Source organism: Kribbella sp. NPDC050470 (assembly GCF_044458365.1).
In the GTDB taxonomy this organism is placed as follows: domain Bacteria; phylum Actinomycetota; class Actinomycetes; order Propionibacteriales; family Kribbellaceae; genus Kribbella.
Genome location: NZ_JBITHV010000013.1, coordinates 112,710 through 170,380, shown reverse-complemented (window position 1 = coordinate 170,380; position 57,671 = coordinate 112,710). Strand labels below are relative to the sequence as shown.

Genomic DNA, 57,671 nt, shown 5'->3' with positions numbered 1-57,671 from the left:
GTCGGTGCGGACCAGGAAGATGTCGTTGATGACGCCGTCGTACCCAGCGGCGTGGCCCTCGGCAACTACTTCCTGGTGCCAGAGGTGCGGTGGGTCGGCCGGCGCGTCGAGGCCGATCTCCTCCTGCAACTCGCGATGCAGGCCGTCCCGCAACGACTCCCCCGCCTCCAGACCGCCGCCCGGCGTCGCCCACAGCGGTCCGCTGTCGAACTCGAAACGGACCAGCAGCACCCGGTCGGCCGGGTCCAGGACGACCGCGCGGGCGGCGGGGCGCAGCCGTGGATAGGTCAGCTCGAGCTCCCGATGCTCCTCGACCACCTGGAACCCGAACCGATTGTTGACAATCTGCATGGCGCCATTCGACTGCGCCGTCCAGGTGTGCAGGTAGCGCTGCTTCGTCCGGTGCTTCGCCAGCTGATCCAGGTTGGCGAGCTTCAGGTGCATGCCCAGGTTGTGCCCGCGGTGCTCCCGCAGTACCAGCGTGTCGTCCTGCTGCGCATGCGAGGCGTCCGCGCGTGGCAGATACATCAACGTGTAGCCGGCCGGCGCTCCCGACAGCGTGTGCGCCATCGTGACGAGCGCCAGGTAGTTCCGGTCGATCCGCTGCTCACTCGCCTGCAGCTTCTCCACCGTCCACGGCACCACCTCGCGCGTCATCCCGCCGGTGGGCACGTCGTGATCCATCGCGGTGTGCAGATCGGCGTACGCCTGCTGGTGCTCCGGCGGGCACACACCGGCCCACGAGGTCAGGCGATACCCGTCCAGCACCCCCGCCGTACGACGCAACTCGTCGAGCCGCACCTCGTCGTACGGCAGGGGGACGACGATGTGGTCCTCCACATGCTCGACGGAGAAGCCCAGTCGAGCCGCGAACGCCGCGCCCGGCCACGGCTCGGACGGGACACCGATCTCGGTCTGGAAGATGGTCCGCCCGAGCTGCGCCGACCGTGTGACCGCCCACTGCCACAGCGCCGTGCCGATGCCGCGGCGCCGATGCTGTGGCGGTACGTCGATCTCTACCTCGACGGTGTCCAGGTTGTCGGTGAGCCGGTACTCGAACAGCATCGCGCCGAGCACCCGGTCGTCCTCGAACGCGCCGACCGCGAGCCGCCGCTTCAGCGGTCCCGGGTTCCGCAGCGAGAACCCGAGCGCCTCCCGGCCGACGACGATCGCGGCCTCGCGGCCCGCGACCACGCCGGCCCGCAGCGCGTCGTACCACTCGTCGAACAGGGCCAGGTCGGCCGGGTCGATCTCGCGAACGCTGATCACCCGGCCGAGCCAACCAGCTCAACGGTTCACCCACCACCGAATTCCGTCCGGACGAGTGTCAGGCCGGGGTGATCTTGCCCTGGTACAGGCCCATGATCACGAAGTTGTCGGCGTACGGCGCGTTCTTCAGGATCGGATCGTCGTCCGCCGGGAACTTGGCGACCCGCGCGCCCTCCAGCGCCGGGTTGTTCCCGTAGCGCTCCCACAGCGGGATGATCGGCAGCAGCTCGTTGAACGCCAGCGCCGCGGCCGTGATGTTCTTCTTCTGCTCGTCGAGGTTCAGGCCCTGGGCCGACTTGTCCACCACGGACTGCAGGTCGATCGGACCGGCCGAGGTGGTCTGCTTCAGCGGGAAGTTCATCCCCTTGCCGCCCTGGTTCGCCGCCAGCACGTAGTTGAACCGGTAGAGGTCCTGGACGTAGGAGAAGTACGGGTGCGGATGGCTCGACGCGCCCCACGCCTGGATGGCGATGTCGAACTTGCCGGCCAGCACGTCCGGCTCCTGCTGGGTGAAGGTGACGCCGCGCTTGGTGATGTTGAACCCGAACTTGTTCAGCTGGTCGGCCGCGTTGGTCGCCGCCGGGTTCCAGTCCGCGAACTCGGTCGGGAACTTGATGTCGTACGCCGCCGGCTTGCCGGACGGCAGCATCCACTTACCACCGGACTGCACCCAGCCGGCCTGCTGCAGCAACTGCTTGGCCTTGTCGAGGTCCTTGTCGTAGCTGTTCAGCTTCTTCTGGTCGGCGTCGGAGACCCAGTCCGGGACGGTGATGTCGGAGAAGCCGGCCATGAACTTGCAGGCCTTGCCCGAGTCGCCGAGCGCGACCGTGCCGTTCTCGTTGCGGTCCAGCACGTACGCGATCGCCTGCCGGACCCGGACGTCGGCCAGCTCGGGGTGAGTGGTGTAGTTGAAGTACAGGGCCGGCCCGGAGTACACCGGCGGACGGAGGACCCGGAACCCGTTGGACTGGAAGGACTTCTCGCTCGCCACCGCGAAGCCGTGCGTCGCGTAGTCGACGTCCTTGTTCATCACGACCGGCGTGATGTCCGACGTCTCACCGTTGTACAGCACGACCTTGCTGAAGCCGATCTTGTCGGCGAACAGGCCCTTGTCGTTCTTGACCAGCGTCATCTGCGCGGTGGTCATGCTCTTCGGGTCGTAGTTGAACGGCCCGGACACGACCGGGTTCTCCGGGCGGAACTTCTGGAAGTCGCCGTTCAGCTTCTTGCCGTCGCCGGCGTCCAGGCTCGCCTTGGCCTTGCGCAGCGTCTCGGCCTTGGTCGACCACTCGCCGTAGACCGATGCCGGCAGGATCGGCGCCCGGAGGATGTAGCGCTCGAGCACCGTGGACGGTGTGCCGATGGTGAACACGACGGTCGTGTCGTCCTGAGCCTTGACGTCGGACAGGAACGTCCACGACTGCTGACGCATCAGCCAGTGCAGGTTGAACGTCGACACGACGTCCTTGGCGGTCACCGGCGCGCCGTCGCTCCAGGTCAGGCCGGACCGCAGCTTCATGGTGTAGGTCTTGTTGGCCTCGTCCAGCGAGCTGGACTCAGCCATCATGTACTCGTACTTCTTGTCGGCCCAGTAGTACATGGCGCCGCTCGGGTAGATCAGGTCGAGGTACGGACTCAGCTGCTGGACGCCGTCGAGGACACCGGCTCCCAGGTTGAAGTGCCCCTTCGGCGGCAGCTGGTAGGGGTACGCGCCGTGGAACTCCTTGTTGCCGGAGCTCCCGCTCTCGCTGGTGCTGTTCGGCGTACTCGGCGAACACGCGGCCAGCGACCCGACGCCGGCAACACCGACTCCGGCGATGCCGAACAGCTGGAGTACGTGCCGCCGGGAGATCGAGTTGGTCAGGGCGCTCGCGCCCGGGGAGTTCGGGCCGGAATCGTTGGTGCCGGTGGGACTCATCCTTCGTCCTTTCCTGAAGATGACCGCACGCCCGCGTGGTCAGGCACTGCTGGTACGACGTACGACGTACTGCTAACCGCCCTCGCGTTTGTCCCGCTGCCGGGTCCAGACCAGCCCGGCGACCACGAGCAGGCCCAGGAGCAGGCCCAAACACAAGGTGAACAAGGTGACGACGAACTCCGGCGTCCCCGGCGTCAGCGTGATCAGCAGGACCACGCTGGCCAGGACGAGGAAGGCCGCCCAGCCGAGCGCCGCGCGGCCGACCCCGGGTGGCATCAACGGGCCGCTCCGTCCGGGCGGTCGGCGCCGACGCCGTCGCGGACCACCACGTGGCACGCGGCAGACTGCCCGGGACGAATCTCGACGAGGTCGGGCACCGCACCGTCGCACAGTCCGGCCTCCGACCGAGGGCAGCGCGGATGGAACGAACATCCGGCCGGCAGGTTCGCGAGACTCGGGATCTCGAGGCTGCGCAGCGAGCCGGCGCCCTTGGTCCTGGTCAGGTCGGGATCGGGTTCGGGGATCGCGTCGATCAGCGCCCGGGTGTACGGATGCGTCGGCGCGTTGATGATCTTCGGCGTCGGGCCGAGCTCGACGATCCGGCCCAGGTACATCACCGCGGTCTTGCCGTGCCAGCCGAAGTACTTCGCGATCGCCAGGTCGTGGGTGATGAACAGGAACCCGACGCCGAGCTCGTCGCGCAGCCGGCCCAGCATGGCCAGCACGCTGATCCTGATGGACACGTCGAGCATCGAGGTCGACTCGTCCGCGATGATGATCTTCGGGTCCAGGGTCAGCGCCCGGGCGACGGACACCCGCTGGCGCTGTCCACCGGACAACTGGTGCGGGTACTTCGAGAGGTAGTTCTCCGGTGGGGTCAGGTCGACCTTGGCCAGCAGCTCGGCCGCCCGCTCCGCGGCCGCCTTCGCGCCCTTGACCACACCGTGCTTGAGCAGCGGGGCGGTGATCGTCTGCTGGACGGTTCGGGTCGGGTTCAGGGATGCGTACGGATCCTGGTGGACGTACTGCACGCTGCGCCGGAAGGTGCCGAACTCGCGGCGGTTCATCGACCAGATGTCGGTTCCGCCGAAGGCCACCGTGCCGTCGCTCGGCCGGGTCAGGCCGGCCGCCGCCCGGGCGGCGGTGGTCTTGCCGGAGCCGCTCTCGCCGACCAGGCAGAGCACCTCACCGGGGTTGATCGACAGATCGACGTCGTCGACCGCGCGGATCGGCCCGGCCTTGGTGTCGAACACCTGACTGACGCGATCCAGCCGCATCAGTGGTGTGCGGCTCTCGGCGGCGGCCTCCGCAACGGTTTCCGTGGCGCTCATGACGCCGTCCCCAAGCCCTCGGACCGCACCATCCGGTCCAGTTGCACGTCCTTCCAGTGGATGCACGCCGCCTGATGGCCATCGCCTTGCCGGTCGGTCACCGGGAACAGCGGCGGGTCGTCCTTCCGGCATTCGTCGGTGGCGAACCGGCACCGCGGGTTGAACGTGCACCCGGACGGCAACGCGGCCAGGCTCGGCGGTCCGCCCGGGATCGACTCCAGGTCCGGCAGGTCGCCGACGATCGGCGGGACGGCCTTGATCAGCCCGACCGTGTACGGGTGGCGCGGGCCGTAGAACAGGTCGCGGACGCCACCGGTCTCCACGATCCGGCCGGCGTACATGGTCGCGACCCGGCCGGCGAGCTCAGCGGCCAGGGACAGGTCGTGGGAGATGAAGATCATCGAGAAGCCGAGCCGCTCCCGCACCTCGTGCAACACGTCGACGACCGATCGCTGGGTGAGGATGTCGAGCGCGGTGGTCGGCTCGTCGAGAATCAGCAGTTCGGGCTCGAGCAGCAGGCTCATCGCGATCAGCACCCGCTGCCGCATCCCGCCGGACAGCTCGTGCGGGTAACAGTCCATCACCCGCGCCGGTTCCAGCCGTACCAGCCGGAGCAGCTCGCCGGACCGGTCCTCGATCTCCTGCCGGCTCGCCTTGGTGTGCGCACGCATCGTGTCGTGCATGTGCGCGCGAATCTTCAGCACCGGGTTGAAGGCATTCATCGCGCCCTGGAAGACCATCGCCGCGTCCCGCCAGCGGAACTGCCGCAGGTCGCGCCCGTCCAGGCCGAGTACGTCGACCTCCGTGCCGTCGCCGCGGTTGAGGATCACCTTGCCGGTGGCGTGGCCCAGCCGAGGCAGCAGGCGCAGCAGACCGAGACCGAACGTGGTCTTCCCGCACCCGCTCTCCCCCACGAGCGCAAGGCTCTCGCCCGGATAGAGATCGAGGTCGATCCCGCGGACGGCCTGCACCGTGCCGCCGGAGCCGGTCCGGTACTCGACCTTGAAGTCGCGGACGGACAGCAACGGTTTGCCCTGGCCCCGCACCGCGCGAGACGGACTCGATGGCGTCGTTGTCATCGCGATCACCCGTCCCGGAGGCGCGGGTTGAGGATTTCCTCGAGGGATCTCGTCATCATCACCAATCCGAGCAGCAGCAGGACGATCGCGACGACGGGGGCGAGGATCCAGGCCAGGCTCGCGTCGTTGAACACGGCGCCCGCGATCCACGCGCGGTTGAGCATGATCCCCCAGTTCGATCCGGTCAGCGGGGCCAGGCCGAGCAGGTAGAGGCCGACCAGCTGGTAGATCGCGTTCGTCACGCCGATCATGAAGTTCATCAGGATGAAGCTGGCCATGTTCGGCAGGATCTCGACGAACACCACCCGGGCCGTGCCGAGGTCGAGCAGCCGGGCCGCCTCGACGAACTCGCGTTCCTTCAGCGACAGGACCTGCGCCCGCACCGCCCGGGTCAGCACCGGCCAGGACAGCCCGCCGACCAGCAGCGCGAGCAGGATCGGCGAGTCGAGCCTGAACATCGCCCCCAGGACCGCGAGCAGGACGATCTGCGGGATCGTCAGGACGACGTCGGCCGCGGTCACGACGGCCGAGTCGACCCAGCCGCCGAGGTAGGCGGCCAGCGAACCGAGGACGATCGCCAGGGCGGTCGAGATCGCCGCGGCGAAGAACCCGACGAAGATGACGGTCCGGCCGCCGCCGATCATCTGGATCAGCACGTCCTTGCCCTCGTTGTCGGTCCCGAGCAGGTGCCCGGGCGACCCCGACGGCAGCAGGATCTCCTTCACGTTGGGCGTCACTTCCGGCGTGAAGAACGGCCCGATCGCGGTGACCAGCACCAGGAACGCCACGATCGCGAACCCGATGAAGCCGGCCGGACTGCGCCGGAGCGAACGAAGGATTCCGCTGAAGCGGGAGACGCTCGTCGTACCGATTGCGGTGACGTCTCCGGCGGTCACGACGTCGGCCATGGCGTCACCCCTTCGCCTTCGAGCCGACCCGGACCCGCGGATCCAGCCGGCTGTAGAGCACGTCGGCGAGCAGGTTGGCGACCACGACCGAGATCGTGACGACCAGGAAGATCCCTTGCAGGACGGGGTAGTCGCGGGCCGAGACCGCGTTGTAGAGGCTGTACCCGATGCCCTGGTAGCCGAAGATCCGCTCCACGAAGATCGAGCCGCCGACGACGAAGCCGAGGGACACCGCGAGCGCGCTGAACAACGGCAGTACGGCGTTGCGCCCGACGTACCCGGTCCGGATCCGGGAGTCGGTCAGGCCACGCGCCCGGGCGACGGTCACGTAGTCCTCGCCGAGCGTCTCCACGGTCGACGACTTCATCACCAGCGCCCAGGACCCGACCGTGGTCAGTGTGTAGGCGAGGATCGGCAGCATCGCGTGGTAGAAGATGTCGTTCAGGAAGCTCAGGCTGAACGACGGCTCCACGCCGGGTGTGTAGGAGCCGCGCGCCTGGGTCAGGTTGAACACCTGCAGCTTCACCCCGAGGAACACCACGATCAGGATCGCGAGGATGTAGTTCGGGATCGCGTGCAGCAGGGACCCGAGTGAGCTGAGCGTGTGGTCGATCCAGCTCTCCCGGCGGTAGGCCATGATCATCCCGGCCACGATGCCGATGACGAAGCTGACGATCGTGGCGACGCCGACCGAGAACAGCGTCCAGGGCAGGTAGCTCTTGATGATCTCGGCAACGGTCGTGCCCGGCGACAGCAGCGAGTTCCCGAAGTCGCCGTGCAGCAGGTTGACCATGTACGTGAAGTACTGCTGGATCAGCGGTTCGTCGGGGTCGAGCGAGAACAGGTTGCGCGCCTGCGCGGCGGCGTCCTGGTACGACATGCCGGTCTGCGCGATCGTGGTCTGGATGTAGGTGTCGACCGGGTTGCCCGGGAGCAGCCGGACCAGGAAGAACGTGCCGGTCGTGACGATGAAGACGGTCAGCACCGCCTTCGCGATCCGCCGGACCAGCCAGGACTGGACGAATCGCTTCGGGGCCGAGGGTCTGGCCTCCTGGGCCGCCCGTTCGACGGGCTTCTCCGCAGGTGTGTCTACCGCACCGCCCACAGCTCACCTCCAGCGACTACCGACGAAAAGGCCCCCGGTTTCACGCTTTACTAAGGTTCCATGCCTTACACGGTGCTGCGCGCAGTGACGATAGTCTGCGCATTCACAGACACCGAGTCAACGGATCATGACAACGTTGCCCACAGTGAGCAATCCGGCGGTCACCGCACGCCAAAGTCGCCCGTCACCCATTGCGCTGGGTGACGGGCGACTTCGAGACGGGCAGCGGGGTGCCCGGTGCTCAGCGGGTGGCGCGGTTGATGGCGGAGACGACCGCCTTCAGGGAGGCGGTGAGGATGTTGGCGTCGCGGCCGACGCCCCAGTAGACCTCGTCGCCGACCTCGCACTCGACGTACGCCGCGGCCAGCGCGTCACCGCCGGCCGAGAGCGCGTGCTCGTGGTAGTCCAGCACCCGGACGTCGTACTTCAGCGGCTTGATCGCGTCCACGAACGCCGACACCGGGCCGTTGCCCTCGCCGACCAGCTCGTGCGGCACGCCGTTCGAGTACACCTGCACGCGGAGCTGGTCGCCCTGGCCCTCAGCGGACGACGAGTTGACCGTCAGCAGCGACAGCTTGCCCGGCGTCAGGTACTCGGCCGCGAAGATGTCCCACATGTGCTGCGGGTTGACCTCGCCACCCTCGGAGTCGGTGTGCTGCTGGATCACCCGGCTGAACTCGATCTGCAGCCGGCGCGGCAGGTCGAGCCGGTGCTCCGACTTCATGATGTAGGCGACGCCGCCCTTGCCGGACTGCGAGTTGACCCGGATGACCGCCTCGTACGACCGGCCGACGTCCTTCGGGTCGATCGGCAGGTACGGCGCCTCCCAGGCGATCTCGGAGACCGGCTTGCCCTCGGCCGCGGCCTGCTTGTCGAGCGCCTCCAGGCCCTTCTTGATCGCGTCCTGGTGGGAGCCGGAGAAGGCGGTGTAGACCAGGTCGCCGGCGTACGGCTGCCGCTCCGGCACCCGCATCTGGGTGCAGTACTCGACCGTACGGCGGATCTCGTCGATGTCGGCGAAGTCGATCTGCGGGTCGATGCCCTGGCTGAACAGGTTCATCCCCAGCGTGACCAGGTCGACGTTGCCGGTCCGCTCGCCGTGGCCGAACAGGCAGCCCTCGACCCGGTCCGCGCCGGCCATCAGCGCCAGCTCGGTGGCGGCCACCGCGGTGCCGCGGTCGTTGTGCGGGTGCAGGCTGATCGTGCTGTGCTCGCGCCGGGTCAGGTTGCGGGCGAACCACTCGATCTGGTCGGCGTACACGTTCGGCGTCGACATCTCGACGGTGGCCGGCAGGTTCAGGATGATCTCCCGGCCCTCGCCCGGCTGCCACTGGTCGCTGACCGCCTCGCACACCTCGAGCGCGAACTCCAGCTCGGTCCCGGTGAAGATCTCCGGGCTGTACTGGTAGCCGAACTCGCAGTCGCTCAGCATGTCGTCGGCGTACTTCATCACTGTCTCGGTGCCGCGGACCGCGATGTTCAGGCACTCGGCCTTGTCCACGTTGAACACGACCCGGCGGAACAGCGGCGCGGTCGCGTTGTAGAGGTGGATGGTCGCCTTCGGCGAGCCCTGCAGCGACTGCACGGTGCGCTCGATCAGCTCGTCGCGAGCCTGGGTCAGCACCGAGATCGTGACGTCGTCGGGGATGACGTCCTCTTCGATCAGGCTGCGGACGAAGTCGAAGTCGTACTGGCTGGCGCTCGGGAAACCGACCTCGATCTCCTTGTAGCCCATCTTCACCAGCAGGTCGAACATCCGCCGCTTGCGGGCCGGCGACATCGGCTCGACCAGGGCCTGGTTGCCGTCCCGCAGGTCGGTGGACAGCCAGCGCGGGGTCTTGTCGACGGACTTCGCCGGCCAGGTGCGGTCCGGCAGGTCGATCGGGGGAAACGCGCGGTAGCGCTGGATCGGCATCCCGGACGGCTGCTGGACGGGCTTGGGCTGGTTCTTCGGTGCCACGGGGTTCTCCTCGGGAGGTGCTGCGTTCTATCGATACGAGCTGGGGTCGTGAGGACGACCGGCGTACGTCAAGACTCCGCGGCGAGGGAACCGGCCTTGTCAGGCCTCGCCGCGGCAGCGAAGGAGGAGAAGCTGGTGCCGCATGATGCCAGTGAGTCTAAGCACAAACCCCCTGGCCCGTCGAACCAGGGGTCCGCCGGCCGAGACACGCAGAGTGACGGGGCCGGCCTGAAGATGTCCTGAAGAACCCGGCGGAGCGGCTGCGGAACCGGCGCCTGGCAGTGCAAGGATGGCCGGATGGCGGCCCGGGTGCTGGTGGTCGAGGACGCGGAACCGATCCGGACCGGCGTCGGGATCGCGCTGGCCGAGGCCGGTCACTCGGTCCGGACCCGGGCGGACGGCGACGGGTTCGAGCGGGAACTGGCGGAGTACCGGCCGGATCTCGTGCTGCTCGATGTGATGCTGCCCGGGCGGGACGGGTTCGAGTTGCTGACCGTCACTCGGGAGACGTCGAACGCCGGGGTGATCCTGCTGACCGCGCGTGACGGTGTCGAGGACCGGCTGCATGGTTTGCGGACCGGTGCTGACGACTACGTGGTGAAGCCGTTCGTGCTGGCCGAGTTGATCGCGCGTGTGGAGGCGCTGCTTCGGCGGATGGGCCGGCTCCGGACCGTGCTGGAGGTGGGTGACCTGGCGGTCGACGTCGAGGCGGGGTTGGTACGGCGCGGCGGGGAGGCGATCGAGCTGACGGCGACGGAGTACAAGCTGCTCGCGTTTCTTGCTGGCCGCAGCGGCAAGGTCGTTGGCAAGACGCAACTGCTGACTGCCGTCTGGGGCTACGACGACTACGCGGCCAACCTCGTCGAGGTCCACGTGAGCGCGCTCCGCCGGAAGCTCGAGGCGCACGGGCCGCGGTTGCTGCACACCGTCCGCGGCTCCGGCTACGTCCTGCGGCCTCCGTCGTGAGGCCGTTGCGTACGGCGTCGCTCCGTGTTCGGGTGACGTTGACGGCGATCGCCGTACTGCTGGTGGTGCTGCCGGTGACCGGGTTGACGGTCAAGGCGGTGTTCGACGCGCAGGCCGAGCGCAGTCTGGATTCGTTGCTGACCGGGCGGGCTCAGCTGGCGCAGCAGCTTGCGCGGCAGAACGTTGCCCCAGGCAACCTAGTACGGCGGATCGACGCCGACGGGGTCCGGGTCACGCTGATCCTGCGGTCGGGGCAGCAGCTCGGTGCGCCGCCGGTGGATCCGGGCGGGACGGTGCGCCAGGTGCGGGCGACGTTGCAGGCCGGGCAGCGGACTCGTGGTGCGACGTTGCTGCTGTCGGCGGACACCGCGTTGCTGGCGGATGCGAGCGCGCGGCTGCGCAATGTGTTGTTGGTGTCTGGTGCGGCTGCGATTCTGATCACAGCGCTCGCGCTGGTGATCGGCATGCGGTTCGCGCTCGCCCCGCTGGATGCGATGACCGGTCTCGCTCGGTCGATCGCGGCGGGCCGGCGCGGTGGCCGGTTGCAGCCGGAGCGCGCCGACACCGAGCTCGGGCGTACGGCGGCCGCCTTCGACGAGATGCTGGACGCGCTGGAGGGCGCGGAGCGGACTGCCCGCCGGTCGGAGGACCGGATGCGCGAGTTCGTCGCCGACGCCGCGCACGAGCTGCGAACCCCGGTCGCCGGTCTACAGACCGCGGCCGAAACCCTCATCCAGCTTGGCCCCGACGCGTCGGCTTCACGCCGCGAGGAGCTCGAACTCCTCCTCGTCCGCGAATCCCGCCGAGCCGGCACCCTGGTCGCCGACCTGCTCGAGCTCAGCCGAATCGACGCCGGCCTCCAACTGCACCTCGCCCAGGTCGACCTTCGTCACCTGGCCGACGCCCAAGCCTCCCGCCTCCGCCTGGTCGCCCCCGACCGCACCATCGATGTCGCCGGTTCCGCCACGGTGACCGCGGATCCCGAGCGGCTGGCACAAGTCCTGGCCAACCTCCTCAACAACGCTCGCCAGGCGGGCGCCCACTCAATCCAGATCGCAGTCGGTCCGACGCGCCTGTTGGTGGAAGACGACGGCCCGGGAGTCCCGGTGGAGGTGCGGGAGCGGATCTTCCACCGGTTGGTCCACGGTCCGCAGAGCAGCGGCGCAGGCTTGGGCCTGGCAATCGCCCGAGGCATCGTTCGCGCCCACGGCGGCGACCTGACCGTCACGGACCGAGCAGACGGCCACCGAGGCGCCGCGTTCCACCTGACCCTCCCGCACCACTCAAACCCGCAGTAGGCCGTCGATGGTGGTTTGGTGGTCGGCGAGGATTTGGCCGGGGTCGGCGCCCAGGACGTCTCGGAGCACGGTGGCGTAGACGTCGCGGAAGTCGGTCGAGGCTTTCAGGTCGCCGTTGGAGAGATCGGTGAGGCTTGGTTGGGCGCCGTAGAAGCCGCCGGTGACCTTGTCTCCGAGAACGAACACTGGGCCGGCCGTGCCGTGGTCGGTGCCGTCGCTGCCGTTGGCCTGGACTCGGCGGCCGAATTCGGAGTAGACGAGGACGACGGCGTTGCGGCCTCGGTCTGTCTTGTGCAGGCGGTGGGTGAAGGGGGTCAGGGCCTTGTCCAGCTCGGTGAGGAGGCGTTGCTGGGTGCCTCGTTCGTCGGCGTGGGTGTCGAAGCCGCCCAAGGAAGCCGAGTAGGCGCGGGTCGGTACGCCGGCCTCGATCAGGCCGGCGATCAGGTCGAGTTGGGCGCCTAGTTGGGACGTGCCGCCGGCGGACGCGCCTTGCGTCCGTTGCTCGTCTTCCTCGTCCTCCTGCTCGTGTCCGGTGCGGAGTGCCTGGCCCAGGACGCGCGTTGCGTTCTGCAGGTCCTGGACCGACTTCGCAGCCCGCGCTTGCCAGCGCCCCTCCCCCGGACTCGGCTCGCCCAGCGCGGCGTACGCCGTACCAAGCGCACCTTTGGGCAGAGCAAGCCCGCGCAACGGCAGCGACGCAGCAGCAGTCGTCTCACCCGCCAGCAGAGGCGGCAGCGTCGGCTCGACGGAGACGGCTCGGAGTGGGTCTGCGCCGGTCGCGTCCAGCCACCGCCCGAGCCAGCCGGACGGAACCGGCGACTTCGGCGCCGCGGTCTGCCAGATCGCCATCGACCGGAAGTGGCTGCGATCGGGTTCCGGGTACCCGACGCCGCGCACGATCGCGAGTCTCTTGTCGTCCCACAACCCCTTCAGCCCGGTCATTCCCGGGTTGAGCCCAAGACCATCGCCCAGCTCGAGCACCTCGTCCGGCTGGTACGCGAGGTCCGGCCGTGCCTTCTGGTACGCCGGATCGCCTGCAGGCACCACCGTGTTGAGTCCGTCGTTGCCGCCGTACAACGTGATGACCACCAACACGGACTGGTTGCTCGGCAACGGATCGTCGACCGCTGCGGCCATCAGGTCGGACCAGTTCACCTGGGTCGCCCCTGCGGCCAGCGCACCGGCAGCAGTGACACCGCTCAGGGTCAGAAACCGTCGTCTGGTCAGGTTGTCCATCAGTCCTCCTTAGCCGCTGACCACGTACTCGGGTGCGCAGGCGGCAACGGCCGTCAACTGCGCGGGATCCTTCACACCGGCCAGCGCCGCCTTCGTCCGGGCGGACCAACCGTCGACGCCGAGCAGCGTGGCCACCTTGTCGAGCGACAAGGCGGGCAGCTCAGCCTGCTTCACCAGATGCTGTGCGAGTTGCAGCCGCGTCAGGCCGGCCGACGTCGTCAACCAACTGGCACCGGACGGCCAGCCGCCAACACTCGGCGGCCGGAGGGGCAGTTGCCCCATCCCGCGAAGCCCGGCCAGCAGCTTCGTCTGGTCCTTCTCAGGCAGCTTCCCCGGCTGGACGCCCAGCGCCCGCATCAGGCCGACCGCCCACTCGACCGGCTGCTTCACCAACGCAGACTCCGAATCCCGGAACGCCGCCTCTGCGACCATTGCCGTCAGCAACGACCGCACGTCACGCGACGGACCGTACGCCTTCGCCAGCCGCGCGACCGTCGCCGCGTCCGGCGGAGTCGCCGACACCAGCCGGAACCACAGCCGCCCGATCACGAACCCCGCTGACGCGGGCTGACTCAAGGCGAGTACGGCGAACCCCTTGGCGTCGAAGTTGCCCGTCGTACCGAACAGAGTCTTGGAGCCGGCGTCGAAGCGCCGCCGCTGCAGTGTCGCCTTCGGCCTGAGCACCCAGCCGGTCAGGCAGCGCGCGCCCTCGGCGACGTCTTTCTCGGTGTAGTGGCCGATGCCGAGGGTGAACAGCTCGAGAAACTCGCGGGCCAGGTTCTCGTTCGGCGTGCCGCGGCGGTTCCGCTGCCCGTCGAGCCAGCGGATCATCGCGGTGTCGACGACCATCGCCTGGGCCAGGTCACCGAACCGGCCGAGGGCGTGCGTCCGCTGGGTCTGGTTCTGGGCCAGCATCCAGGCCGCGTTGCGGACCTTCTGGTTGCTGGTCGCGAAGTGCCCGTGCCAGAACCAGGTCAGTCGCTCACTCGCGGTCCGGCTCGCCACCATCCGGTCCAGCCACCAGACGGCCAGCTTCCGCTCCTGCCCGGCCCGCTGCCGCGCCGCCGCCTTCTTCTCGTCCTTGGACGCGTTCTTCGAGGCGGCCTTGGCCGGTGGCTCGAGCCCGGTCGGTGGCGCGAACGCGTTGGCGGCCGCATCGGGTCCCGGCCCCAGCAGCCGCCGCACGGTCTCGTCGTACCCGGCGCTCAGCTCACCGGGCGCCGGCCCGAACCCGAGCCGATCGTTCAGCCGCCGCACCGCGGCCCGCTCGCTGATCTCGCTCATCCCCCGATGGTTTCCGGCGGACCCCGCCCGGACCACCTTCCGCAGGCTTTCTTCAGCCAACCCACAGGTCGAGTTGCCTTCAAGCGTGCTTGAATTCTTAAGCTTCTCGTATGACGCGAAATCTCGCCGACCGGATCGGCACCCACGGCCTCGGTGTCCTGGTCACGCTGAAGCGCGACGGCCGGCCGCAGCTGTCGAACGTCACCTACGTGTTCGACGGCGAGCGGCTCCGGGTGTCGCTCACCGACGACCGCGCGAAGACGAAGAACCTGCGCCGCGACCCGCGCGCCAGCCTGTACGTCGACGGGCCCGGCGGCCGCTCGTACCTCGTCCTCGAAGGAAAGGCCGAGCTCAGCCCGGTCGCCGCAGACCCGTACGACGACGTGGTCGAGGAACTCGTCGACTACTACCGGACCGCGTCCGGCGAGCACCCGGACTGGGACGAGTACCGCCGGGCGATGGTCACCGACAAACGCTTGGTCTTGTCGATGACCATCGACCACGCCTACGGGATGCCTACCCCTTCCTGAGGTCGAAGCGGTCGAGGTCCATCACCTTGACCCAGGCGGCGACGAAGTCGGCCAGGAACTTGTCCTCCGCGTCCGCGCTCGCGTAGACCTCCGACAGCGACCGGAGCTGCGAGTTCGCGCCGAAGACCAGGTCGACCGGAGTCGCCGTCCACTTGGTTTCGCCGGTCGCGACATCGCGGACCTCGAAGACGTTCTCCTCCGACTCCGACGTCTTCCACTCCGCCCCGGGAGCGAGCAGGTTCCGGAAGAAGTCGTTGGTCAGCGCCCCCGGCCGGTCCGTGAAGAACCCGTGTTGCCCACGGCCGACCCCCATCGCCCGCAGCCCGCCCACCAGGACGGTCAGCTCCGGAGCGGTCAAGGTCAGCATGTACGCGCGGTCGAGCAGCAGCGTCTCCGGTGAGAGCTTCTCCCCGTCCCTGAGGTAGTTGCGGAAACCGTCCGCCCGCGGCTCGAGTACGGCGAACGAGTCGACGTCGGTCTGCTCCTGCGAAGCATCGGTCCGGCCCGGGTGGAACGGGACGGTGATGTCGTGGCCCGCGTTCCGCGCAGCCTGCTCCACCGCGGCGCCACCGGCGAGCACGATCAGGTCGGCCAGCGACACCGGCTTCCCGAACTCCTGCTGGATCTTCTCGAGCGCCTGCAGCACCTTCGCCAGCTCGGCCGGCTCGTTGACCTCCCAGCTGCGTTGCGGCTCGAGCCGGATCCGGGCGCCGTTCGCACCACCGCGCTTGTCGGTGCCACGGAAGCTGGCCGCGGCCGCCCAGGCGGTGGACACCAACTGCGTGACGGACAGACCGGAGGCCAGGATCTGCTCCTTGAGCGCGGCCACGTCCGCGTCGCCGATCAGCTCGTGGTCGACTGCCGGGACCGGGTCCTGCCAGAGCTGCGGCTCCGGGACCCACGGGCCGAGGAATCGCGAGACCGGGCCCATGTCGCGGTGCAGCAGCTTGTACCAGGCCTTGGCGAAGGCCAGCGCGAACTCGTCCGGGTTCTCGAAGAAGCGCCGGGAGATCGGTCCGTAGATCGGGTCGACGCGCAACGCCAGGTCGGTGGTCAGCATCGTCGGGCGGTGCTTGAGGTCCGGCACGTGCGCGTCGGGCACGTTCTCCTCGGCGTCCTTCGCGACCCACTGGTGGGCGCCGGCCGGGCTCTTCGTCAGCTCGTACTCGTAGCCGAAGAGGTTCTCGAAGAAGCCGTTCCCGAACTGGGTCGGCGTGCTCGTCCAGGTCACCTCGAGCCCGCTGGTGATGGTGTCCCTGCCCTTGCCGGTGCCGTAGCCGCTGTGCCAGCCGAGGCCCTGTGCCTCCAGCGGCGCGGCCTCGGGCTCGGGCCCGACCTGGTCGGCCGGACCGGCGCCGTGGGTCTTGCCGAACGAGTGTCCACCGGCGATCAGCGCGACGGTCTCCTCGTCGTTCATCGCCATCCGGCGGAACGTCTCGCGGATGTCGCGCGCCGCGGCGATCGGGTCCGGGTTGCCGTTGGGTCCTTCGGGGTTGACGTAGATCAGGCCCATCTGGACCGCACCGAGGGCGCCGTGCAGCTCACGGTCACCGCTGTAGCGCTCGTCGCCGAGCCACGTGTCCTCCGGACCCCAGTAGATCTCCTCGGGCTCCCAGATGTCCTCGCGGCCGAAGCCGAAACCGAACGTGCGGAAGCCCATGTCGTCCAGGGCCACGTTGCCGGCCAGCACGAGCAGGTCGGCCCAGGAGACCTTCCGGCCGTACTTCTGCTTCACCGGCCACAGCAGCCGGCGGGCCTTGTCGAGGTTCGCGTTGTCGGGCCAGCTGTTCAGCGGCGCGAACCGCTGGGAGCCGTCACCGCCCCCGCCGCGGCCGTCCTCGATCCGGTAGGTGCCGGCCGCGTGCCAGCTCATCCGGATGAACAGCGGACCGTAGTGGCCGAAGTCGGCCGGCCACCAGTCCTGCGACGTCCGCATCACCTGGACGATGTCGGCCTTCAGCGCGTCGACGTCGAGTTTCGCGAACTCCGCGGGGTAGTCGAAACCGTCCTCCATCGGGTTCGACTTGGTCGCGTGCGGATGCAGGATGGACAGATCCAGCTGGTTCGGCCACCAGTCCTGGTTCGTCCGCGGCCGGGTCGCCCGCGGAGTCGGGGCGTCGATGACCGGGTTCTCGCTCTCGCTGCCGTGGTGGGTTACACCGGACGTGTCGGACATGCTCAACCTTTCGGTGCTGAGGTCAGGAATCGATGGCGGCACAGGCGGGGCACAGGCCCCAGTAGACGACCTCGGCCTCGTCGATCAGGTAGTCGTGGTCGTCGGACGCGGTCAGGCACGGCGCATGGCCGACGGCGCAGTCGACGTCGACGACCGCAGCGCACGACCGGCAGACCAGGTGGTGGTGGTTGTCGCCCACCCGGGCCTCGTAGCGTGCCACCGATCCGGCCGGCTGGATCCGCCGTACCAGGCCGACGTCGGTGAGGGCGCGCAGTACGTCGTACACCGCTTGGTGGGACACGTCCGGGAGGTCCTCCCGGGCGGCCCGGATGATCGCGTCGGTGTCGGCGTGCGGGTTCGCGTACACAGCGGCGAGTACGGCCACCCGCGGCCGGGTGACCCGGAGCGCGACGCTGCGCAACGACTGGTGGAGATCGCCGTCGACGTCCACATCTCGCAGTCTTCCGCCCGATCTGGAACCGGTCAAGATCTCCGTACGAATGTCGGAAATCAATCCAAAGACCTTCCCGTCATTGGCAGGATCTTGCCCGCTGACTGGATCCGGTCATGACGGGTGTTGGTCATCCCGCACCATGGAACGGGCCGGAGGCAACTGTCAGGGTTCTGCACCGAGGGTCCTGCGCCCGTCAGGTCCCCGGAAGGTTTCTCATCGTGCCCCGATCACGTCTCAGCGCCGCGCTGGTGGCGGCGGCGACCGCTGCCGTGCTGGCGATGTCCGCGGTCACCACCACCGCGGCGGCGCCCCCACCCCCTCCTGGCCAACCCGGGAGCCCACTCAGCGCCCAGACCTACCGCATCACCCTGGTGACCGGCGACGTCGCCGAGTACACCACCCAGCCCGGCGGACGGCACTCCGCGAGGCTGCTCGGCAACGCCGGGTACTTCACCAGCGAGAACGGCGGCGAGCTGACCGTCGTACCGGCGGCGGCCTACCGGCACGTCCAGTCCGGGACGGTCGACCCGCGGCTGTTCAACCTGACCCAACTCGTTGCCCAGGGCTACGACGACGCGCATACCAAGCGCCTGCCGGTCATCGACGCCGAGGCGGAGAAGTCCCAGGCGCGCGGGTTCTGGAAGTCGTTCGCCGCCAAGCGGTCGCCGGGCAAGCTGTGGCTCGACGCCCGGACCCGTGCGGCAACCACGAGCCCGACAGGTGCCCAGGCGAAGGCAGCGCAGGCCAGGGGCAGCCAGTACGACGGCAGCGGCGTGAAGGTCGCCGTACTGAGCACGGGGTACGACGCCCGCCACCCCGACCTCGCGAACCAGGTCGTCGCCGAGGCCAGCTTCTTCCCCGGTGAGTCGGTCCAGGACGGCCACGGCGCCGGTACGGCGACCGCCTCGGTGATCGCCGGCATCGGGAGCGTCGACCGCAGCCGGAAGGGCGTGGCACCCGGCGCCGACCTGATCGTCGGCAAGGTCCTCGACAACACCGGCAGCGGCACGGAGTCGGAAGCCATCGCCGGCATCGAGTGGGCCGTCGAGCAGGGCGCCCGCGTCATCAATCTCGGCCTGAGCAGCTCGATTCCCTCCGACGGCACCGACCCGCTGAGCCAGACCATCGACAGGCTGTCGAAGTCGAAGGGCGTGCTGTTCGTGGTCCCGGCCGGGGACAGCGGCCGGGAGGAGTTCATCGGCTTCCCCGCAGCCGCCGGAACCGCTCTGACCGTCAGCAGCGTCGATGCCGACGGCAACGTCTCGTCGACCGCCTCCCGCGGCCTGCGCGTCGACGGCGCGCTCAAGCCCGAGGTCACCGCACTCGGCGTCAACGTCGAGGCGGCCCGGGCCACCGGCACCAACGCCGGCCACAACCTGAGCGAGCACCACACGTCGATGAACGGTACGGCGATGGCCGCCGCCGAAGCGGCCGGCGTCGCTGCCCAGCTCGCCCAGCGCCACCCGGACTGGACCGGCGCCCAGCTGAAAGCAGCCTTGGCCGGTACGGCGCGTCCGGCGCGGGACGAACCGATCGTCGCGCAGGGCCTCGGCCGGATCGATGCCGACGAGGCGCTGGACAGCGACCTCACCAGCGACCTGGCCAGCCTCTCCTTCGGCGACCTGTCCTGGTCGGGTGAGGCTCCGCCGCCGGTCGAGCGTCAGGTGACCTACACGAACACCGGCCGGAAGACAGTCACGCTGGACCTCGCCCTCGACCTGGTGACGCCGAACGGGATCCGTCCGGCGCTGACGGTGAGCCCCAGCAGACTTCGCCTCGCGCCAGGACAGTCAGGTACGGCGACCGTCCGGCTCGACCTGGCCAAGACCAAGACGGGGACGTACTCCGGCACACTGCGAGCGCGCTCCGGCAACACGTCGTACCGGACCGGGATCGGCTTCAAGGCCGGCGGTCCGCTGCAGACGCTGACTGTGCACGGGATCGACCGGGATGGACAGCCGGTGCAGTCGAGCGGTCTGCCGGCCAGCAGCGTCGCCCTGTGGAACCTCGACAGCGGCAAGGTGCAGGAGGCCGGTTTCGTCAACGGGACGGCGACGCTGGCGGCGCCCGCCGGCCGGTACAGCCTCTTCGCCTTCGTCTTCAGCTACGACGAGGCCGAGTTCGTCGACACGATGACGCTGGTCGGCGAACCCGAGCTGCGCCTGGACGGCGACCGCGCCGTGACTCTCGACGCTCGCAAGGCGCACGAGGTGCAGATGAAGACGCCGCAGCCGGCCGACGTCGCCATGGCCGGGCTGGCCTGGAGCCGAAAGCTCGGCGACCGGTCCGCTTTCGGCGGCTGGGCGCACTACAACTACCTCGATCACGTGTACGTGCAGGACTTCGATCGCGTCCGTACCGGCAGCTTCGAGGTCATCCAGCGATGGAACCTGCGGCAGCCGCTGCTGACCGCCGACGTGACCGGTCCCGACGGGTACCGGCTGCCGTCACCGGTTCCGGTGACGTACCGCAAGGCCTTTCAAGGCAACGCGGATTTGGCGTTGGTCGACGGCGGTGAGGCCCGGCCGGGTGAGCTGGACCAGGTGGCCGGCAAGGTCGTGATGATCCGGCAATCGGCGACGACGCCAGTCGACGAGCAACTCAACGCGGCGGCCGCCGCCGGAGCGAAGTTTGCCCTGCTGTACCGCAAGCAGGGTGGCTACTACGACCCTGGCACCAGCGCTGAGCTTCCCGGGTATGCGCTCGAGTCGGCGGATGCCTTCCGCCTGCTGGACCGGATGCAGACCGGTCCGGTGACGCTCCGGGTCAGCGGTATAGCCACTCCGACCTACCGGTACGACCTGTCGGCCACGCCGTCGGAGGTGCGCGGTCCGCTGCGCTACGACTTCGCCAAGCTCCGGCCGACCGTGGTGACCAACACGTTCAAAGTCAGCAACGTGACCGAGCACGCCCACGTCAACGCGCAGACCGCCTATCCGAGCACGCTCTCGGTCGGTTACGAGGTGATCGAGCAGATCGAGAACAAGACCACGCGGACGGACTACCTCGCCAGCGACGAGCCGGAGACGCAGTGGACCAGCAGTCTGATCGGTGGGTTCGAGAACGCGACCGGGCAGGAGTACAGCCTCCCGCGGACCTACCGGAAGGGTGAGCACGTTACGCAGCAATGGTGGCGTGCCATCAGCCGGCCGGCCGTTCCCGCAGTGGACGGGATGGGCGTGGCGCGGTACGAGGACGCGATCCGGATGGCCATCCCGCAGTACGTGAGCGGTGACCTGAGCACGTACGGCTGGAGTGACGACTGGCGCGAGCAGACCATGCTGGTGCTGCGTCGCAACGGAATCGAGGTCGGCCGGAAGAACTGGTCGGTCGCCGACTTCCCGGTGGCTCCGGGCACGGCGTCGTACGAGCTCAGCCTGGATGTGACGCGCACGCCGAACACCTGGGCGGACACGTCGACGAGCACGAGCACGCAGTGGTCCTTCAGGTCGGGTACGGCGAAGTCGAAGGCTGTGCTGCCGTTGGTGCAGGTGGAGTACGCGCTGCAGGCGGACAGCGACAACGCCGTACCGGCTGCTGGTGGTTCGTGGCTCGAGCTGACGCCCGGGTACCAGCCGGGCGCCAACGGGCCGGGCCGCTTCCGGACGACCGCAGAGGTGTCGTACGACGGCAAGACCTGGCAACCGCTGTCGTTGGTCTACCGGGGCCACGGCACGGTCGGCGCCAAGCTGCCCGCGGCGACTGCCGGGACCGACGCCACGCTCCGAGTCACGTCGACCGACCGGGCGGGCAACCGGATCGTGCAGCGGATCGACAAGGCCTGGCACGTGCGGTGACTTGCCCACCGCGATAAATCACTCGCGGTAAACGGCGCCGGTGTGGAAGCTGTGGTCGTGGAGATCACGAGACTGCTTCCCGACGACGAGGCCGGGTGCGCCGATGCGGTGGCGGTGCTGAGCGCCGGCGCGAAGGTGGACTGTCCGGAAGTACTGCTGCCGACACCGCGCAGCTACGCGAACGGACTGCGGTACGGCTGGGACCTCAACCCGGGCCAGACCTATCTGGCCCGGGTTGACGGTACGGCGGTGGGGCTCCTCGAGGCCCAGATGCCGACGTACGACAACACCAACCTGGTGTGGACCGACGTCCAGGTCCATCCCGACCATCGCGGTCGCGGGATCGGGTCGGAGCTGGTCGTGTACGCCGAGCGGCTGGCCGCCGAGCTGGGCCGGGACTCGATCGGGATGAGCACGTTCGACCTGCCGAAGGCGGACGCGTTCGCCCGGCGGCACGGTTTCGAGCGCAAGTCGATGGAGGTGAACCGGCGGCAGGACATCGCCGGGCTCGACTGGGCGGTCGTGCAGAAGCTGTACGACGACTCCGTCGCCGCCTCCTCGGCGTACGAGCTGCTGAAGATCACCGGTGAGCTGCCGGACGAGCTGCTCGAGGGCATGGTGGCGGTCACCGAGTCGATCAACGACGCGCCGAAGGACGACCTCGACATCGAGGACGACGTCTACAGCCCGGAGCGGTTGCGGGCCTACGAGCAGGCGCAGCTGAAGAGCGACCGGACCCTCTACCGGGTGATCGCCCGGGAGAAGGCGACCGGCGAGCTGGCCGGCCACACCACGATCACGGTCGAGCGGGAGCGCCCGCACATCGCCGAGCAGAACGACACGGCCGTCGCCCGCGCCCACCGCGGCCACCGCCTCGGCGCGCTGGTCAAGTCCGCGATGCTGCTGTGGATGCGCGAGCAGGAGCCCGCCCTGACCCAGCTCGACACCTGGAACGCCGAGTCCAACGACCACATGATCGCCATCAACGAGGCGCTCAACTACCGCATCATCACCCGCATCCCGGACTACCAGAAGGCGCTCCAGGGCCCTACACCGGCTCGACGAGGGTGACTTTCATCCGGTTGGACAGGGTGAAGCCGAGGGACTCGTAGAGGCGGATGGCGCCGGTGTTGGTGCCGCCGGTGTGCAGGAAGGGGTGGCTGCCCGTCGACTCGATGTGGGCAGCCACCGCGCGGATCAGCCGCGTGGCCAGGCCTTCCCCGCGGTACGACGGATGCGTGCAGACCGCGCTGATCTCCGTGTAGGCGGGCAGCGCGAACCGGGTGCCCGCCATCGCGATCAGCTCGCCGCCCCGGCGGATCCCCAGGTAGGTGCCCAACTCGATCGTCCGGGACCGGAACGGCCCCGGATCGGTGAGCGCCACCAGCGCGAGCATCTCGGGTACGTCGTCCAGCGTCAGCACGACCGCCTCGTCGTCGACCGCGGCCGGCGTCGGCGGGGCGACGAACTGGACCAGATCGAACTGGCGGTCCAGCTTGAAGCTCTCCGGGATCGGGAGGTCCGGGCGCATCAAGGCGGCGGTCGTGCCGGTGCCGAGGAGGGCGGCGGCGTCCGACCAGTCCTGGAGTGTCGGGTTGTCCGGGAGACCGAGGAACGGCGCGACGGCCTTCGGGTAGCAGCGGGCGTTGCCCCGGACCTCGGCGAAGGTTGTGTGCGGGCCGGTCAAGGCGGCGTACACCGGGTTCTGCAGGGTCACTCAGAAGCCCAGCTTGCGAAGGTGCTTGGCGTCGGTCTGCCAGTTCTTGGCGATCTTGACGTGCAGGTCGAGATAGACCGGCGTCCCCAGCAGCGCCTCGATCTGGCGCCGCGCCGCCGCGCCGACCTCACGCAGCCGGGCGCCCTTGTGGCCGATCACGATGCCCTTCTGGCTGTCCCGCTCGAGGAAGATGTTCGCGTACACGTCGAGCAGCGGCTTGTCCTCCGGACGCCCCTCCCGCAGGCCCATCTCGTCGATGGTGACCGCGATCGAGTGCGGCAGCTCGTCGCGCACACCCTCCAGCGCGGCCTCGCGAATCAGCTCGGCGACCAGCGTCTCCTCGGGCTCGTCGGTGATGTCGCCGTCCGGGTAGAGCGCGAACCCCTCCGGCAGCAGCTTCACCAGCTCGTCGGCGACCACGTCGACCTGGAAGCCGGACGTGGCCGAGACCGGCACGATCGCGGCCCACTCGATCCCGACCGACTCCCCCAGCGTTTGGATCTCGGCCAGGTGCTCGACCATCCGGTCCGGCTCGACCAGGTCGGCCTTGGTGGCCAGCGCGACCTTCGGGGTCTTCGCGACCTTGGCCGCCTCACCGGCCAGGAACCGGTCGCCCGGGCCGATCTTGTCGCTGGCCGGCAGGCAGACCGCGATCACGTCGACCTCGGCCCAGGTGGTCTTGACCAGGTCGTTCAGCCGCTCGCCGAGCAGCGTCCGCGGCTTGTGCAGACCGGGGGTGTCGACCAGCACGAGCTGGGCGTCCGGCCGGTGCACGATCCCGCGGACCGCGTGCCGGGTGGTCTGCGGCTTCGACGACGTGATGACGATCTTCTTGCCCACCAGGGCGTTGGTGAGCGTGGACTTGCCCGCGTTCGGACGGCCGACGAAACAGGCGAACCCGGACTTGAAGGGCTCAGGTGTGGACGACATCGCGGACCTCTCCGGTGCCAGTGGCAACGACTACGGGGATGGCGGCGCCGGCGAAGTGCCGGACGACGTTCACGTCGACCGGCTCCGACTCGGTCACCACCGCGGCGGCCTCCAGGCCCAACACCCCGGACGACAGCGCCATCGCGACCGCCAGCTGCAGCGCGGTCAGGTCGACGGTGTCGAGCGCGACCGTGCAGGCCGAGTACGTCCGGCCGTCGGTGTCCCGTACGGCGGCGCCCTCGGCAGCCCGGGTCCGGGCGCGGGCCGCGCGGGCGAGCGTGACGAGTTTGGCGTCCTCGGCCGACAGGTCTGACAACGAAGTGCTCCTAGGGCATCCGGGGTGCTGCGAGGCGGTGCTGCGACGTGGTGCTGCGAGGTGGTGCTGGTGCGGTCAGGCGTGCTGGTGGTTCTGGTCGGGTGACGGGTGGGCGGGCTGCTCCCGTCGTACCAGCACAGTACCGACCTGGTTGCGGCGGCCGGACGGCCGCTCCGCAGTCAGCGACAGGCCGGCGATCTCCACCTCGGCGCCGGGGATCGGCACCTTGCCGAGCAGCTTCGCCATCAGGCCGCCGACGGTGTCGACGTCGTCGTCGTCCAGCGGGACGCCGAACAGCTCACCCAGCTCGTCGATCGGCAGCCGGCTCGACACCCGGTAGGCGCCGTCGGACAGCTCCTGGACCGAGTCGGGCACCTCGTCGTACTCGTCGGTGATCTCGCCGACGATCTCCTCCAGGATGTCCTCGATGGTGACCAGGCCGGCGGTGCCGCCGTACTCGTCGACGACGATCGCGACGTGCATCCGGGCCGCCTGCATCTCGCGCAGCAGCTCGTCGATCGGCTTGGAGTCCGGGATGTACATGCACGGCCGCATCACCGACTCGACCCGCTCGGTCGACTCGGCCTGGGCGTTGTCGTACACCCGGCGCATCACGTCCTTGAGGTAGACGACGCCGAGGATGTCGTCCAGCGACTCCCCGATCACCGGGATCCGCGAGTAGCCCGAACGCAGCGCCAGCGAGGTGAGCTGGCGCAGCTTCTTGTGCTTCTCGATGTAGACCATGTCGGTCCGCGGCACCATCACCTCGCGGACGATGGTGTCGCCGAGCTCGAACACCGAGTGGATCATCTGCCGTTCGCCGGACTCGATCACCGCCGACTTCTCGGCGTAGTCGACCAGCGCCCGCAGCTCTGCCTCGGTGGCGAACGGGCCCTCGGCGAACCCCTTGCCCGGGGTGAGCGCGTTGCCGATCATGATCAGGAACTTCGGCAGCGGCCCGAGCACCCGGGTCAGCGCCATCACCGGGCCGGCCGAGATGATCGCGAACCGGTCCGAGTGCTGCCGGCCGAGGGTGCGCGGCGCGACCCCGATGATCACGTACGAGACCAGCACCATCACCACGGCGGTGATCAGGATGTGCTCCCAGGTGACCGGGAACACCTCCGACAGCGCCTGGGTGACCAGCACGATCGCGGTGATCTCGCAGATCAGCCGGACCAGCAGCAGCGAGTTCAGGTAGCGCGGCGCGTCCGAGAGCAGGTCGCGCAGCCGGACCGCGCGCAGGTTGCCCTGCTCGACCTGCTCGTTCGCCCGCACCTTCGAGTACGACGACAGCGCCGCCTCCGCACCGGCGAACAGGCCGGCCAGCAGGACGAGCCCCGCAGCCACAACCAGCAGAACCAGGTCGTGGGAGGTCACCGCAACGTCACTCCTGTCCTAGGGATGTCCGACGGGACACCATCAGACACTCTCCAGCCGGTTACCGGGAGCCCGCCATGCTTCCAGAAGGCGGCCCTGGACGTCCCACATCTCCGCCTTCTCGGCGGGTTCGGCGTGGTCGTACCCCAGCAGGTGCAGGATGCCGTGCACCGTCAGCAGCTCCAGCTCGGCCCAGGTGCCGTGCCCGGCCTTGGCGCCTTGGGCGGCCGCCACGGTCGGGCAGAGCGCGATGTCGCCGAGGTGCCCGAGCGGCGGGTCGGCGTCGTCCTCGGCGCCCGGCCGCAGCTCGTCCATCGGCCACGACATCACGTCGGTCGGACCCGGCAGGTCCAGGAACTCGACGTGGTAGCGCGCCATGGTGTCCTCGTCGACCAGCTTGATCGACAGCTCACACTCCGGGTGCAGCCGCAGCGACGACATCACGAACCGGCTGAGCCGCATCAGCCCGTTCGCGTCGATCTCCACCCCGGACTCGTTGTTGACCTCGACGTTCATCTCTTGATGTCAGAGCTGCCTTCGTAGTTCTCGTACGCCGAGACGATCCGGCCGACCAGCTTGTGCCGGACGACGTCGTGCGAGGTGAGCCGGCAGAACGCCAGGTCCTGGACGCCGTCCAGGATCCCCTGGACCACCCGCAGACCTGAGTTGGTCCCGGTCGGCAGGTCGACCTGGGTGACGTCGCCGGTGACCACCATCTTGGAGCCGAAGCCGAGCCGGGTGAGGAACATCTTCATCTGCTCCGGCGAGGTGTTCTGCGCCTCGTCCAGGATGATGTAGGCGTCGTTCAGGGTCCGGCCGCGCATGTAGGCCAGCGGCGCGATCTCGATCGTGCCGGCCGTCATCAGGCGCGGGATCGACTCCGGGTCGATCATGTCGTGCAGGGCGTCGTACAGCGGGCGCAGGTACGGGTCGATCTTCTCCGACAGGGTGCCGGGCAGGAACCCGAGCCGCTCGCCGGCCTCGACGGCCGGCCGGGTCAGGATGATTCGGTTGACCTCCTTGGCCTGCAGCGCCTGGACCGCCTTGGCCACCGCCAGGTAGGTCTTGCCGGTGCCGGCCGGGCCGATCCCGAACACGATGGTGTTCTTGTCGATGGCGTCGACGTACCGCTTCTGGTTCAGCGTCTTCGGCCGGATGGTGCGGCCGCGGCTGGACAGGATGTTCTGGGTGAGCACGTCGCGCGGGCTCTCGGCGGTGGCCGCCTTGATCATCGCGATGCTGCGCTCGACCGAGTCCGCGGTCAGCCCGTGGCCGGTCCGCACCACCGCGATCAGCTCGTCGATCAGCCGCTCGGCCAGCGCCAGCTCGGCGGGCTCACCGGTGAGCGTGATCTCGTTGCCGCGGACCAGGATGTCGGCGGCGAACTCCTTCTCGACGATGCGGAGGAACTCGTCCCGGGCTCCGAGCAGGGCCACCATGTCGATGCTGTTCGGCACGACGATCTTGTGTGACGCCTGCGTGGCGGTGGCCGCGCCGTTCGCGCGCGCCTCCGGTTCGATACTGCGTGGCCTGGACAGGCTCTTCCTCCTGATGCCGGTGATTTGACCTCACCATGCTAGCCCGCTCCGCCGACAGCCTCACTGGTAATTCGATGCAACACCCCGGGGCCGTGATCGTTTGCACTCCGTTGTCAACCTGGGACGGGGTCTTTGCGTCGTCTTTTCGTGGCGCAACCGGCGGTGGTGTACGAAGAGGTCGTGACACATGAGTCCTCGTGGGATGCCGACGAGGCGCTGACGGCTGTCTACACGGCGCACTACACGTCGCTGGTCCGCCTCGGCGCCTTGTTGCTGCGTGACACCGGTACGGCGGAGGAGATCGTGCAGGACGCGTTCGTCGCGATGCACGGCCGCTGGAACCGGCTGCGCGACCCGCACAAGGCTCTCGCCTACCTGCGCACCACGGTGGTGAACCGCTGCCGCTCCCGCCAGCGCCACCTGGTGGTGGTGGACAAGCACACGCCCCGGTCGCTGCCGGACGAGCCGAGCGCCGAGCACGCCGTACTGCGAACCATCGAGACGGATCGGGTGATCGAGGCGATGCGCACCCTGCCGGAGAAACAACGCACCGTGATGGTGCTGAGGTACTACGGAGACCTGTCCGAGGCGGAGATCGCCGACGCGATGGGGATCAGCCGGGGCTCGGTGAAGAGCCATGCCGCGCGGGCGAGCAAGTCGCTCCGCCAGCTCCTGGAGCAGACGCTATGAACGAGCGACCTGACGACCCGTTCGACGACCTGATGCGGCGGGCGCTGGCCGAGGAGGCCGACCGGATCGAGCCGTCCGACGCCCTGCCGGAGGTCCAGGCCCGGGTCCGCGGCCAGCGCCGGCCGGCCACCCGCCGGCCCTGGGTGCTGACCGCCGGCGCGGCCGCGATCGGCACCGCCGCGGCGATCGGCGCCTTCACCGTCTTCAACGACGACGCCACGACCGCGGGCGACGACCAAGTCGCCGGCCCGGGGACGACGACCAACGCGACCGGCCCGATGACGCCGGGCCCGACGACCGTCCCCGACAGCCCGGCGCCAACTCCGAGCACGCTGCCGAGCGCGCCACCCAGCACCGCACCGGAGGAGAAGACCCCACCGACCGTGCGGGGTAGCGAGCCGACCAAGTCGGGCGCCGTACCGGTCTACTGGCTCGGCGAGAAGGTCGGCTCGACCTCGGCCGACCCGACGGTCCGGCTGTACCGCACCTGGATGAAGGTCGTCGACCGCCAGCCCACGCTCGAGGCGGTCCGGATCATGACGTCGAAGGACGCCGGCGACCCGGACTACTACTCTCCCTGGCGTGGCGCCCAGGTGAGCTCGGTGACCCGGGCCGGCGGGGTCGTCACGGTCGACTTCAAGCAGCTCCCGCAGACGAAGCTGGACAGGGCGGCAGCGGACGTCGCGACCCAGCAGCTCGTCTACACGGTCCAGGGCGTGCTGAGCGACACGACCGAGCCGATCCGGATCACCCAGCAGGGCCGGGCCGGCGGCGCCCTGTTCGGCCAGGTCGACACCAGCCGGCCGATCGCCCGCGCCCAGGCGAGCAAGGTCCAGGCGCTGGTGTGGATCGACAACCTCGTGGACGGCCAGGTCACCAAGAGCCCGCTCACGGTCACCGGGATCGCGGCCGCGTACGAGGCCACCGTCAACTGGCGCGCCACGAACCTGAAGACCCGCGTGACCCACGCCAGCTACGCCAACACCAAGGGAGGCCAGACCTTCTCGCCGTTCGCCGTCCCGCTCAAGCTGTCCCCCGGCGAGTGGCGGATCGAGGCCTACCTGATCTCCGCCGAGAACGGCGCGATGACCGACACCGACTCGAAGACGATCTACGTCAAGTAGCCGAACCCCTGCCCGGAACGCTCGACCCGCGGCGAGGACCTCGACTGCTTTCCGGAAAGAAGGTGCCACCTCGCGACAGTTTTCTTCCGGAAAGCTCGGGTCAGCTCCAGCGGGAGCGGGCGAGTAGGGCGGCTGCGGCGGCGACGCCGGCGGTCGAGGTGCGCAGGACCGTGTCGCCGAGGCGGACCGGCTCGACGTCGAAGGTCTCGAGCTCGCCCGGGGAGATACCGCCTTCGGGGCCGATCACGATCACGATGTCGCCGTCGGCGGGGACGTCGAGACCGGCCAGAGGGGTCTTGGCTTCTTCGTGCAGTACGACGGGGAGCGCGGCGGCTGCGATCAGTCGGGCGACCTCGACCGTGGTCGCGATCGGAGCCACCTCGGCGAACCACGCCCGGCGGGACTGCTTGCTCGCCTCGAACGCCCACGCCTGCCACTTGGCCAGCGTCTTCGCGGACCGCTCCGGGTTGCTGCGGAACTGGCTGCGCTCCGCGTTCCACGGCACGATCACGTCCGCGCCGACCTCGGTCAGCATCTCCACCGCGAGCTCGGCCCGCTCCCCCTTCGGCAGCGCCTGGACCACGACCAGCCGCGGCCGGCTCGCCGGAACCGTCCCACGGTTGTCGACGGCAACCGTCACCCCCACCTTCGAGGCACCCGTCACCGCACCTTCGGCCCAAGCCCCTCGCCCATCGGTCAGCCGGATCCGCTCCCCCGGCGCGATCCGCCGTACCACTGCAGCGTGCCGACCTTCTGCACCATCCAGGGTGAGCTCGGCGCCGGACAGGTCCGCGCAGAAGAAGACCGCGACGCCCATCTCCTAGTGCGCGCCGAAGGCGTCGCGGAGGCGGCCGAAGACGCTCTTGTGGGTGGCTTGGACCTGGCCCTGGGGACGCTCCTCGCCGCGGATCCCGGCCAGCTGGCGAAGCAGGTCGGCCTGCGCGTCGTCGAGCTTGCTCGGGGTCTCGACCACGATCTGCACGATCAGGTCGCCACGGCCGGCGTGCCGCAGCCGCGGGACACCGCGGGCCGTCAGCGTCATCGCCGTACCGGACTGGGTGCCCGGGCGGATCTCCAGCGGGGTGGTCTCGCCCTCCAGCGTCGGCAGGTCGATCGTGGTGCCGAGCGCGGCAGCCGTCATCGGCAGCGTGACCGTGCAGTGCAGGTCGTCGCCGTTGCGGGTGAAGATGTCGTGCGGCTCGACCTCGATCTCGACGTACAGGTCGCCGGCCGGGCCGCCGCCGGGGCCGACCTCGCCCTGGCCGGACAGCTGCACCCGGGTGCCGGTGTCGACGCCACCGGGGATCTTCACGGTGACGGTACGGCGGGACCGGACCCGGCCGTCGCCGGAGCACTCGACGCACGGGTTCGGGATGATCGTGCCGAAGCCGCGGCAGTTCGGGCACGGCCGCATGGTCCGGACCTCGCCGAGGAACGACCGCTGGGTGTGAGTGACCTCGCCGCGGCCGTGGCAGATGTCGCAGGTGACCGGCTCGGAGCCGGCTGCCGCGCCGGAGCCCGAGCAGGTCGGACACAGCACCGCGGTGTCGACCTTGAGCTCCCGGGTGGTGCCGAACGCGGCCTCGCCCAGGTCGATCCGCAGCGGGATCAGCGCGTCCTGGCCGCGCCGGGTCCGCGGCCGCGGTCCGCGGGTCGCCCCGCCGGTCTGGCCGAAGAAGGCGTCCATGATGTCGGTGAACGTGAAGGCCTGGCCGAACCCGCCCGGCCCGGCGCCCGCGCCGGCGGCCGCGAACGGGTCACCGCCGAGATCGTGCATCTGCCGCTTCTGCGGGTCGCTCAGCACCTGGAACGCGCGGCCGATCTCCTGGAACTTGTGGTGCGCGTCCTCGGAGTCGTTCACGTCCGGGTGGTACTGGCGGGCCAGCTTGCGGTACGCCTTCTTGATCTCGTCCGGTGTCGCGTCGCGGCTGACACCCAGGACGGCGTAGTAATCGGTGCTCATACTCCAAGCCAGGGGTTGTGGTTCGTTAGGAGTCGGCCAGGATCTGGCTGACGTAGCGCGCGACGGCCCGGACTGCGCCCATCGTGCTCGGATAGTCCATATGGGTCGGGCCGACGATGCCGAGCGTGGCCAGCGCCTCCGACTTGGACCCGTACGCGGTCGCGACCACCGAGGTGGTGGCCAGTTCCTCGAACGGGTTCTCGTGCCCGATGCGGACCGTCAGGGTCTGCGGGTTGGTCGCCTCACCGAGCAGCTTGAGCAGGATGACGTGCTCCTCCAGCGCCTCCAGCACCGGCTTCACGTTGCGCTCGAAGTCGTCGCCGTACCGGGTCAGGTTGGCGGCGCCGCCGACCGCGATCCGCTGCTCGACGACCTCGTCGGTGAACGCCTCCAGCAGCGTGGTGACGATCGACGCGACCAGCGGCCGGTCGGACGGGGCGAACAACTCGGGTACGGCGGCCAGCGACGTGGTCGCCTCCGTCAGCCGCTGACCGGCGAGGACCGTGTTGAGCCGGGACCGCAGATCCGCGATCAGCTGCTCGTCGACGTCGTTCGGGTGCTCGACGATCCGTTGCTCGACCCGGCCGGTGCTGGTGATCAGCACCAGCAGCAGCCGGCGCGGGGTCATCGTGACGACCTCGATGTGCCGGACGCTCGACCGGTTGAGTGACGGGTACTGCACGATCGCGACCTGGCGGGTGATCTGGGCGAGCAGCCGGACGGTCCGGCGGACGACGTCGTCCAGGTCGATCGCACCGGCCAGGAAGGAGGTGATCGCCTTCTTCTCCGCCACGGACAGCGTCTTGACCGTGCTCAGCTTGTCCACGAACAGCCGGTACCCCGCGTCGGTCGGGATCCGGCCGGCGCTGGTGTGCGGCTGGGTGATGTACCCCTCCTCCTCCAGCGCAGCCATGTCGTTACGCACGGTGGCCGGCGACACTCCGAGGTTGTGCCGGTCCACCAACGTCTTCGAGCCGACCGGCTCGTGGGTCGCCACGTAGTCCTCGACGATGGCGCGGAGGACATCCAGCTTGCGTTCGTCCAGCACGCGCACCACCCTCTCTCAGCGTCGACCCCTGGCACTCAGAACATTCGAGTGCCAGTCTACCGAGCCGTAGTGGCCGCCAGTGCCGGCCAGCGGCGTGGGGCGGGTCTCAGGCGACTTCGGGAGATGCCCCCAACGGTACGGCGGTCGGACGCTCGACCGTACTCGCGACATCCACAGGCTGGTCCTGGGCGGCCGCCTCGAGCACCGACTCGAGGACGTCGAGCACGTGGTAGGCCAGTGCGCCGTCGGCGCGGTGCGGCTCGCCGGTGCGGATCGCCCGGGCCATGTCCGCGACCCCGACCCCACGGCCGGCGCCGGCGTACCCACCGGCGACGGGGAGCTCGCTCCAGTCACGGTTCGTGACGGTGGCGATCTCGACCGTGCCGTCGAAGCCGTTCGGGTCCGGCACCGACAGGCTGCCCTCGGTCCCGTGCACCTCGATCCGCGGCGACCGCGCGGCCCACACGTCGAACGACATCAGCAGCGTGGTCAGTGCGCCCGACTCGTGCTCCAGTACGCCGGTCACGTGCGTCGGCACCTGGACTGGGAAGGTCGTGCCGGCTCGCGGACCGGTGTGGATCTTCCGCTCCTGCTGCGACTGGCCGGCGCGTGCGACCACTCGCCGTACCGGACCGAGCAGGGTGACCAGGCTGGTCACGTAGTACGGGCCCATGTCGAGCACCGGACCGCCGCCGGGCTGGTAGTAGAACTCCGGCGCCGGGTGCCACAGCTCGTGGCCGGGCGTGACGAAGGACGCAGTCGCAGCAGTCGGTACGCCGATGTCGCCCCGGTCGATCGCGGCACGGGCGGTCTGGGTGCCGGTGCCGAGCACGGTGTCGGGGGCGCAGCCGACGCGCAGGTTGTTGGCGGCGGCGTACTTCAGCAGCGGCTCGGCCTCGGCGCGGTCCACGGCCAGCGGCTTCTCGCCGTACACGTGCTTGCCGGCTTCCATCGCGGCCTGGTGCACCGCCGCGTGCGCGGCCGGGATGGTGAGGTTGAGCACGATGTCGATGTCGTCCGCGGCGTACAGGTCGCCGGACGAGAGGGCGCGGATGCCCTGGTTCTTGTCGGCGATCGCCTGGGCGCGGCTGACGTCGAGGTCGGCCACTGCCACCACCTCGACGCCGGGCAGCTTGCCCAGGTGGTCCAGGTACGTGCCGGAGATGACTCCGGTGCCGACGATGCCGACTCGTGTCACTTGCTCGCCCACAGCAGCCCCCGCTCGATGATCGTCCGGACCTCGGGTACCTCGAGGTCGTCCAACTTGTGGCCGACGGTGCAGACGAAGATCTTGCCCGCACCCCAGGTCCTGGTCCAGACGGCCGGCATCACGGCGCCCTCGATCCACGGGAAGTCCGGGTGCGAGCTGAACGTGGTGGTGGCCAGCACGGTGTTCGTCGGGTCGTAGTGCACGTAGTACTGCTCGGTGTTCACGTCGAAGTGCGTGATGCCCTCGACGATCGGGTGCTCGGCGACGATCTCGACCCGGTAGTCGGTGAACCCGTGCGGGTGCGAGATGAACTGGCCGCCGGTGATGAAGCTGTAGTCGGCGTTGTTCCGGAACGAGTCGCAGATCCCGCCGTGCCAGCCGGCGAACCCGGTGCCCTTGCGGATCGCCGCGTCCAGGCCCTTGAAGTGCTCGGGCTCGATCTGGCTCATCGTGACGCACTGCAGGACCAGGTCGGTGCCGTCCAGGTCGAGGTAGCTCTCGGTCGTGTCGGAGACGGTCACCTCGTACCCGTTCTCGCGCAGATGGGGAATGAACAGGTCGGTCGCCTCGACCGGGGAGTGTCCTTCCCACCCGCCCCGGACCACCAGTGCACGTCGTGTCGTCACGCCGTCCGCCCTTCGAAAGTTTCGGTTCCAGGTTCGGAAAAATTGCGGAATCGCCACCGTGACACTAAGCGCCGCCCGACCGGCCTTCAAGTGCGATTCCGTCCCCTGGATGGGGCTTCCCGATCGCTAGGGTCGGTGTATGGGCTGGAAGTTCTGGAAGCGTGAGCCGCCAGTGAAGACCGTCGCGGGGGCGCGGCCGCAGGACAGGGTGCCGCCGGGCGCGTTCGAGCTGACGGTCGAGGACGTGTTCTCGATCACCGGCCGCGGGACGATCGTCACCGGCCGGGTGATCGCCGGCACGGTCGCGGTCGGCGACCAGGTGTTGCTCAGCCGGGCCGGTTCACCGCTGCTGCAGACCGAGGTGACCGGTCTCGAGATGTTCCGCAAGACGGTGCAGGTCGCGAACGCCGGCGACAACGTCGGCCTGCTGCTCCGCGGCGTCGAGCGGGAGCAGGTGGTCAGGGGCGATGTGCTGAGCAAGTAACCTCGGCGTCATGAGTACGTGGACCGAGGTGGCGGATCGTTGCTGGGTCCGCCGGTACGACGAGTGGGACCTCAACGTCGGCCTGGTCGTCGGCTCGGACGGGGCGCTGGTCATCGACACACGGGCCACGACCGACCAGGCCGAGCAGCTCGCGACACACATCCGCGAGCTCACCGACGCGCCGGTCCGCTGGGTGGTGAACACCCACGCGCACTTCGACCACGTGGTCGGCAACAGCGTCTTCGCCGACGCCACCGTCTACCTGCACGAGAACGCGGCCGCCGAGGAGAACCTCGCCGGCACGACGTTCTCCGTCGCGAAGGTGATCGACCTCGGCGACCGCCGGGTCGAGCTGCTGCACCTCGGCAACGCGCACACGTCCGGCGACACGGTGGTCGTCGTACCGGATGCCGAGGTGTTCTTCGTCGGCGACCTGGTCGAGGAGTCGGCGCCACCGTCGTACGGCGCGGACTCGTTCCCGCTCGAGTGGCCGGACACGATCGACCGGGTGATCGGCATGCTGTCCGAGACCGCGAAGGTCGTGCCCGGTCATGGGGCCGTGGTCGACGCCGAGTTCGTCCGCGACCAGGCCGGTGGCCTCGGCACGGTCGCCAACACGATCTCCGGCCTCCACCACGCCGGTACGTCGCTGGACGACGCACTCAAGCACACCGACGACTGGCCGTGGCCGCTCGAGCACCTGCAAGAAGCCATCAAACGCGGCTACGAAGCCCTCGGCACACCCCGCCGCCCCACCCTCCCACTCCTCGGCCCAGGCTGAACCACCTCCTGCATGCTTACCCATCCTTTGTAATTGTCCGTTGACAGCACGTCACCCCAGAGCGCAACTTGTTGCGAAGCACACTTCCGCGAGCGGATCGGGTGGTGGGGTTCATGGCGACAGTTGAGCAGACGGTGCACCCGGACGGACGGGTCGAGCTGACCGATCCGGAGGCGGTGGCCAACAGCCCGTACGGGAACGCGGAGCTCGCGCCGACCCGGTTGCCCGAGCGGCACTGGACGACGTACAACTACGCGGCGCTGTGGATGGGGATGGCGCACAACATCCCCAGCTACCTGCTCGCGGCCGGCCTGGTCGCACTCGGGATGAACTGGCTGCAGGCGTTCATCACCATCACCCTCGGGAACCTCATCGTGCTCGTCCCGCTGCTGCTCAACAGCCACGCGGGCACCAAGTACGGCATCCCGTTCCCGGTCTTCGCACGCGCCTTCTACGGTGTCCGCGGGGCCAACTTCCCAGCGTTGCTGCGGGCCTTCATCGCCTGCGGCTGGTTCGGCATCCAGACCTGGATCGGCGGCCAGGCGATCTACGTGATCATCGGCGAGCTGGCCGGCGACAGCTGGACCAACGCGCCCGCGGTCGGCGGACATCCGTGGACGCAGTGGCTGAGCTTCGCGTTCTTCTGGGCGATCCAGATGGTGCTGATCTGGCGCGGGATCGAAGGCCTGCGACGGTTCGAGAACTGGGCCGCGCCGCTGGTCACGGTCGCGTTCCTGGCGCTGATGATCGCGATCCTGGTCAAGGCCGGCGGCCTCGGCCCGATCCTGGACCAGCCGTCGAAACTCGGCTGGGACGCCGACTTCTGGAAGATCTTCGCGCCGTCGCTGATGGGCATGATCGCGTTCTGGGCCACGCTGAGCCTGAACATGCCGGACTTCACCCGGTTCGGGAAGGGCCAGCGCCAGCAGGTCTGGGGCCAGATCATCGGCCTGCCGACCACGATGTCGTTCATCGCGCTGGTCTCGATCATCACCACGTCCGGCACCGTGCTGCTGTACGGCGAGGCGATCTGGGACCCGGTCGAGCTGACCCGGCGGTTCGAGAACCCGGTGGTGGTGACGATCGGCCTGGTGATGGCGATCCTGGCGACGATGTCCTGCAACGTGGCGGCCAACGTGGTCAGCCCGTCGTACGACTTCGCGAACGCCGTGCCGCGGTGGCTGAACTTCCGGACCGCGGGCCTGGTCACCGGCGTGATCGGGATCGTGATCCAGCCGTGGCGGCTGATCTCCGACCCGTCGATCTACATCTTCGTCTGGCTGTCCTTCTACGGCGGCCTGCTCGCGTCGGTGGCCGGCGTGCTGATCGCGGGCTACTGGGTGATCGACCGGACCAACCTGCACCTGGCCGACCTCTACCAGCCCGGCGGGAGGTACTGGTACAACGCCGGCTGGAACTGGCGTGCCGTGGTCGCCACCCTGTTGGGCTCGCTGCTCGCGGTCGGCGGCGCCTACTCCAACCCCGGCGCCGGCCCGTTCCCGGAGGGCGGCCTGATCCCCTTCCTCCAACCGCTCTACGACTACTCGTGGGCGGTCGGCCTGGTGGTGGGCTTCGTCACCTACCTCGTGCTGGCCAAACTCTCCCCCTCCCGCACCCAAACCCCCACCGCCCCCATGTTCTAACCACCCGACGCGATCACACCCCGCACGGCCAGCCGCGCCTGACGGGCGGCTGCCGACCGGCGGCTGCGTCCGAGCGGCGGCGGTTGCCGGCCGGCGGCTGCGCGGCGGCGGTTGCCGGCCGGCGGCTGCGGCTGAGCGGCGGCTGCATCCGAAGGGAGGCGATTGCGGAGCAGAGGCGGTCGCCGAGCAGAGGCGGTGGCCGAGCGGCTGCTGATGGTGTGGGGCGGCTGGTGGGTTGCAACCCGTCAGCGGTGACACAAACCGCCAGCGACCTGTCGCCGGTGGATTGCCCAGCATGTGGCCGGCTTTGTCCGCATCTCGGGATACAAGCGGCATCCGCGGAGGGCTTGGACAGGAACCGGGGACCGCGGACAGGCTATCTACTGTCCGAGGTCCCCGAAGGGTGGTCAAGGTCCCGGCTCCTGAACCGGATTGGCCAGCATGCGGACCAATCCGACCACCCATCGAACACCCCCGCTCGACCACTGATCCGATCGCACCAGAGCAGGCGCTCCGCGAGCCTCCAACCCCCCACGCCGCCCCACCCATCACGCCAGCCCTCCGGATCCCCCGCTCACCAGGCCACACCGACTCCCCGGATCCCACCGACTCACCGGATTCCACCGACTCCCCGGATTCCCCTCACCGATTCCCCGGATCCCCACCGACTCCCCGGATTCCCCTCACCGATTCCCCGGATCCCCACCGACTCCCCGGATTCCCCTCACCGATTCCCCGGATCCCCACCGACTCACCGGATCCGCCCGCGCGTGCGACCACTCGGGTGAGCTGCTCCGGGACAGCTGCGTCCTTCCCTGGTCGTGGTGGTGTGGGTCAAGGGTCGAAGATCCGCGCAGCGGACGCCGAAGGCGCCCTTGACGCACACCACCACGACTAGCACGATCAAGCAGCCCGGAGCCGCGCCCCCACACTGGCGGCCGATCGGCAGCCGGTGCCGCTCGGCTCTGCCCCCGCCGCACACGCCCGCACACCGGAGCCCCGCCACCACACAACCCCGCACACCCGCACACCGGAGCCGCGCCACTGGCTAACCCCGCACACCCGCAGCCCGGAGCCGCGCCACCACACTGGCCCTACCCCGCCGCACACCCGCACCCGGAGCTGCGCCACGACACCGGCTGACCCGCAAACCCGCACCCCGGAGCCGCCCCACCAAACGAACTCTCACCCCCCGAAAGCCCGCGCGTGGTGTGTGGCTGAGCTGTCAGGCGGGGCGTACGACATACGGTTGTCCGGTGGCTGATCGGTATGGGAACGACGTGCTGGCTGGGGACTGGCGGAAGCCCAAGAACGGGCGGACCGTCGAGGTGGAGCTCGAGAAGGGGATGGTCGTCGAGGAGCCGAGCTCGGGGTTCGTCGGGGCGGTCGTGCGCTGGGAGCACGGCGTGGTCGACCTCGAGGACCGGTTCGGCAAGATCAGGACCTACCCGCTCGGGCCCGGCTTCTGGCTGGACGGCAAGCCGGTCAGCCTGAAGGCGCCGAAGAAGGCCGGACCGGCGAAGAAGACCCGGACGGCGTCCGGTTCGGTGGCCGTCGACAACGTCCGGGCGAAGGTGGCGCGGGCCAGCCGGATCTACGTCGAGGGCCGGCACGACGCCGAACTGGTCGAGCGGGTGTGGGGTGACGACCTGCGGATCGAGGGCGTCGTGGTCGAGTACCTCGAAGGCGTCGACGACCTGCCCGGGATCGTCAACCGTTTCCAGCCCGGTCCCGGCCGCCGGCTCGGCGTCCTCGTCGACCACCTGGTCGAAGGCTCCAAGGAGTCGAAGATCGCCGCGCAGGTGACGAACAGGCACGTCCTCGTCGTCGGGCACCCGTTCATCGACATCTGGGAGGCGGTCAAGCCGTCCTCGGTCGGGATCAAGGCCTGGCCGAAGATCCCGCACGGGCAGGACTGGAAGAAGGGTGTACTGCGGGCGTTCGGCTGGCCCGCGACCGACCAGGCCGACGTGGCCGCGGCCTGGAAGCACATCCTGTCCAAGGTGAACAGCTACGCCGATCTCGACCCGGCCCTCCTCGGCCGGGTCGAGGAGCTCATCGACTTCGTGACTCTGGACTGATCTTCGGGATCTTCGCCGCGATCCACGCCTGGATCCGGTTGCGGACCCGTCCGACGTACCAGGTCACGACGCCGAGCGCCGTACCCGCTGCCAGGACGAGCCCGGCGAGCAGAGCCGCGATGATGCGTACGGCGGCCACGTCGACGAGGCCTGCGACGACCAAGAGGGCGATGCTCAGCCCGATGGCTGCCAGCGGCAACCACCGTTGGAAGAGCAGCGGCTGCTTGGCCGGCGTCAGCTTGGGATTGCGGATCAGCCGCTCCCACAACGTGGTCCGCGCCGGCTCGGTGAACCATCGCGCGACCCCCAGCAGCCAGGACTTCGGCTGGTGCTTGCGGTCAGCCATGGCCTTGACCCAGCTGCTCGGCTGGTCGCCGAGCGCGACAGAGACCTGGACCATCCGGTCCGCCAGACCCTTCGTGGTAGCCCGTCCCTCGGCGGACTGGTTCAGCTCGTCGCGCATCGTGGTGAGCGCTGACAGCACGGTCGCGTCGCGGAAGTCGTCGGCCAGCCGCTGCACCCGCTCGGCGACCTTCTCGACCTTCCAGTCCTCGGCCAGCAGCACCTGCTGCTGGGTCTCGCGGATCCAGTCCGGATCGGCGCCGAGCAGGGCGCCGAGGTGCGCGACGCAGTGCAGCCGGCCCATCAGCCAGTCCCAGCGCCGCCAGTCCGCAGCACCGAAGGCACCGAAGTGCCCGACCTGGGTGCCGTAGAGAATCCGGTCCTTGAGCAGGTTCGCCACCGATCCTTCCTGCAGATCGTCCAGCAGGGTCAGCGGGATGTCAGGTCCGAGCCGGACGAACTGGAACGGCGCACTGCGCTGCTGCGGCGTCCGGGCCGACGTACACCGCGACACGATCTCCACCTCGAGCGCGGTCTCGACCAGTTCCCAGCCGACTGCGACGACCAGATCGGCGAACGCCTCCCCGAGCGCCCGCTGCACCTGCAGGTCCTCGAACATGTCGCTCAGCGCGACCGCGACCGTCTCGGCGCCACCGGGCAGCTTCAGCTCCAGCTCGGCGTTCGCCAGCTGTCCCGACAGCGCGTCCCGCACCGCCTGCGTCTTCAGCAGGCAATCACTCGTCGCCTGCAGCCGATGCTCCAACTCCTCCTGCTGCGGCACGCCGGCGCTGTCCAACTTCGTCCGCAACGAGCGCAGCACCAGCCGTACGACGCGCTCGGCCGCCCCAGTCCCCCACAGCCAGCTCGGCCTACCCTCGGCATCGGTGTGCAGCGGCTTCGTCGAGCCGTCCGGATCCGGGACCCAGGGGTGCTCGGTCGCCAGGATCTCGTCGATGTCCTGCTCCGACAGCGCGGTCGCGGCGTCCAGCACCGTGCTCTGGTCCTGACTCGCGATCGTCACCGCCTCCCACACCTCGCCGGCCGCCCGGCCCCGCGAGTACGTCGGCTGCAGGGCCTTGGCCGCCTCCCGCAGCCGGTCCCGCTCGGCTGGTTGCTCCATGCAACGGTCGAACAGCCGCTGGGTGTCCGACCAGGACGCGTCCGCCTCCAGGAGCAGCCGCTCGAGCTGCTCGACGTCGGACCGGAAGTCCACCTCGCGCGGAAACTGTACGGCCGACAACGCCGCCTTCCGCCAGCTTGGCGCGTCAGTGCCGACCAGCTCGGTCGCCGCATGGCCGACGCCTGCGGACGGTACGACGTACAGCACGTAGCGACTCGCACGGCCACCGACCGGCCGCCGGGCGACGACGTCCAGGACCGGCCCGAACGGCGCGTTGTCCAGCACGCCGCCGTCCACCAGCCAGGCGCCGGACTCGGCCATCTTGGGCTGCAACCGCGGCGGCGAGCCGGCCAGCTTGGGCGTCTCCTGGACCGGCGCGAACGCGGCCGGGAACGACGCGGAGGCCCGGGCGGCGAGGGCAAGCAACTTGGTGTTGGTCAGCTCGTTCTTGTCCGCGACCGAGAACGTCCGGGTCTGGCCGTCGTACGTCGCGGTCTGCTCACTGGTGAACCGGAAGAGATAGCGGTGATCCGGTACGACGAAGCACTGCCCGGCCGCGTCGGTCGCCTCGAACTGCTGAACGCCGAGGCCGGACGCGGTGACGAAGAGCGTGACCGCTTCCTCGGCAGTCGACTCGCCGGCCTCCGCGACGCCCTTGATCAGCTCGTCGAGCTCGTCCAAGAAGTACTCGCCGTCGAGCACCGAGCTCGGCTTGTCGACCGACGGGACCAGCTTCCCGACCTCGAGCGACCCGAGCCCGACCCACTTCTGGCGCAGCCAGGGCCCGTGCTCGCCGTCGGGGTCGAGTGTCGACCCGTTCGAGATCGCTGTCGCCAGCAACGACCCGTTCAGCCCGCCGGCACTCGTCCCGGCGATCACGTCCACGACGACCCGCCGCCGTTCCTCACCCCGGTGGCACAGCTCCCGCCACCGCTCCGCAAGCACCTCGTCGTACGGCTGCGACGCCGGTGACCCCGCCGGGCCGGACGCACGCCGGATCAGGTCCAGCTCGTGCGTCACCCCGCCCATCCACACCGCCAGGCTGACCCCGCCGTTCAGCACCAACGCGATCCGGACCTCGTGATCGGTCATGCAACCCCCTCGTTTGTGACAGGGATACCAAATGGTGACGAGCATGGACAGTCGTCGCAGCAGAGAGTGAACAAAAGGGTGCAATCAACCGTTGTCCGAGGCACCAAGCGGCGTCATTCTGTAGCTGGGGGTGGTCGTCATGGGCAGAGCTGCTTTGGCGGTCGCAGTTGTCGCCCTGCTGGCCGGCGGCTGTGACGACACGCCCAGCGGCGAGGTTTCGCCATCACCGGCGCCGACCACCTCGACCGGCGAGCCGTCGTTCGATCCGACCACACCGGAGACCACCCAGCCCACCCGCCGCCAACCGGCGATCTCGATCGCCACAGCTCCGATCGGCGGCGGGAGCCCCAGGGAGGACGGCGTCAAGCACTGCGCTGACGTCAACTGGCTGGGCCGGAACCCACTGCCCGCGGGCACGACGCTCAAGCTCGGCACGCCCACGCTCGATCCCACCGGGGTCTTCGAGCTCGACCAGTCCGCCTGCGACGGCGACGAGCAGCCCCCCTGCGCGAACGTCGAGTGGAAGACCGACAGGCTCAGCACCTGCTACGTCGGCGCCCGGCAGGTTGCCAACAGCACTCGCAACGTCCGGCTGATCATCCCGATCGAGGCGACCTGCGAGACCCAGGACTACTGCAACAGCCTGGTCGACGACGACCAGGACAGGGTCGAGTTCGAGCCCCGCGTCCTCGAGACCCCGACGACCGACCCGACCACCGAGCCGCCCACCGATCCGCCCACGGAGACACCCGAGACGCCCGTCGAGACACCGTCGGGCGGCTGACCGGATGGCGGAGCAGGATTCCCAGCTCGAGCGCTGGCTGAGTCTGGCGGGGAAGGTACTCCCGCTGGTCACGCTGATCACCGCGCTGCTGTTCTACTTCGGCTACGTGTCGGCGCGATCGCAGTACGAGTACTTCGGGATCGACGTCGACACGGTCGGCCTGAGCACGCAGGAGTACGTGATGCGCAGCCCGCAGCCGCTGCTCGTTCCGCTGCTGGTGATGACTCTGCTCGCGGTCGCGGGCCTGCTCGTGCACAATGCGATCCACCCGACCGAGGTCGGCGTACGGCGGGCCTCGCGGGCGACCGTCGTACTCCTGCTGATCGGCGTCATCGGTCTGCTGGCCTTCCCGTTGATCGGACAGCTTCCGTACTACGCCCTCGTCGTGCCGACCGTGATCGGTCTGGCGGCGGCCACGCTGGCGTACCTCACCTATGTCCGGCGCAAGCTGAACCCGCAGCACGGCGGCCAGACGGCGCTGATCGCGCTGCTCGTGGTCGTCACCGTCACCTGCGCGTTCTGGGCGACGGCGACGACGGCGCAGTACTCCGGGCGTGGCCTGGCCAAGGCGGACGCGGAGAACCTGGACAAGTTCCCGGTCGTCATCCTCGACACCAAGGAGAAGCTCGCGCTGCGCTCCCCCGGGCTCGAGGAGACCGCGTTGCGGCCGGGTGCGGGCCAGACCTTCAACTACCGCTACCGCGGGCTACGCCTGCTCGTGGTCGGCGACGACCGGCTGTTCCTGGTGCCGCAGCAGTGGAACGCGTCCAACACGACTGTCGTCGTACCGCTGGACAGCTCGGTGCGCGTGCAGTTCCAGTTCCAGAACGATCCGCCGTAGTGCTCAGGCCGAGTCGCGGATGATCAGTTCGGTGTCGTAGATCTCGGGGCTGGTCAGGTCCGCACCGCCGATCTTGGCGAGCAGGATCTCGGCCAGCCGGGCGCCGAGCTTCTCCACCGGCTGCCGGACCGTGGTCAGCTTCGGCGTCGTGGTGGTCGCCATCACCGAGTCGTCGAACCCGACCACCGCGACGTCGTCCGGCACCCGCCGGCCGCGCTGCGACAGGACCCGCAGCGCCGTGGTCGCCATCAGGTCGTTGGCGACGAACAGCCCGTCCAGGTCGGGGAACTCGCCGAGCAGCCGGAGCGCGGCCTGCTCGCCGCCGTCCGCGGTGAAGTCGCCGAAGGCAACGGCCTCGGTCAGCCCGGCCTCCTTCACCACTTCCTGGTAGCCGGTCAACCGGTCCAGTCCGGCGGTCATGTCCAGCGGCCCGGCGATCGTCCCGATCTTGCGGCGCCCGATCGACAGCAGGTACTCCACCGCGGTCCGCGCGCCGGCGACGTTGTCCACGTCCACACTCGCCACCGGTACGTCGACACCCAGCGGCCGGGCGCTGAACACGATCGGGAGCGGCAACTGCGCCAGCTCCTGCAGCACGTTGTCGCGGCCGTGGTGGCTGACGATGATCGCGCCGTCGACGTGGCCGCCGCGCAGGTAGCGCAGCAGGCGCTGGTCGTCCCCCTCGGCGGGCTCGATCAGCAGCACGAGCTGCGACGAGGTCGGCGCGAGGGTCAGGCTGACGCCGCGCAGGATGCCGGCGAAGAACGGGTCGGAGAAGACCCGGCTGTCCGGTTCCGGTACGACGATCGCCACCGAGTCGGTGCGGCGCGTGACCAGTGCCCGCGCGGCCCGGTTGGGCACGTAGCCGAGCTGCCCGATCGCCCGCTCGACCGCAGCCACGGTGTCCGGAAGCACCTTGGGCGACCCGTTCACGACCCGCGACACCGTGGCGCGCGAGACTCCCGCAAGCGCCGCGACCTGCTCCAATGTCGGAGAACCAGAGTCCTTCATCGGTCCTCCTCTGGACGACTGACTGACCTTCACACCGTATTACTTTCCCGGTCTGATCGCTCAGCCCTTCGTTCTCGTGTTGGCGGCTTTGTCAGCGAGGTCGAGAGCCTGTTTCCAGGCGGCCTGCGGGGCCTGTTTGCCCTCGTCGACCCGGGCCAGCGCGGCGCTGAAGATCTGGTTGATCTCGCCCTCACGCGGACCCTTGTGCTGCTTGAGGAAGACGTTCTTCGCCCGGTTGATGAAGATCTGGCCGACCGGTGCATTGCCGAAGTACGCGTTGACCTGACTCTTCACCTGCTGGTCGTCGTACGCGTCGAGTGTGGACGGGAACGAGCCGACCTTCTTGAACACCTTGACCTGCTGCTCCGGCGCGGTCAGCCAGGCGGCCAGCCGGGCCGCCTCCTCGGGTTGCGGCGACTGCTTCGGCACGGTCAGGTACGAGCCGCCCCAGTTGCCGCCTCCGCCGGGGAACACGTCCGCGACGTCCCACTTCCCCTGGCCGTACGTGCCCGCGTTGTCCTGGATCACGCCGAGCATCCAGCCCGGGCAGGCCATGGTCGCGAACGCGTCGGTGCGGAACGCCTTGTTCCAGGCGTCGCTCCAGGCCGGCAGCTTGGCCGACAGGCCGTCCGCGCTGCCCTGCACGATCTGGTCCCAGGTCCGCTTCAGCAGCGGATTCTCCGCGCCGAGGTAGCGGTCCTGGTTCGAGTAGTAGGCCTGGATCAGCTGGTTGCGCATCGCCTCCCAGGTCAGCACCGCGGAGTCGTACCAGGCCGAGCCCGGCACCCGCTGCTTGAACTTCCGCCCGGTGGCGAAGTACGACGACCAGTCCGGGAACAGCTTGGCCACCTGGGCCCGGTCGGTCGGCAGCCCGGCCTTGGCGAACAGGTCCTTGCGGTAGCAGATCGCCTCCGGCCCGATGTCGGTGCCGTAGCCGATGATCTTGCCCTCGGGTGTGGTCGCGCCGGACACCTTCCAGTCCAGCCAGCGATCCTTCAGTTCGTCGGCGCCGTACTCGCGCAGGTCGACGAACTTGTCCGCCTTGGCCAGGTAGTTGTAGATCCAGCTGATCTCCATCGCCTCGATGTCGGCGAGCCCCGACCCGGCGGCCAGGTTGGTGTCCAGGTTCTTGACGTGGGCGTCGATGGTGGGCGCCTTGCGCTGGACGATCTTGATGTTCGGGTGCAGGGCCTCGTACTCGCGGTACAGGTCGTCGTACCCGAACTCGTTGAAGGTGGCGATGGTCAGCTCGATCCGCGGACCGTCTGTTTCGTTGCTCGAGGCATCGGTCGTGCCGGTTGCACCGCAGGCGGAGGCGAGCAGCAGGACGCCACAGGCGAGGAGTGCCGCGACGGGGCGGCAGCCGGCACTGGGCCGCATGGAAAGCTCCCTGGAACTGGACGGAGTTGAGAGCGCTCTCGGATCGCGAAAGTGTGCTGAGTTTCGAGCGTCCCAACCGGTTGTGTCAAGCACCTCGCGGTCACACTGAGACACCGGTCACGGAGCGAACCCCGCCGATCACTCACAGAGAGTGAGAGTCAGGAGCGTGGTGGGGCGACGGAGTCGCGGACCACGACGACGGTGCCCAGGGTCACCACCGGCTGCTGGTGGGCGAACGGGTCCGCGTTCTTGTCCTGCCCGGACAGCCCGGCCCGGACCGCCGCCCGGCCGAGCTCCTCCAGCGGCACCCGGACGGTCGTGAGCGCCGGCTGCAGCTCGGTCGCCACCGGCACGTCGTCGTACCCGACCACCGAGACGTCGTCCGGGACCGACAGCCCGCGGTCGCGGAGGGCCGCGTAGACGCCGGCCGCGACGATATCGTTGGCCGCGAAGACCGCGGTGAAGTCGAGGCCGTCGTCGAGCGCGCGCAGCGTCTGCTCGTACGACCACTGCCGGCCGAACGCGCCGGTGCGGACCAGCGCCGGGTCGAACGGGATCTTGCGCGCCTGGAGCGCCTGCTCGAAACCACGCAGCCGAGCGGTCGTCGTGGACAGCGCGGTCGGGCCGCCGAGGTAGAGGATCCGGGTGTGGCCCGCGTTCAGCAGGTGGTCGGTGATCGCCGCCGCTCCACCGGCGTTGTCGTACTCCACCGCGTACGCCGACTGGTCCGAGGACAGTCCCGGTCGCCCGCAGAGCACCAGGCTCGAGCCGGCCGCCTTGAGCTGCCGGGCCCGCTGGCTGACCGCGGCGAAGTACTCCTTGTCCTCGACCGCGCCGCCGACCAGGATCACCGCGTCCGCGCGCTGCTCCAGCAGCAGGTCGACGAACCGGAGCTCGGCCGACTGGTCGCCCTGGGTCGAGCAGACCAGGCAGAGCCGTCCGGAGGCGACCGCCTCGGACTGGACGCCGCGGGCGATGTAGGCGAAGAACGGGTCGACGATCTCGTTCACCACGATGCCGACCACGCGGGTGGTCGATCCAGCCAGGGCCCGGGCGTGCGCGTTGACCACGTAGCCGAGCTCGCGCATCGCGCGCTCGACCGCGGCCCGGGTCGCCGCCGCGACCGGATAGTTGCCGTTGACAACCCTGGAGACGGTGGCCGTGGAGACGCCGGCGCGCTTGGCCACGTCCCGGATGGTCCGGGCCGCGTCGGGGTCACGACGTTTCGCCCGCGGCCGCGGGGGTTCCGCCGCCATCCATCACCACCTCCTCCTCAGGTCCTCCCGCCATCCGGATGACGCAGCGCAGCCCGTCCACCTCGACCTCGATCGCCTCGGCCAGAGCCTCGGGCCACACCGTGTCGCCGGACAGTACCACCGCCGACACCAGCAGCACCGGGCCGCCGGGATGCTCTCGGCGGACCAGGTACGGCGTCGCCGAGTGCGGCCCGAACGCGTTCGTGTCGAGGCCCCGCCGTACGCCGGCTTCGTCGTACCCATTGAGTCCGACGACCACCGAGGTGAGGCGATCGGTCCGGACCGTCTGTGCCCAGGTGCCGGCAGTGGTCGCCTGCTGCTGGTGTTGGTCGGCGATGGCGTAGCCGCCGTGGCGAATCGTCACTCCGCCAGGCCCGTCGACCAGGACGCAGCGCACTTCCACCCGGCCGAGGACTACTGATGCCACCTCGATCCGCCATGCGCCCGCCTTCCACCAGGAGGCTGCGCGTCGGCCGTCCACCGCGATCCGCCGGATCCTGCCACGCTGGCTGGTCCCGTCTGGACCGACGAGGGCAACGTGGTTGTCGATCCGGTCGGCCGACAGTTCCGGCCCGGTGCGACTCGAGTACGCGAGCCGGTCGTAGTGGTGGTCGGCAGGCGGCTCGCCCTCACCGGGCGCAGCATGGTCGCTGCCGTGGTTGAGCAGCCGGACGATGCCGTCGTGCCGCGTGCCCTGTAGCAGGAAGCCGGGCGCCGGCATCGCCCGGACCTGGTCGTCCTGGTCGAGTGGCAGCGCCTCCTCGCGGTCGGTCCACACCGGATGCTCGGCCGGGAGCAACAGCCCTAGGAAGCCCTTTGACGCCCAGTACGGCGACCCCGGTCCGGAGTAGGACTGCGTCACCGGCAGGAAGTGGTGATGCCACCCGAGCGACAACAGCCCACGCTCATCCGGCACACCGTGGTCCACGAAGTGCCGCAACATGCCAGAGCAGACCCGCCGCGTCTGGCCTGGCGCCAGTGGCGAGGCGTCCAGGAGCATGCCCATCCAGTACGGCGCTGCCGCGGCCATGCGGTAGCACAGTGACCTGCCCTGGTGGACGGGCGCGCCGTCGGCGCCGACGAGGTGGACTGCGTCCTCCAGGAACCGCCGGAGCCGGTCGCGATAGACAGTCAGCCGCTCGTCGGCCGCCGTACCGGCCATCCGGGTCCAGAGTCCTGGGTAGAGGTGCATCGCCCAGCCGATGTAGTGGTCGAAGTTCTGACCGTCGCCGTCGGTGTACCAGCCGTCGCCGACGTACCAGTCCTCGATCCGGTCGAGGCCGCTGTCGATGTCGTCCTGCGAGTACGGCGCTCCGACGGACGCGAGGAACTGCTCTCCGACGACCTGGAACAGGCGCCAGTTGTTGTCCCACGTCTTGGAGCCGACGAACCCGGACAGCCAGTCGACCACCTTCTGCTGGTCCGGCCCGTCCAGCCGGTCCCACAGCCAGGCCCGCGACTCGTGCAACCCGACCGCGATCGCGGCGGCCTCCACCATCTGCTGCGAACACGGCGTCAGCCGCGGCCACTCGCCGGCCGCCCCGGCGATCAGGCCTCTTGTGTACCGCTCGACCAGCCGGTCGTCGCCCTCGGTGGCCGCGATCCGGAACGCTGCCAGCAGGAAGCTTCGCGCGTAGCCCTCCAAACCATCGCAGTCCGCACCCGACCAACTCCCCCGCCCAGGCAACCGAACCTGCGCCCCACTAGGCGTGAACCACGGGCCCAACGAGTCGAGCAGGTGATCAGCCACCGCCAGCCAGGTCCCCCGCGTATACCCCGTCCGCGAAGACAACGCCCGATCCGGCGCCGGCAACCGCAGCCCCTCCGACGGCCGCCGCCCGACAGGCAACCGATCCGCCCCCGGCAACCGCTCCTCCACCGCCCCGCCCGACAACCACCGTCCGTCCGGCGACGGCGACTGGCCTTGGGACGGTCGCTGGTTTTGGGGAGTGGCTGTCATGCGATGCGTCCGAGGTCTGCCCAGTCGATGCCGTGGGCCAGGTCCAGTCCGGCGGCCAGCCGCTCGATCTCCGCCACCGCGGCCTCCCCCAATCTGACCGCTTCGTTGCCCATGGCACCGGCCAGGTGCGGCGTGACGAAGACGTTGGGAAGCTGGAGGAGTTGAGAGCTGGCCGGCAGCGGCTCGGGATCGGAGACGTCGAGCACCGCATCGATCCGCCCCGAAGCACACTCCCGCTCGAGTGCCCCGTGGTCGATCAACCCACCCCGTGCCGTGTTGATCAGAACGGCCCCATCCGGCATCGCGGCCAGCAACTCGGCCGACACCATCCCCCGAGTCTCCGGCAGCAACGGAGCATGCAGACTCACGATGTCGCTGCCACTGAACAACGTCTTCAGATCACACCACCGCGCCCCGAACGCAGCCGCCTCGGCCTCACTCAGATACGGGTCGTTCACCAGTACGTCGACATCGAGCCCACGCAGCCGCTCGAGGACGAGCCGGCCGGTCCGCGACGCGCCCAGCACGCCGATCGTCGTACCGAGGTTGCCGACGATCGGTGCTCCCGGCAACGGGCGGCTGTCGTCGACGGTCCGGTACCAGTCGCGGAGGCGGAACGCGCGCTTGCCCGCCAGCACGATCGCGGCGAGCGCGAACTCCGCGACCGGGATCGCGTTGGCCGCTGCCGCCGAGCTCACCGCGATCCCGCGCTCGAACACGACCGGGTCGACGAAGGTCTTGATCGTGCCGGCCGCGTGCACGATCGCCCGGAGCTTCGGCGCGGCGTCGAGGAGGTCCGCGGTGATCGGCGGGCAACCCCAACCGGTCAGCAGCACCTCCGCCTCGGCCAGCTCGGCACGCACGGGCTCGAACGACTCGCGCAGTACCGGTACGCCGTCCTGCAGGCCGAGCGGCTCCGCGACGCGTTCGAGGCGGTCCCGCACCGGCGGGGTGACAACTTGCGCCCAGGTCGCTTCCGGCATCGCCACCAGGGTGGGAATCCGGGTGGCGGCGTGATGGTTCGGCACGAATCACTCCTAGTAAACGGTTACAGAAAACCGTAGACGTGCGTCGCCAGCCCGGTCAAGGCTGATTCCCGAACGCCCTTGACACCAACCAAACCCGTCCCTAAGTTGAGCTCTCATCCCCACAGCAAACGGTTACTATCGAGGAGGACCATGCCCCGCCGCCCACCCCCGGCCCACCCCGCACCCCCCTCGGCTCCCCCACCAACCACCCCAGCCGACCCCAATTCGGCGCACCCCGGCGCCACTCCAACTCCCCACGACTCCGCGCACGCCGACGTCAGCCCAGCGGGCCGCGACTCGGCGGGTGGCGCGAGTGGGTTGTCTCGGGGAGGTGCGGCTCGGCGCGGACCGGCCTCCGTTGGCGGCGCGTCCGTCGGGTCGGGTGGGGATGTGGGTGCGTCAGCTAGGCGTCGTTCGGCGCGGCCCTCGGCTGGGGGTGGGGGCGCGTCGGGTGGGCGGGGGTCGGGGGGCTCGGGGGTGCGGTTTTCGTTGGGGGTTCGGTTGCGGCGGGATCGGACGATGTTGTTGCTGGTGCTGCCTGGGTTCTTGTTCTTCGTGGTGTTCCACTACGTGCCGCTGCTCGGGAACGTGATCGTCTTCCAGGACTACCAGCCGTACCTCGGCTTCCGCGGCAGCCCGTGGGTCGGGCTCGGCAACTTCGCCGTGTTCGCCGAGCCGGACTTCTACCGCGCCCTGCTCAACACCCTGAAGTTCGCGCTGCTCCAACTCGTGCTGTTCTTCCCGGCGCCGATCGGCCTCGCGCTGCTGCTCAACAGCATCCTGAGCTCGAAGGTCCGCCGGTTCGTGCAGAGCGTCGTGTATCTGCCGCACTTCATCGGCTGGGTCATCCTGATCTCGATCAGCCAGCAACTGATCGGCGGCACCGGCCTGCTCCCGCAGGTGCTCGGCGAGCTCGGCCTGCCCCGGGTCGACCTGATGACGAGCCCGGAGTTCTTCCCGTGGCTGGTCACCCTGCAGCTGATCTGGAAGGACGCCGGCTGGGGCACGATCATCTACCTCGCCGCCCTCCTCAACATCGACACCGACCACTACGAGGCGGCCGCGATCGACGGCGCGAGCCGCTGGCGCCGCCTCTGGCACGTCACGCTGCCCGGCATCGTCCCAGTCACCTTGCTGCTGCTGATCCTCAACCTCGGCAGCATCCTGTCGGTCGGCTTCGAGCAGATCCTGCTGCAGCGCGACGCGGTCGGCGCGGATGCCGCCGAGGTGCTCGACACCTACGTCTACTTCCACGGCGTCCTCGACGGCCAGTGGGGACCAGCCGCCGCCGTCGGCCTGGTCAAGGGCCTGATCGGCCTCGTCCTCATCCTCGGCGCCAACAAACTCGCCCACCGCTTCGGCCACGAAGGGATCTACCGCCGATGACGTCGTCTCAGCGGCCACCGTGGATGGAGCCGCCGTCGCGAGCCGGGCTGGCGTTCAAGGCGCTGGCGATCGTCGTCGTCTGCCTGCTGGTGCTGTACCCGTTCGTGAACATCATCGCGACCAGTTTCGCCAGTGAACCGGAGATCGTCCGCCGGGGCGGGATCATCCCACTGTTCCCGACCGAGCCGACGCTGGCGGCGTACCGGACCATCTTCGCCGGCGGCGTGGTCAGCCACGCGCTGCTGGTCAGCGCCGGCATCACAGTGATCGGTACGGCGCTCAACCTCGTCGTCACCATCGGACTCGCGTACGGGCTGAGCCGGTTGATCGTCGGCGGGCGGTTCGTGCTGACCGCCGTACTGTTCACGATGCTGTTCGGCGCCGGCATCATCCCGAACTTCCTGCTGGTCAAGCAGCTCGGCCTCTACGACACGTACGCCGCCCTGATCGTGCCCGGGCTGGTCAGCGCCTTCAACTTCCTGGTGCTGCGCAACTTCTTCCAGAACATCCCGGCCGAGCTGATCGACAGCGCCCGGATCGACGGCGCGGGCGACCTGGCGATCCTGCTGCGGATCGTGCTGCCGCTGTCGAAGGCGGTGCTGGCCGTGGTCGCGTTGTTCTACGCGGTCGGCCACTGGAACGCGTTCTTCAACGCACTGCTCTACCTCAGCGACACCGACAAATGGCCGCTGCCACTCGTCCTGCGGCTCTATGTGCTGCAGGGGCAGCCGGTCGGCGCGGGCGCCGAGTCCCCCGGCGAAGCGGTGGCGTCGATCCAGGCCGTGCAGATGGCGGTCGTCGTCGTGGCGCTCGTCCCGATCCTCTGCGTCTACCCGTTCCTTCAGCGCTACTTCACCAAGGGCGTCCTCACCGGTGCCATCAAGGGTTAGGAGAAAACCGTGACCACCTCATCGGCCGGCCTCAGCCGCCGGAGCTTCCTGCGCAGCGCGGTCGGCGTCGCCGTGATGAGCGCCGCCGGCGTACCCACGCTGGTTGCCTGCAGCAACGGCAGTACGGCGTCCGGAACCGCCCGGGCCTCGTCCCTGACGCTGCCGACGTACGTCGCCTTCGCCGGGCCGAAGCCGGATCTGCCGGGGACCGCGGACGGTGTGCCGCCGGCGTTCCGCAGCTACCCGAAGGACCTGGTCAAGACCGTCGCGCAGCCGCCGTTGAAGGGCGGCAAGGTGACGGTGATGACCAACATCTTCGACCCGCTGCCGCCGTCCAAGGACAAGAACACCGCCTGGCAGGAGGTCGAGCGCGCGCTCGGCGGCAGCCTGGACCTGACCATCGTCCCGGCCAGCGACTGGGAGACGAAGTTCCAGACCGTGCTGGCGGCGAACGAACTGCCGGACCTTGTCCTATTGTCCGATCCGTCAGTTGTCAACAATCTACCGGCGTTCCTGGCGGCCAAGTGCACGGACCTGACGCCGTACCTGTCCGGTGACAAGGTGAAGGACTACCCGAACCTAGCCAACGTTCCGGCCGTCATCTGGCAGGCGTGCGTGGTCGACGACAAGCTGTACGGGTTGCCGATCCCGCGCAGCATCACCGGCGGCGCCGGCTTCTACAACCAGCGCCACCTCGACCAGGCCGGGGTCGCGTACCCCACGTCCGCCGAGGAGTTCCTGGCCGCGTGCAAGGCGCTGACCAAGCCGCAGGAAGGCCGCTGGGCGATCGTCAACTCGAAGGGCAACACGTTCTTCACGATGATCCAGCAGATGTTCGGCGTCCCGAACGGCTGGCGGCTGGAGAGCGGCAAGCTGGTCCGCAGCTTCGAGACGCCGGAGTACAAGGCCGCGCTCGAGTTCGCGGTCGGGCTGGTCAAGGCCGGTGTCGTCGTACCGGGCTCGGACGGGATCGACAGCCAGGCCCGGAAGAACGCGTTCAAGGCCGGCAAGGGAGCGTTCGTGTACGACGGCTTCCCGGCGTACCCGGACTACCTGAAGGACCTGAAGCGGCTGGACCCGGCCAACGACCCGCGAGCGTTCGTGCCGATGGCCCCGGCCGGCGGCAAGGCGAACACCTGGTCGGACAACATCCTGTTCGCCTACACGCTGATGAAGAAGGCCGACGAGGCCCGGGCGCGCGAGCTGCTCGGCGTGGCCAACTTCTTCGCCGCGCCGTTCGGCAGCACGGAGAACCTGCTGCTCACGTACGGCGTCGAGGGCGTCGACTTCACTCGGGACGCGACCGGCAACCCGAAGCAGACAGCCAAGGGTGAGGCCGAGCTGACCGTGCCGTGGAAGTACATCGCCGGTCCCCCGCAGGCACTGTTCAACGCGTCCGACCCGACGTACGTCGACAAGGCGCACGCCGATCTGACCAAGCTGATCGGCATGGTCGTCAAGGACCCGACCGCCTCGCTGATCTCGCCGGCCAACGACAAGTCCGGCGGCGACCTCGGTCAGGCGCTGACCGACGTACGCAACGACGTCATCGCCGGCCGGAAGCCGATCAGCGCGTTCGACGCGGCGGTGAAGAAGTGGGCGAAGGACGGCGGGGACAAGATCCGTGCCGAGTTCGAGTCGGCGCTGGGCGGTGCGAGCCCGCGATGAGTTGGCTGACGGAGGCACGCCTCGGGCTGTTCGTCCATTGGGGCATCTACGCGGCCGCCGCCCGGCACGAGTGGGTGAAGTCGTACGAACGGCTGACCGACGAGGACTACCAGCCGTACTTCGACCACTTCTCGCCCGATCTGTACGACCCGGTGCAGTGGGCCGAGGACGCCTGGAACGCGGGCATGCGGTATCTCGTCATCACGACGAAGCATCACGACGGGTTCTGCCTGTGGGACTCGAAGCTGACGTCGTACTCGGCGCCGCACACGCCGTGGGGCAAGGATCTGCTCGCCCCGATGGTCGACGCGTTCCGGGCGCGCGGGTTCCGGATCGGGCTCTACCACTCGCTGCTCGACTGGCACCATCCGTCGTTCCCGGTGGATCTCTACCACCCGCAGCGCGGGGACGTGGACTTCATCGACCGGACGGCGGATCGGGACGTTGCCGAGTACGCCGACTACCTGCATGGTCAGGTGCGTGAGCTGCTGACCAACTACGGGCAGATCGACGTGATGTGGTTCGACTTCTCGTACGCCGGTCGCGGGTTCAACGCGAAGGGGCCGGACGAGTGGCGCTCCGAGGAGCTGCTCGCGATGGCGCGGGTGCTGCAGCCCGGGATTCTTGTCAACAATCGACTGGGGCTCGGGAGCGGTGACTTCACCACTCCCGAGCAGGTCCAGCCGCCGGGGAACGAGGTTGCTGCTGGCAACGGTACGCAGGTGCCGTGGGAGGCGTGCCAGACGCTGAACGGCAGCTGGGGATACCACCGCGACAACCACGACTGGAAATCGCCGGCGCTGCTGATCCGGATGCTGGTCGACTCGGTCTCGAAGGGCGGCAACATGCTGCTCAACGTCGGACCGAACGGGCGCGGGGCGTGGGAACCCCGGGCGCTGTCCGTACTGTCCGGAGTCGGCGACTGGATGCGGCTGCACGAGCGGTCGGTGCGGGCGTGCGGTCCTAGCGCGTACGTCCCGCCGGCCGACTGCCGGTACACGCAGAACGGCAACCGGCTCTACCTGCATCTGTTCGCGTGGCCGATGGGCCATCTGCACCTGCCCGGGCTCGGCGACAAGGTGGCCTACGCCCAGTTCCTGCACGACGCCTCGGAGGTTCAGCGGGTGACCGTCGACCCCTCGGCGCCCGGGCACACGTACCTGGCCGGCCTTCCCGACAACACGCTCACCCTCAAACTCCCCAACCACGCGCCTGCCCCGGACATCCCGGTCATCGAGCTCTTCCTCCGGGACTGAGCTCACCGGAGCGCTGCTCCCCCGAGCGTGCCTCCTGCAGCGCTGCTCCCCGGGCGGTGCTCCCCTGGAACGGCGAAGGCACCCACCTCGACCCGGTGGGTGCCTTCGTCTTTGTCTTACTGCCGGATCGTCGTCGGGTCAACAGGCGGCGGGTTCAGGCCGAGTGCATCGAGCTGGGCGACGGCCTCGGCGTCGACCGGGACGCCCCAGGCGCGGAAGAAGTCGCGCAGGTCGTACCCGGCGGTCCTGCTCGACAACACCACCAGGTTCCGGAGCCGCAACGCCTCGTCCGTGTAGCTCCCGGCGTACGGGCGCTCGACCCGGACCAGCTTGTGCAAGTTCGGCCAGAAGCTGTCACCGAACGCCAGCCGAAGCTGCTCGAACATCACCAGCTTCTCGTACGGATCGAAGGTCTTGCCGTAGTCCACCCCCGGCTGCCGCAGCTTGCCCGGCGCGCTCTGCCACGGGGTCAGCCCGGTCTTCGCGTCCGGCGCATGCAACCGCGGTTGCTGGCCGTACTTCGTGGCAAACACCGCGTTGACGGCCAACGAGTAGATGTTGACCGTCACCTCGGTGAGCGAGCTCGGCTTGTACGTGATCTGCTGATGCTGGTGCCCGAGCTCGTGGTAGATGCCCCATCCACGCGTCCGCAGTCCTTCCACCGTGAGCATCCGGTCCTGGATCGGCGGCGGGAACGACATGTGCCCGTGCGTCGCGTACGCGCCGACGCCGGTGATCGCCGACGGGTAGCCGACGATGTGGTACGGATGCGGCTGCCTGACGTGCAGCGGCGACGAGCCGTCGAAACCGCTGACCTGGTCCTCGATCCGGACGATCTCCTCGTACGTCGACAGCAGCGTGGCGTGGTTCTCGGTGCGGTAGGTGAGCGCCGAGTTCCGCTCGATGGTGATCAGTGTGTGCGGTGCGACGAGCTCGACGTACGGCGTGGTGCGTTCGTCGAGCTGGCGCTGGAACTCGGACTCCGACGTCCGGCCGAGAACGAAGTACGGCATCGGCTGTACGGTGTCGCCGAGGCTGACCTTCGCCTGGCCGGTGGCGCCGATCAGCTTCAGGTAGACGACCCCGCCGCCGGCGTCGGTGACGGTGTTGCGGCCGAGCTGGAGCGGGTACTGGCGCGGTGCCTTGAACTCCTTGCGGGCGTCCGCGTCCGGTGCACCGACGACCAGGGTCGGGGCGAGGCTGCCCTGGTGGACGAGGACGTTGAGCGGGGTGTCCGCCGGTAGGTAGAAGCCGGTGGTGCGGAGCTCGGTGTTGCTCAAGCTGTTCTGGGTTCGCTCGAGCTCTGTGGTCCGCGCTGACGGGAGAGCTTGGATCACGAACGTGTGGCACAGCTCTTCCGTCACGTTGGAACGGGCAGCCATGGCTGTGGTCACGGGTACTGCGGTCATGGCTGCACCGACCGCGGCGGCGGACAGGATCTGTCGCCTGGAGTAAAGGGGTGGTCGGACGTGCGGCATCAGAACCTCCTGGGTTGTTGCCCGACCGGGGCGGTGGGGCGGGGATGGGATCGATGCAGCACCCGGCGACCCGGCCGGCCCTTTCTGCCGGCCCCGGTTGCTTGCGAATCTGTGAGTTCAGCCCGAGCTACAGCCCGGGGCTTCAGCTCCGGCTGAAGCTGGCGGTGTGCGTCGCGCCGCGACTGCCGCCGACGGCGATGTCGAGCACGATCTGCTTGCCTGCAGCAACGACTGTCACGCTGTGGTCCTTTGTCAGCACGCGAGCAATCCGATTGTCGACAATCAAACGAAGCGTCTGGACGGTCCGGCTGGGATCGGACACCGCCACGTGAATCGTGCTGCCTTCCATTCCGACGACGACGGACGCCGGGCCGTCCACGGTGACCTCACCGGCCTCCCCCGCCGTCCAGAAGTTGGCAAGCGTGAGCTGATCGCGACCCGAGCGGATCGCCTGCACCTCTGCGGTGTTCGACAGCACGGTCACGCCGGGATCCGCCGCCCGCTGCGCCGTCCGCCAGGCACTTGCCCCGGGCAACAGGATGTAGGCGTACTGCCCGGTTGCCGTGCCGTGGTCGAGCACGAGCGACTGATAACGACGGGTGTACGGCGTCGTCGAGCCGGCCGTGTCGTTGCCGGTGTTGATCTCCCGCCAGGCGCCGGTGCGATCCTCCCGCTGAGCGCGGAGTTGACCGCCCAGCGGGAAGACATACCCGCCGACACCTTCGAGGTGCGCCCAGCGCGGATCGTCGTACGACGCATCGGCGTCCTGCATGCGGCCGTCGACCAGGAGGGCCGCAGTGCCGCCCTCGTGCAGGTTGCGGTTCTCGACCACGGTCTCCACCGGGAAGCCGTCGGTTCCGGCGATGCCGGCGCCCAGGGCGACGATCGAGTCGTACAGGCAGAACCAGGACTTCCTGGCCTGCAACGTCTTGTCGTGGTTGATCAGGTGCATGCCGACCGCACCGGCCCTGTTCCGGTACGACGCTCCGCCGGCCCACTCGGCGTACGCGGCGATCGTCCCGGTGCCACCGCCGGTACCGTGCGGAAGTCGCGGCTTCGTGCTGACCGTCGTACCGGGCATGCGCTGGGCGTCGACGGTCGGCCAGAAGGCGTCGAAGAACTGGGCGTGGTCGTCGTTGTAGAGGTAGGTCATGCCGTCGCCGACGTACCAGCCGCGGAGGTTCTCGCCGTTGCCCCACTCGTAGCGGGCCATTCGCTTCGACGACATCGCGATCGCGAACGTCCAGCCCGGGCGCCGGTGGACGACGCGGTCCTGGTTGTGGAACTGGAAGTGCGCGGGGGTCGCCGGCGCCGGGGCGATGCGCGCGTCGTCGAGG

General features: G+C 69.2%; 49 protein-coding genes (2 of these 49 cut by a window edge). 18 read left to right on the top strand and 31 right to left on the bottom strand.

Annotation, left to right across the window (positions count from 1 at the left end; all coding sequences use genetic code 11):
* The 8 genes from ACIBGM_RS36420 to leuA all read right to left on the bottom strand — a co-directional run.
* On the bottom strand, window positions 1-1,269 hold the 5' portion of the coding sequence (locus tag ACIBGM_RS36420; protein ID WP_396388134.1) for a GNAT family N-acetyltransferase. The gene continues 189 nt to the left of window position 1, outside the view; the window shows 1,269 of its 1,458 coding nt (coding positions 1-1,269); the start codon lies at window positions 1,267-1,269; its stop codon lies off the left edge, out of view.
* 58 nt (window positions 1,270-1,327) lie between these two features.
* Window positions 1,328-3,187, bottom strand: coding sequence for an ABC transporter substrate-binding protein (locus ACIBGM_RS36415; RefSeq protein ID WP_396388133.1), 1,860 nt, complete (start codon window positions 3,185-3,187; stop codon window positions 1,328-1,330).
* Between the two features lie 72 nt (window positions 3,188-3,259).
* A complete protein-coding gene (locus ACIBGM_RS36410) occupies window positions 3,260-3,463 on the bottom strand; it encodes a hypothetical protein (protein ID WP_360531642.1) in 204 nt (67 codons plus the stop codon).
* A complete protein-coding gene (locus ACIBGM_RS36405; protein ID WP_360531645.1) occupies window positions 3,463-4,518 on the bottom strand; it encodes an ABC transporter ATP-binding protein in 1,056 nt (351 codons plus the stop codon). Before ACIBGM_RS36405 ends, ACIBGM_RS36410 begins: the two co-directional genes overlap by 1 nt.
* The gene (locus ACIBGM_RS36400; RefSeq protein ID WP_360531648.1) at window positions 4,515-5,597 is read right to left on the bottom strand and encodes an ABC transporter ATP-binding protein; all 1,083 of its coding nucleotides are present in this window, start codon (window positions 5,595-5,597) and stop codon (window positions 4,515-4,517) included. The genes ACIBGM_RS36405 and ACIBGM_RS36400 overlap by 4 nt, the downstream gene beginning before the upstream one ends.
* 5 nt (window positions 5,598-5,602) lie before the next feature.
* Window positions 5,603-6,505, bottom strand: a complete 903-nt coding sequence (locus tag ACIBGM_RS36395; RefSeq protein ID WP_360531651.1) for an ABC transporter permease — start codon at window positions 6,503-6,505, stop codon at window positions 5,603-5,605.
* Between the two features lie 4 nt (window positions 6,506-6,509).
* Entirely contained in the window at window positions 6,510-7,610 is a 1,101-nt protein-coding gene (locus tag ACIBGM_RS36390; RefSeq protein WP_360531654.1) for an ABC transporter permease, read from the bottom strand.
* Between the two features lie 241 nt (window positions 7,611-7,851).
* Window positions 7,852-9,525 carry a 2-isopropylmalate synthase gene (gene leuA, locus ACIBGM_RS36385; protein ID WP_360537274.1) on the bottom strand — a complete coding sequence of 558 codons (1,674 nt, stop codon included), beginning with the start codon at window positions 9,523-9,525 and terminating at the stop codon, window positions 7,852-7,854.
* A gap of 342 nt (window positions 9,526-9,867) precedes the next feature.
* Here leuA and ACIBGM_RS36380 point away from each other — a divergent pair, with 342 nt between their 5' ends.
* Window positions 9,868-10,536, top strand: a complete 669-nt coding sequence (locus ACIBGM_RS36380) for a response regulator transcription factor (RefSeq protein WP_396388132.1) — start codon at window positions 9,868-9,870, stop codon at window positions 10,534-10,536.
* Window positions 10,537-10,568: 32 nt separating this feature from the next.
* Window positions 10,569-11,834 carry an ATP-binding protein gene (locus ACIBGM_RS36375; RefSeq protein WP_396388131.1) on the top strand — a complete coding sequence of 422 codons (1,266 nt, stop codon included), beginning with the start codon at window positions 10,569-10,571 and terminating at the stop codon, window positions 11,832-11,834.
* Here ACIBGM_RS36375 and ACIBGM_RS36370 read toward each other — a convergent pair.
* Window positions 11,820-13,070 carry a DUF1501 domain-containing protein gene (locus ACIBGM_RS36370; RefSeq protein WP_396388130.1) on the bottom strand — a complete coding sequence of 417 codons (1,251 nt, stop codon included), beginning with the start codon at window positions 13,068-13,070 and terminating at the stop codon, window positions 11,820-11,822. The two genes, ACIBGM_RS36375 and ACIBGM_RS36370, sit on opposite strands and share 15 nt — an antisense overlap.
* Window positions 13,071-13,079: 9 nt before the next feature.
* Window positions 13,080-14,354 carry a DUF1800 family protein gene (locus tag ACIBGM_RS36365; RefSeq protein ID WP_396388129.1) on the bottom strand — a complete coding sequence of 425 codons (1,275 nt, stop codon included), beginning with the start codon at window positions 14,352-14,354 and terminating at the stop codon, window positions 13,080-13,082.
* A gap of 110 nt (window positions 14,355-14,464) precedes the next feature.
* Here ACIBGM_RS36365 and ACIBGM_RS36360 point away from each other — a divergent pair, with 110 nt between their 5' ends.
* Complete coding sequence (locus ACIBGM_RS36360; RefSeq protein WP_360537262.1) at window positions 14,465-14,884, top strand: PPOX class F420-dependent oxidoreductase; 420 nt, start codon at window positions 14,465-14,467, stop codon at window positions 14,882-14,884.
* Here ACIBGM_RS36360 and katG read toward each other — a convergent pair.
* Complete coding sequence (katG, locus tag ACIBGM_RS36355; RefSeq protein ID WP_396388128.1) at window positions 14,871-17,060, bottom strand: catalase/peroxidase HPI; 2,190 nt, start codon at window positions 17,058-17,060, stop codon at window positions 14,871-14,873. The genes ACIBGM_RS36360 and katG overlap by 14 nt on opposite strands.
* Window positions 17,061-17,082: 22 nt before the next feature.
* Complete coding sequence (locus ACIBGM_RS36350; protein WP_396388127.1) at window positions 17,083-17,511, bottom strand: Fur family transcriptional regulator; 429 nt, start codon at window positions 17,509-17,511, stop codon at window positions 17,083-17,085.
* A 221-nt stretch (window positions 17,512-17,732) separates the two neighbouring features.
* On the opposite strand from ACIBGM_RS36350, the gene ACIBGM_RS36345 reads away from it, so the two are divergent.
* The gene (locus tag ACIBGM_RS36345; RefSeq protein ID WP_396388126.1) at window positions 17,733-21,311 is read left to right on the top strand and encodes a S8 family peptidase; all 3,579 of its coding nucleotides are present in this window, start codon (window positions 17,733-17,735) and stop codon (window positions 21,309-21,311) included.
* Window positions 21,312-21,368: 57 nt separating this feature from the next.
* Window positions 21,369-22,382: a GNAT family N-acetyltransferase gene (locus ACIBGM_RS36340; RefSeq protein ID WP_360537254.1), complete on the top strand. Its 1,014-nt coding sequence runs from the start codon at window positions 21,369-21,371 to the stop codon at window positions 22,380-22,382.
* Here ACIBGM_RS36340 and ACIBGM_RS36335 read toward each other — a convergent pair.
* The 6 genes from ACIBGM_RS36335 to ACIBGM_RS36310 form a co-directional block, all read right to left on the bottom strand.
* Window positions 22,360-23,028: a GNAT family N-acetyltransferase gene (locus ACIBGM_RS36335; protein WP_396388125.1), complete on the bottom strand. Its 669-nt coding sequence runs from the start codon at window positions 23,026-23,028 to the stop codon at window positions 22,360-22,362. The two genes, ACIBGM_RS36340 and ACIBGM_RS36335, sit on opposite strands and share 23 nt — an antisense overlap.
* A complete protein-coding gene (era, locus tag ACIBGM_RS36330; protein ID WP_396388124.1) occupies window positions 23,029-23,958 on the bottom strand; it encodes a GTPase Era in 930 nt (309 codons plus the stop codon). It lies immediately after the preceding gene.
* Complete coding sequence (locus ACIBGM_RS36325) at window positions 23,942-24,274, bottom strand: cytidine deaminase (protein WP_360537248.1); 333 nt, start codon at window positions 24,272-24,274, stop codon at window positions 23,942-23,944. The genes era and ACIBGM_RS36325 overlap by 17 nt, the downstream gene beginning before the upstream one ends.
* Window positions 24,275-24,349: 75 nt before the next feature.
* A complete protein-coding gene (locus tag ACIBGM_RS36320; protein WP_360537246.1) occupies window positions 24,350-25,654 on the bottom strand; it encodes a hemolysin family protein in 1,305 nt (434 codons plus the stop codon).
* Between the two features lie 42 nt (window positions 25,655-25,696).
* Entirely contained in the window at window positions 25,697-26,170 is a 474-nt protein-coding gene (gene ybeY / locus ACIBGM_RS36315; RefSeq protein WP_360537244.1) for an rRNA maturation RNase YbeY, read from the bottom strand.
* Window positions 26,167-27,093: a PhoH family protein gene (locus ACIBGM_RS36310; RefSeq protein ID WP_360537272.1), complete on the bottom strand. Its 927-nt coding sequence runs from the start codon at window positions 27,091-27,093 to the stop codon at window positions 26,167-26,169. Before ACIBGM_RS36310 ends, ybeY begins: the two co-directional genes overlap by 4 nt.
* Here ACIBGM_RS36310 and ACIBGM_RS36305 point away from each other — a divergent pair.
* The 3 genes from ACIBGM_RS36305 (at window position 27,092) to ACIBGM_RS36295 (ending at window position 29,006) form a co-directional block, all read left to right on the top strand.
* On the top strand, window positions 27,092-27,220 hold the full coding sequence (locus ACIBGM_RS36305; protein WP_360537242.1) for a hypothetical protein: 129 nt from the start codon (window positions 27,092-27,094) through the stop codon (window positions 27,218-27,220). The two genes, ACIBGM_RS36310 and ACIBGM_RS36305, sit on opposite strands and share 2 nt — an antisense overlap.
* A 152-nt stretch (window positions 27,221-27,372) precedes the next feature.
* The gene (locus tag ACIBGM_RS36300) at window positions 27,373-27,882 is read left to right on the top strand and encodes a SigE family RNA polymerase sigma factor (RefSeq protein WP_360537240.1); all 510 of its coding nucleotides are present in this window, start codon (window positions 27,373-27,375) and stop codon (window positions 27,880-27,882) included.
* Window positions 27,879-29,006, top strand: a complete 1,128-nt coding sequence (locus ACIBGM_RS36295; RefSeq protein WP_360537238.1) for a Gmad2 immunoglobulin-like domain-containing protein — start codon at window positions 27,879-27,881, stop codon at window positions 29,004-29,006. The genes ACIBGM_RS36300 and ACIBGM_RS36295 overlap by 4 nt, the downstream gene beginning before the upstream one ends.
* Window positions 29,007-29,106: 100 nt before the next feature.
* On the opposite strand, the gene ACIBGM_RS36290 is transcribed toward ACIBGM_RS36295, so the two are convergent.
* The 5 genes from ACIBGM_RS36290 to ACIBGM_RS36270 all read right to left on the bottom strand — a co-directional run bounded on the left by ACIBGM_RS36290 (window position 29,107) and on the right by ACIBGM_RS36270 (window position 33,853).
* Complete coding sequence (locus tag ACIBGM_RS36290; RefSeq protein ID WP_360537236.1) at window positions 29,107-29,823, bottom strand: 16S rRNA (uracil(1498)-N(3))-methyltransferase; 717 nt, start codon at window positions 29,821-29,823, stop codon at window positions 29,107-29,109.
* Between the two features lie 3 nt (window positions 29,824-29,826).
* A complete protein-coding gene (gene dnaJ / locus ACIBGM_RS36285) occupies window positions 29,827-30,969 on the bottom strand; it encodes a molecular chaperone DnaJ (protein ID WP_396388123.1) in 1,143 nt (380 codons plus the stop codon).
* A 25-nt stretch (window positions 30,970-30,994) separates the two neighbouring features.
* Window positions 30,995-32,017 carry a heat-inducible transcriptional repressor HrcA gene (hrcA, locus tag ACIBGM_RS36280; RefSeq protein WP_360537232.1) on the bottom strand — a complete coding sequence of 341 codons (1,023 nt, stop codon included), beginning with the start codon at window positions 32,015-32,017 and terminating at the stop codon, window positions 30,995-30,997.
* 106 nt (window positions 32,018-32,123) lie between these two features.
* Window positions 32,124-33,227, bottom strand: a complete 1,104-nt coding sequence (locus tag ACIBGM_RS36275; RefSeq protein WP_396388122.1) for a Gfo/Idh/MocA family protein — start codon at window positions 33,225-33,227, stop codon at window positions 32,124-32,126.
* A complete protein-coding gene (locus tag ACIBGM_RS36270) occupies window positions 33,212-33,853 on the bottom strand; it encodes a ThuA domain-containing protein (protein WP_360537228.1) in 642 nt (213 codons plus the stop codon). The genes ACIBGM_RS36275 and ACIBGM_RS36270 overlap by 16 nt, the downstream gene beginning before the upstream one ends.
* Before the next feature lie 139 nt (window positions 33,854-33,992).
* Here ACIBGM_RS36270 and ACIBGM_RS36265 point away from each other — a divergent pair, with 139 nt between their 5' ends.
* The 4 genes from ACIBGM_RS36265 (at window position 33,993) to ACIBGM_RS36250 (ending at window position 38,842) form a co-directional block, all read left to right on the top strand.
* Window positions 33,993-34,337: an EF-Tu/IF-2/RF-3 family GTPase gene (locus ACIBGM_RS36265; RefSeq protein WP_360537226.1), complete on the top strand. Its 345-nt coding sequence runs from the start codon at window positions 33,993-33,995 to the stop codon at window positions 34,335-34,337.
* Between the two features lie 10 nt (window positions 34,338-34,347).
* Window positions 34,348-35,118 carry an MBL fold metallo-hydrolase gene (locus tag ACIBGM_RS36260; RefSeq protein WP_360537224.1) on the top strand — a complete coding sequence of 257 codons (771 nt, stop codon included), beginning with the start codon at window positions 34,348-34,350 and terminating at the stop codon, window positions 35,116-35,118.
* Window positions 35,119-35,231: 113 nt separating this feature from the next.
* The gene (locus ACIBGM_RS36255; protein WP_360537223.1) at window positions 35,232-36,761 is read left to right on the top strand and encodes an NCS1 family nucleobase:cation symporter-1; all 1,530 of its coding nucleotides are present in this window, start codon (window positions 35,232-35,234) and stop codon (window positions 36,759-36,761) included.
* Window positions 36,762-38,017: 1,256 nt separating this feature from the next.
* On the top strand, window positions 38,018-38,842 hold the full coding sequence (locus ACIBGM_RS36250; RefSeq protein ID WP_396388121.1) for a DUF3097 domain-containing protein: 825 nt from the start codon (window positions 38,018-38,020) through the stop codon (window positions 38,840-38,842).
* Here the strand turns inward: ACIBGM_RS36250 and ACIBGM_RS36245 are convergent.
* Window positions 38,817-41,396, bottom strand: a complete 2,580-nt coding sequence (locus ACIBGM_RS36245) for a DUF3376 domain-containing protein (RefSeq protein ID WP_396388120.1) — start codon at window positions 41,394-41,396, stop codon at window positions 38,817-38,819. The two genes, ACIBGM_RS36250 and ACIBGM_RS36245, sit on opposite strands and share 26 nt — an antisense overlap.
* Window positions 41,397-41,535: 139 nt before the next feature.
* On the opposite strand from ACIBGM_RS36245, the gene ACIBGM_RS36240 reads away from it, so the two are divergent.
* On the top strand, window positions 41,536-42,180 hold the full coding sequence (locus ACIBGM_RS36240) for a hypothetical protein (protein ID WP_360532139.1): 645 nt from the start codon (window positions 41,536-41,538) through the stop codon (window positions 42,178-42,180).
* 4 nt (window positions 42,181-42,184) lie between these two features.
* The gene (locus ACIBGM_RS36235; protein ID WP_360532142.1) at window positions 42,185-43,021 is read left to right on the top strand and encodes a hypothetical protein; all 837 of its coding nucleotides are present in this window, start codon (window positions 42,185-42,187) and stop codon (window positions 43,019-43,021) included.
* Window positions 43,022-43,024: 3 nt separating this feature from the next.
* Here ACIBGM_RS36235 and ACIBGM_RS36230 read toward each other — a convergent pair whose 3' ends face one another.
* The 5 genes from ACIBGM_RS36230 to ACIBGM_RS36210 form a co-directional block, all read right to left on the bottom strand.
* Entirely contained in the window at window positions 43,025-44,032 is a 1,008-nt protein-coding gene (locus ACIBGM_RS36230) for a LacI family DNA-binding transcriptional regulator (protein WP_396388119.1), read from the bottom strand.
* A 60-nt stretch (window positions 44,033-44,092) separates the two neighbouring features.
* Entirely contained in the window at window positions 44,093-45,412 is a 1,320-nt protein-coding gene (locus tag ACIBGM_RS36225; protein WP_360532148.1) for an ABC transporter substrate-binding protein, read from the bottom strand.
* 158 nt (window positions 45,413-45,570) lie between these two features.
* On the bottom strand, window positions 45,571-46,668 hold the full coding sequence (locus ACIBGM_RS36220; RefSeq protein ID WP_396388118.1) for a LacI family DNA-binding transcriptional regulator: 1,098 nt from the start codon (window positions 46,666-46,668) through the stop codon (window positions 45,571-45,573).
* Window positions 46,628-48,547, bottom strand: coding sequence for a DUF2264 domain-containing protein (locus ACIBGM_RS36215; protein WP_396388208.1), 1,920 nt, complete (start codon window positions 48,545-48,547; stop codon window positions 46,628-46,630). The genes ACIBGM_RS36220 and ACIBGM_RS36215 overlap by 41 nt, the downstream gene beginning before the upstream one ends.
* Window positions 48,548-48,624: 77 nt before the next feature.
* A complete protein-coding gene (locus ACIBGM_RS36210; RefSeq protein WP_360532154.1) occupies window positions 48,625-49,656 on the bottom strand; it encodes a hydroxyacid dehydrogenase in 1,032 nt (343 codons plus the stop codon).
* Between the two features lie 519 nt (window positions 49,657-50,175).
* On the opposite strand from ACIBGM_RS36210, the gene ACIBGM_RS36205 reads away from it, so the two are divergent.
* Genes ACIBGM_RS36205 through ACIBGM_RS36190 form a run of 4 tightly spaced genes read left to right on the top strand, consistent with a single transcriptional unit; the run spans window position 50,176 to window position 54,856 of the window.
* Window positions 50,176-51,042 carry an ABC transporter permease gene (locus ACIBGM_RS36205; RefSeq protein ID WP_396388117.1) on the top strand — a complete coding sequence of 289 codons (867 nt, stop codon included), beginning with the start codon at window positions 50,176-50,178 and terminating at the stop codon, window positions 51,040-51,042.
* Window positions 51,039-51,932, top strand: a complete 894-nt coding sequence (locus ACIBGM_RS36200; RefSeq protein ID WP_396388116.1) for a carbohydrate ABC transporter permease — start codon at window positions 51,039-51,041, stop codon at window positions 51,930-51,932. Before ACIBGM_RS36205 ends, ACIBGM_RS36200 begins: the two co-directional genes overlap by 4 nt.
* A gap of 9 nt (window positions 51,933-51,941) precedes the next feature.
* Window positions 51,942-53,600, top strand: a complete 1,659-nt coding sequence (locus ACIBGM_RS36195) for a hypothetical protein (protein ID WP_360532163.1) — start codon at window positions 51,942-51,944, stop codon at window positions 53,598-53,600.
* Window positions 53,597-54,856, top strand: coding sequence for an alpha-L-fucosidase (locus ACIBGM_RS36190; protein WP_360532166.1), 1,260 nt, complete (start codon window positions 53,597-53,599; stop codon window positions 54,854-54,856). Before ACIBGM_RS36195 ends, ACIBGM_RS36190 begins: the two co-directional genes overlap by 4 nt.
* Before the next feature lie 116 nt (window positions 54,857-54,972).
* On the opposite strand, the gene ACIBGM_RS36185 is transcribed toward ACIBGM_RS36190, so the two are convergent.
* Window positions 54,973-56,265, bottom strand: coding sequence for a M60 family metallopeptidase (locus ACIBGM_RS36185; protein WP_360532169.1), 1,293 nt, complete (start codon window positions 56,263-56,265; stop codon window positions 54,973-54,975).
* A gap of 211 nt (window positions 56,266-56,476) precedes the next feature.
* On the bottom strand, window positions 56,477-57,671 hold the 3' portion of the coding sequence (locus ACIBGM_RS36180; RefSeq protein WP_396388115.1) for a polysaccharide lyase 8 family protein. It continues 1,181 nt past the right edge of the window; the window shows 1,195 of its 2,376 coding nt (coding positions 1,182-2,376); the start codon falls outside the window, past its right edge — the gene reads right to left on this strand; its stop codon occupies window positions 56,477-56,479.

Coding starts and splice junctions, on each gene's coding strand:
- ACIBGM_RS36310 (WP_360537272.1), bottom strand. CDS start 27,093: ATGGTGGCCCTGCTCGGAGCCCGGGACGAGTTCCTCCGCATCGTCGAG.
- ACIBGM_RS36370 (WP_396388130.1), bottom strand. CDS start 13,070: ATGGACAACCTGACCAGACGACGGTTTCTGACCCTGAGCGGTGTCACT.
- ACIBGM_RS36380 (WP_396388132.1), top strand. CDS start 9,868: ATGGCGGCCCGGGTGCTGGTGGTCGAGGACGCGGAACCGATCCGGACC.
- ACIBGM_RS36365 (WP_396388129.1), bottom strand. CDS start 14,354: ATGAGCGAGATCAGCGAGCGGGCCGCGGTGCGGCGGCTGAACGATCGG.
- ACIBGM_RS36255 (WP_360537223.1), top strand. CDS start 35,232: ATGGCGACAGTTGAGCAGACGGTGCACCCGGACGGACGGGTCGAGCTG.
- ACIBGM_RS36410 (WP_360531642.1), bottom strand. CDS start 3,463: ATGCCACCCGGGGTCGGCCGCGCGGCGCTCGGCTGGGCGGCCTTCCTC.
- ACIBGM_RS36235 (WP_360532142.1), top strand. CDS start 42,185: ATGGCGGAGCAGGATTCCCAGCTCGAGCGCTGGCTGAGTCTGGCGGGG.
- ACIBGM_RS36220 (WP_396388118.1), bottom strand. CDS start 46,668: ATGGCGGCGGAACCCCCGCGGCCGCGGGCGAAACGTCGTGACCCCGAC.
- katG (WP_396388128.1), bottom strand. CDS start 17,060: ATGTCCGACACGTCCGGTGTAACCCACCACGGCAGCGAGAGCGAGAAC.
- ACIBGM_RS36295 (WP_360537238.1), top strand. CDS start 27,879: ATGAACGAGCGACCTGACGACCCGTTCGACGACCTGATGCGGCGGGCG.
- ACIBGM_RS36190 (WP_360532166.1), top strand. CDS start 53,597: ATGAGTTGGCTGACGGAGGCACGCCTCGGGCTGTTCGTCCATTGGGGC.
- ACIBGM_RS36290 (WP_360537236.1), bottom strand. CDS start 29,823: ATGGGCGTCGCGGTCTTCTTCTGCGCGGACCTGTCCGGCGCCGAGCTC.
- ACIBGM_RS36400 (WP_360531648.1), bottom strand. CDS start 5,597: ATGACAACGACGCCATCGAGTCCGTCTCGCGCGGTGCGGGGCCAGGGC.
- ACIBGM_RS36225 (WP_360532148.1), bottom strand. CDS start 45,412: ATGCGGCCCAGTGCCGGCTGCCGCCCCGTCGCGGCACTCCTCGCCTGT.
- ybeY (WP_360537244.1), bottom strand. CDS start 26,170: ATGAACGTCGAGGTCAACAACGAGTCCGGGGTGGAGATCGACGCGAAC.
- ACIBGM_RS36360 (WP_360537262.1), top strand. CDS start 14,465: ATGACGCGAAATCTCGCCGACCGGATCGGCACCCACGGCCTCGGTGTC.
- ACIBGM_RS36415 (WP_396388133.1), bottom strand. CDS start 3,187: ATGAGTCCCACCGGCACCAACGATTCCGGCCCGAACTCCCCGGGCGCG.
- ACIBGM_RS36230 (WP_396388119.1), bottom strand. CDS start 44,032: ATGAAGGACTCTGGTTCTCCGACATTGGAGCAGGTCGCGGCGCTTGCG.
- ACIBGM_RS36240 (WP_360532139.1), top strand. CDS start 41,536: ATGGGCAGAGCTGCTTTGGCGGTCGCAGTTGTCGCCCTGCTGGCCGGC.
- leuA (WP_360537274.1), bottom strand. CDS start 9,525: ATGCCGATCCAGCGCTACCGCGCGTTTCCCCCGATCGACCTGCCGGAC.
- ACIBGM_RS36260 (WP_360537224.1), top strand. CDS start 34,348: ATGAGTACGTGGACCGAGGTGGCGGATCGTTGCTGGGTCCGCCGGTAC.
- ACIBGM_RS36405 (WP_360531645.1), bottom strand. CDS start 4,518: ATGAGCGCCACGGAAACCGTTGCGGAGGCCGCCGCCGAGAGCCGCACA.
- ACIBGM_RS36395 (WP_360531651.1), bottom strand. CDS start 6,505: ATGGCCGACGTCGTGACCGCCGGAGACGTCACCGCAATCGGTACGACG.
- ACIBGM_RS36245 (WP_396388120.1), bottom strand. CDS start 41,396: ATGACCGATCACGAGGTCCGGATCGCGTTGGTGCTGAACGGCGGGGTC.
- dnaJ (WP_396388123.1), bottom strand. CDS start 30,969: ATGAGCACCGATTACTACGCCGTCCTGGGTGTCAGCCGCGACGCGACA.
- ACIBGM_RS36305 (WP_360537242.1), top strand. CDS start 27,092: ATGTCGATGCTGTTCGGCACGACGATCTTGTGTGACGCCTGCGTGGCG.
- ACIBGM_RS36205 (WP_396388117.1), top strand. CDS start 50,176: ATGTTGTTGCTGGTGCTGCCTGGGTTCTTGTTCTTCGTGGTGTTCCAC.
- ACIBGM_RS36185 (WP_360532169.1), bottom strand. CDS start 56,265: ATGACCGCAGTACCCGTGACCACAGCCATGGCTGCCCGTTCCAACGTG.
- ACIBGM_RS36200 (WP_396388116.1), top strand. CDS start 51,039: ATGACGTCGTCTCAGCGGCCACCGTGGATGGAGCCGCCGTCGCGAGCC.
- era (WP_396388124.1), bottom strand. CDS start 23,958: ATGTCGTCCACACCTGAGCCCTTCAAGTCCGGGTTCGCCTGTTTCGTC.
- ACIBGM_RS36265 (WP_360537226.1), top strand. CDS start 33,993: ATGGGCTGGAAGTTCTGGAAGCGTGAGCCGCCAGTGAAGACCGTCGCG.